This is a genomic window from Paraburkholderia sp. BL25I1N1, assembly GCF_003002025.1.
Taxonomy (GTDB): Bacteria; Pseudomonadota; Gammaproteobacteria; order Burkholderiales; family Burkholderiaceae; genus Paraburkholderia.
On the sequence record NZ_PVZB01000007.1, the window covers coordinates 229,798 to 285,861 of the forward strand.

55 protein-coding genes, 3 pseudogenes and 1 riboswitch are annotated in these 56,064 nt (G+C 63.1%); of the genes and pseudogenes, 28 read left to right on the top strand and 30 right to left on the bottom strand.

Annotated elements, in window-relative coordinates:
* Positions 1-157: 157 nt before the first annotated feature.
* Positions 158-1,162, bottom strand: a complete 1,005-nt coding sequence (locus B0G73_RS12995) for a DUF1571 domain-containing protein (protein WP_181196540.1) — start codon at positions 1,160-1,162, stop codon at positions 158-160.
* Between the two features lie 242 nt (positions 1,163-1,404).
* Between B0G73_RS12995 and B0G73_RS13000 the strand changes: the two genes are divergently transcribed.
* A complete protein-coding gene (locus B0G73_RS13000) occupies positions 1,405-2,142 on the top strand; it encodes a hypothetical protein (RefSeq protein WP_106281263.1) in 738 nt (245 codons plus the stop codon).
* Between the two features lie 151 nt (positions 2,143-2,293).
* Positions 2,294-2,480, top strand: a riboswitch (yybP-ykoY riboswitch).
* Positions 2,481-2,485: 5 nt separating this feature from the next.
* The gene (locus B0G73_RS13005; protein ID WP_106281264.1) at positions 2,486-3,076 is read left to right on the top strand and encodes a TMEM165/GDT1 family protein; all 591 of its coding nucleotides are present in this window, start codon (positions 2,486-2,488) and stop codon (positions 3,074-3,076) included.
* Between the two features lie 179 nt (positions 3,077-3,255).
* Here B0G73_RS13005 and B0G73_RS13010 read toward each other — a convergent pair whose 3' ends face one another.
* The 5 genes and pseudogenes from B0G73_RS13010 to B0G73_RS13030 form a co-directional block, all read right to left on the bottom strand.
* A complete protein-coding gene (locus tag B0G73_RS13010; protein WP_106281266.1) occupies positions 3,256-3,729 on the bottom strand; it encodes a low affinity iron permease family protein in 474 nt (157 codons plus the stop codon).
* A gap of 306 nt (positions 3,730-4,035) precedes the next feature.
* Positions 4,036-4,368 (bottom strand): annotated as a pseudogene (locus tag B0G73_RS13015) (GFA family protein); the annotation flags it as partial.
* Positions 4,358-4,777, bottom strand: a complete 420-nt coding sequence (locus B0G73_RS13020; RefSeq protein WP_106281270.1) for a DUF1810 domain-containing protein — start codon at positions 4,775-4,777, stop codon at positions 4,358-4,360. The pseudogene B0G73_RS13015 and the gene B0G73_RS13020, both read right to left, overlap by 11 nt.
* Positions 4,778-4,883: 106 nt before the next feature.
* A pseudogene (locus B0G73_RS13025) lies at positions 4,884-5,003 on the bottom strand (ABC transporter substrate-binding protein); the annotation flags it as partial.
* A gap of 49 nt (positions 5,004-5,052) precedes the next feature.
* On the bottom strand, positions 5,053-5,988 hold the full coding sequence (locus B0G73_RS13030) for a LysR family transcriptional regulator (RefSeq protein WP_106281272.1): 936 nt from the start codon (positions 5,986-5,988) through the stop codon (positions 5,053-5,055).
* A gap of 117 nt (positions 5,989-6,105) precedes the next feature.
* Between B0G73_RS13030 and B0G73_RS13035 the strand changes: the two genes are divergently transcribed.
* Positions 6,106-6,963: an oxidoreductase gene (locus tag B0G73_RS13035; protein WP_106281274.1), complete on the top strand. Its 858-nt coding sequence runs from the start codon at positions 6,106-6,108 to the stop codon at positions 6,961-6,963.
* A gap of 19 nt (positions 6,964-6,982) precedes the next feature.
* On the opposite strand, the gene B0G73_RS13040 is transcribed toward B0G73_RS13035, so the two are convergent.
* Positions 6,983-7,840 (bottom strand): LysR family transcriptional regulator, encoded by an 858-nt coding sequence (locus tag B0G73_RS13040; protein WP_106281276.1) that lies wholly within the window; start codon positions 7,838-7,840, stop codon positions 6,983-6,985.
* 104 nt (positions 7,841-7,944) lie between these two features.
* On the opposite strand from B0G73_RS13040, the gene B0G73_RS13045 reads away from it, so the two are divergent.
* The gene (locus B0G73_RS13045) at positions 7,945-9,246 is read left to right on the top strand and encodes an aspartate aminotransferase family protein (protein ID WP_106281278.1); all 1,302 of its coding nucleotides are present in this window, start codon (positions 7,945-7,947) and stop codon (positions 9,244-9,246) included.
* A gap of 188 nt (positions 9,247-9,434) precedes the next feature.
* On the opposite strand, the gene B0G73_RS13050 is transcribed toward B0G73_RS13045, so the two are convergent.
* From B0G73_RS13050 to B0G73_RS13065, 4 genes are all read right to left on the bottom strand, one after another.
* Positions 9,435-9,905 (bottom strand): universal stress protein, encoded by a 471-nt coding sequence (locus B0G73_RS13050; RefSeq protein WP_106281280.1) that lies wholly within the window; start codon positions 9,903-9,905, stop codon positions 9,435-9,437.
* A gap of 216 nt (positions 9,906-10,121) precedes the next feature.
* Complete coding sequence (locus tag B0G73_RS13055; RefSeq protein ID WP_106281282.1) at positions 10,122-10,331, bottom strand: hypothetical protein; 210 nt, start codon at positions 10,329-10,331, stop codon at positions 10,122-10,124.
* A gap of 62 nt (positions 10,332-10,393) precedes the next feature.
* Complete coding sequence (locus B0G73_RS13060; RefSeq protein WP_106281284.1) at positions 10,394-10,687, bottom strand: GYD domain-containing protein; 294 nt, start codon at positions 10,685-10,687, stop codon at positions 10,394-10,396.
* A 210-nt stretch (positions 10,688-10,897) separates the two neighbouring features.
* Positions 10,898-11,587, bottom strand: a complete 690-nt coding sequence (locus B0G73_RS13065; RefSeq protein WP_219907273.1) for a septal ring lytic transglycosylase RlpA family protein — start codon at positions 11,585-11,587, stop codon at positions 10,898-10,900.
* Between the two features lie 194 nt (positions 11,588-11,781).
* Here B0G73_RS13065 and B0G73_RS13070 point away from each other — a divergent pair, with 194 nt between their 5' ends.
* The 4 genes from B0G73_RS13070 to B0G73_RS13085 all read left to right on the top strand — a co-directional run bounded on the left by B0G73_RS13070 (position 11,782) and on the right by B0G73_RS13085 (position 14,880).
* Positions 11,782-12,744, top strand: a complete 963-nt coding sequence (locus B0G73_RS13070; RefSeq protein WP_106281286.1) for an AraC family transcriptional regulator — start codon at positions 11,782-11,784, stop codon at positions 12,742-12,744.
* A 270-nt stretch (positions 12,745-13,014) separates the two neighbouring features.
* Entirely contained in the window at positions 13,015-13,557 is a 543-nt protein-coding gene (locus B0G73_RS13075; RefSeq protein ID WP_106281288.1) for a carboxymuconolactone decarboxylase family protein, read from the top strand.
* 40 nt (positions 13,558-13,597) lie between these two features.
* On the top strand, positions 13,598-14,431 hold the full coding sequence (locus B0G73_RS13080) for an oxaloacetate decarboxylase (protein WP_106281290.1): 834 nt from the start codon (positions 13,598-13,600) through the stop codon (positions 14,429-14,431).
* A 41-nt stretch (positions 14,432-14,472) separates the two neighbouring features.
* On the top strand, positions 14,473-14,880 hold the full coding sequence (locus B0G73_RS13085; RefSeq protein ID WP_106281292.1) for a RidA family protein: 408 nt from the start codon (positions 14,473-14,475) through the stop codon (positions 14,878-14,880).
* Between the two features lie 116 nt (positions 14,881-14,996).
* Here B0G73_RS13085 and B0G73_RS13090 read toward each other — a convergent pair whose 3' ends face one another.
* Positions 14,997-15,959 (bottom strand): Tim44 domain-containing protein, encoded by a 963-nt coding sequence (locus tag B0G73_RS13090; protein ID WP_106281294.1) that lies wholly within the window; start codon positions 15,957-15,959, stop codon positions 14,997-14,999.
* Between the two features lie 87 nt (positions 15,960-16,046).
* On the bottom strand, positions 16,047-16,538 hold the full coding sequence (locus B0G73_RS13095) for a CBS domain-containing protein (protein WP_106281296.1): 492 nt from the start codon (positions 16,536-16,538) through the stop codon (positions 16,047-16,049).
* A 148-nt stretch (positions 16,539-16,686) separates the two neighbouring features.
* Between B0G73_RS13095 and nhaR the strand changes: the two genes are divergently transcribed.
* The 8 genes from nhaR to B0G73_RS13135 all read left to right on the top strand — a co-directional run bounded on the left by nhaR (position 16,687) and on the right by B0G73_RS13135 (position 27,658).
* Positions 16,687-17,583 (top strand): transcriptional activator NhaR, encoded by an 897-nt coding sequence (nhaR, locus tag B0G73_RS13100; protein WP_106281298.1) that lies wholly within the window; start codon positions 16,687-16,689, stop codon positions 17,581-17,583.
* 65 nt (positions 17,584-17,648) lie between these two features.
* On the top strand, positions 17,649-18,062 hold the full coding sequence (locus B0G73_RS13105) for a hypothetical protein (protein WP_106281300.1): 414 nt from the start codon (positions 17,649-17,651) through the stop codon (positions 18,060-18,062).
* A gap of 592 nt (positions 18,063-18,654) precedes the next feature.
* On the top strand, positions 18,655-20,973 hold the full coding sequence (locus B0G73_RS13110; protein WP_106281302.1) for a sigma-54-dependent Fis family transcriptional regulator: 2,319 nt from the start codon (positions 18,655-18,657) through the stop codon (positions 20,971-20,973).
* Positions 20,963-22,180: a DUF917 domain-containing protein gene (locus B0G73_RS13115; RefSeq protein WP_106281303.1), complete on the top strand. Its 1,218-nt coding sequence runs from the start codon at positions 20,963-20,965 to the stop codon at positions 22,178-22,180. The genes B0G73_RS13110 and B0G73_RS13115 overlap by 11 nt, the downstream gene beginning before the upstream one ends.
* Positions 22,177-22,914 carry an aspartate/glutamate racemase family protein gene (locus tag B0G73_RS13120; protein WP_106281305.1) on the top strand — a complete coding sequence of 246 codons (738 nt, stop codon included), beginning with the start codon at positions 22,177-22,179 and terminating at the stop codon, positions 22,912-22,914. The genes B0G73_RS13115 and B0G73_RS13120 overlap by 4 nt, the downstream gene beginning before the upstream one ends.
* An 870-nt stretch (positions 22,915-23,784) precedes the next feature.
* Positions 23,785-23,973 carry a hypothetical protein gene (locus tag B0G73_RS13125; protein WP_106281306.1) on the top strand — a complete coding sequence of 63 codons (189 nt, stop codon included), beginning with the start codon at positions 23,785-23,787 and terminating at the stop codon, positions 23,971-23,973.
* Positions 23,974-24,447: 474 nt separating this feature from the next.
* Positions 24,448-26,715 (top strand): catalase/peroxidase HPI, encoded by a 2,268-nt coding sequence (gene katG, locus B0G73_RS13130; protein WP_106281308.1) that lies wholly within the window; start codon positions 24,448-24,450, stop codon positions 26,713-26,715.
* A gap of 250 nt (positions 26,716-26,965) precedes the next feature.
* Positions 26,966-27,658, top strand: coding sequence for an NnrU family protein (locus B0G73_RS13135; protein ID WP_106281309.1), 693 nt, complete (start codon positions 26,966-26,968; stop codon positions 27,656-27,658).
* Positions 27,659-27,694: 36 nt separating this feature from the next.
* Here B0G73_RS13135 and B0G73_RS13140 read toward each other — a convergent pair whose 3' ends face one another.
* Entirely contained in the window at positions 27,695-28,006 is a 312-nt protein-coding gene (locus B0G73_RS13140) for a hypothetical protein (protein ID WP_106281311.1), read from the bottom strand.
* A gap of 209 nt (positions 28,007-28,215) precedes the next feature.
* On the opposite strand from B0G73_RS13140, the gene B0G73_RS13145 reads away from it, so the two are divergent.
* Positions 28,216-28,455, top strand: a complete 240-nt coding sequence (locus B0G73_RS13145; protein ID WP_106281313.1) for a hypothetical protein — start codon at positions 28,216-28,218, stop codon at positions 28,453-28,455.
* 167 nt (positions 28,456-28,622) lie between these two features.
* The gene (locus B0G73_RS13150; protein WP_258193297.1) at positions 28,623-29,090 is read left to right on the top strand and encodes an NUDIX hydrolase; all 468 of its coding nucleotides are present in this window, start codon (positions 28,623-28,625) and stop codon (positions 29,088-29,090) included.
* 72 nt (positions 29,091-29,162) lie between these two features.
* Here B0G73_RS13150 and B0G73_RS13155 read toward each other — a convergent pair whose 3' ends face one another.
* The 4 genes from B0G73_RS13155 to B0G73_RS13170 all read right to left on the bottom strand — a co-directional run bounded on the left by B0G73_RS13155 (position 29,163) and on the right by B0G73_RS13170 (position 32,725).
* Positions 29,163-29,618, bottom strand: coding sequence for a hypothetical protein (locus B0G73_RS13155; protein WP_106281315.1), 456 nt, complete (start codon positions 29,616-29,618; stop codon positions 29,163-29,165).
* Positions 29,619-29,953: 335 nt separating this feature from the next.
* Positions 29,954-31,369 carry a CHASE2 domain-containing protein gene (locus tag B0G73_RS13160; protein ID WP_258193299.1) on the bottom strand — a complete coding sequence of 472 codons (1,416 nt, stop codon included), beginning with the start codon at positions 31,367-31,369 and terminating at the stop codon, positions 29,954-29,956.
* A gap of 106 nt (positions 31,370-31,475) precedes the next feature.
* The gene (locus B0G73_RS13165) at positions 31,476-32,039 is read right to left on the bottom strand and encodes an OmpA family protein (protein ID WP_106281318.1); all 564 of its coding nucleotides are present in this window, start codon (positions 32,037-32,039) and stop codon (positions 31,476-31,478) included.
* A 47-nt stretch (positions 32,040-32,086) separates the two neighbouring features.
* Entirely contained in the window at positions 32,087-32,725 is a 639-nt protein-coding gene (locus B0G73_RS13170) for a FecR family protein (protein ID WP_258193300.1), read from the bottom strand.
* A 149-nt stretch (positions 32,726-32,874) separates the two neighbouring features.
* Between B0G73_RS13170 and B0G73_RS13175 the strand changes: the two genes are divergently transcribed.
* Entirely contained in the window at positions 32,875-34,332 is a 1,458-nt protein-coding gene (locus tag B0G73_RS13175) for an NCS1 family nucleobase:cation symporter-1 (protein WP_106281321.1), read from the top strand.
* A 117-nt stretch (positions 34,333-34,449) separates the two neighbouring features.
* Here the strand turns inward: B0G73_RS13175 and B0G73_RS13180 are convergent, their stop codons facing one another.
* Together B0G73_RS13180 and B0G73_RS13185 are read right to left on the bottom strand one after the other, a co-directional pair.
* Positions 34,450-35,820 (bottom strand): MFS transporter, encoded by a 1,371-nt coding sequence (locus B0G73_RS13180; RefSeq protein ID WP_106281323.1) that lies wholly within the window; start codon positions 35,818-35,820, stop codon positions 34,450-34,452.
* Positions 35,821-35,871: 51 nt separating this feature from the next.
* A pseudogene (locus B0G73_RS13185) lies at positions 35,872-37,122 on the bottom strand (amidohydrolase family protein).
* 328 nt (positions 37,123-37,450) lie between these two features.
* On the opposite strand from B0G73_RS13185, the gene B0G73_RS13190 reads away from it, so the two are divergent.
* Positions 37,451-37,657: a hypothetical protein gene (locus B0G73_RS13190; protein WP_106281325.1), complete on the top strand. Its 207-nt coding sequence runs from the start codon at positions 37,451-37,453 to the stop codon at positions 37,655-37,657.
* A gap of 216 nt (positions 37,658-37,873) precedes the next feature.
* Complete coding sequence (locus tag B0G73_RS13195; protein WP_106281327.1) at positions 37,874-38,281, top strand: DUF2784 domain-containing protein; 408 nt, start codon at positions 37,874-37,876, stop codon at positions 38,279-38,281.
* 34 nt (positions 38,282-38,315) lie between these two features.
* Here B0G73_RS13195 and B0G73_RS13200 read toward each other — a convergent pair whose 3' ends face one another.
* Positions 38,316-38,819, bottom strand: a complete 504-nt coding sequence (locus B0G73_RS13200) for a DUF3455 domain-containing protein (RefSeq protein WP_106281329.1) — start codon at positions 38,817-38,819, stop codon at positions 38,316-38,318.
* A 388-nt stretch (positions 38,820-39,207) separates the two neighbouring features.
* On the opposite strand from B0G73_RS13200, the gene B0G73_RS13205 reads away from it, so the two are divergent.
* Positions 39,208-39,657, top strand: a complete 450-nt coding sequence (locus B0G73_RS13205) for an ester cyclase (protein ID WP_106281331.1) — start codon at positions 39,208-39,210, stop codon at positions 39,655-39,657.
* Between the two features lie 134 nt (positions 39,658-39,791).
* On the opposite strand, the gene B0G73_RS13210 is transcribed toward B0G73_RS13205, so the two are convergent.
* From B0G73_RS13210 to B0G73_RS13250, 9 genes are all read right to left on the bottom strand, one after another.
* Positions 39,792-40,472, bottom strand: a complete 681-nt coding sequence (locus B0G73_RS13210; protein WP_106281333.1) for a hypothetical protein — start codon at positions 40,470-40,472, stop codon at positions 39,792-39,794.
* Positions 40,469-41,875 (bottom strand): selenium-binding protein SBP56-related protein, encoded by a 1,407-nt coding sequence (locus tag B0G73_RS13215; protein ID WP_106281335.1) that lies wholly within the window; start codon positions 41,873-41,875, stop codon positions 40,469-40,471. Before B0G73_RS13215 ends, B0G73_RS13210 begins: the two co-directional genes overlap by 4 nt.
* 308 nt (positions 41,876-42,183) lie before the next feature.
* On the bottom strand, positions 42,184-43,062 hold the full coding sequence (locus B0G73_RS13220; protein ID WP_106281337.1) for an ABC transporter permease: 879 nt from the start codon (positions 43,060-43,062) through the stop codon (positions 42,184-42,186).
* Positions 43,059-43,889 carry an ABC transporter ATP-binding protein gene (locus B0G73_RS13225; protein WP_106281339.1) on the bottom strand — a complete coding sequence of 277 codons (831 nt, stop codon included), beginning with the start codon at positions 43,887-43,889 and terminating at the stop codon, positions 43,059-43,061. Before B0G73_RS13225 ends, B0G73_RS13220 begins: the two co-directional genes overlap by 4 nt.
* 70 nt (positions 43,890-43,959) lie before the next feature.
* Positions 43,960-45,012 (bottom strand): ABC transporter substrate-binding protein, encoded by a 1,053-nt coding sequence (locus B0G73_RS13230; protein WP_106281341.1) that lies wholly within the window; start codon positions 45,010-45,012, stop codon positions 43,960-43,962.
* A 47-nt stretch (positions 45,013-45,059) separates the two neighbouring features.
* Positions 45,060-45,968 carry a TauD/TfdA family dioxygenase gene (locus tag B0G73_RS13235; RefSeq protein WP_106281443.1) on the bottom strand — a complete coding sequence of 303 codons (909 nt, stop codon included), beginning with the start codon at positions 45,966-45,968 and terminating at the stop codon, positions 45,060-45,062.
* 184 nt (positions 45,969-46,152) lie between these two features.
* Complete coding sequence (locus B0G73_RS13240; RefSeq protein WP_106281343.1) at positions 46,153-46,731, bottom strand: c-type cytochrome; 579 nt, start codon at positions 46,729-46,731, stop codon at positions 46,153-46,155.
* The gene (gene soxC / locus B0G73_RS13245) at positions 46,724-48,004 is read right to left on the bottom strand and encodes a sulfite dehydrogenase (RefSeq protein WP_106281345.1); all 1,281 of its coding nucleotides are present in this window, start codon (positions 48,002-48,004) and stop codon (positions 46,724-46,726) included. Before soxC ends, B0G73_RS13240 begins: the two co-directional genes overlap by 8 nt.
* Positions 48,004-49,497, bottom strand: a complete 1,494-nt coding sequence (locus B0G73_RS13250; protein WP_106281445.1) for an MFS transporter — start codon at positions 49,495-49,497, stop codon at positions 48,004-48,006. The genes soxC and B0G73_RS13250 overlap by 1 nt, the downstream gene beginning before the upstream one ends.
* Positions 49,498-49,803: 306 nt before the next feature.
* Between B0G73_RS13250 and B0G73_RS13255 the strand changes: the two genes are divergently transcribed.
* Genes B0G73_RS13255 through B0G73_RS13280 form a run of 6 tightly spaced genes read left to right on the top strand, consistent with a single transcriptional unit; the run spans position 49,804 to position 56,013 of the window.
* Positions 49,804-50,871 carry an ABC transporter substrate-binding protein gene (locus B0G73_RS13255; RefSeq protein WP_106281347.1) on the top strand — a complete coding sequence of 356 codons (1,068 nt, stop codon included), beginning with the start codon at positions 49,804-49,806 and terminating at the stop codon, positions 50,869-50,871.
* Positions 50,872-50,889: 18 nt separating this feature from the next.
* A complete protein-coding gene (locus B0G73_RS13260) occupies positions 50,890-51,750 on the top strand; it encodes an ABC transporter permease (RefSeq protein ID WP_106281349.1) in 861 nt (286 codons plus the stop codon).
* Between the two features lie 45 nt (positions 51,751-51,795).
* Positions 51,796-52,671, top strand: a complete 876-nt coding sequence (locus B0G73_RS13265; RefSeq protein WP_181196541.1) for an ABC transporter permease — start codon at positions 51,796-51,798, stop codon at positions 52,669-52,671.
* Between the two features lie 34 nt (positions 52,672-52,705).
* On the top strand, positions 52,706-53,590 hold the full coding sequence (locus tag B0G73_RS13270) for an ABC transporter ATP-binding protein (protein WP_106281351.1): 885 nt from the start codon (positions 52,706-52,708) through the stop codon (positions 53,588-53,590).
* Between the two features lie 46 nt (positions 53,591-53,636).
* Positions 53,637-55,010: an LLM class flavin-dependent oxidoreductase gene (locus B0G73_RS13275; RefSeq protein ID WP_106281449.1), complete on the top strand. Its 1,374-nt coding sequence runs from the start codon at positions 53,637-53,639 to the stop codon at positions 55,008-55,010.
* A 55-nt stretch (positions 55,011-55,065) separates the two neighbouring features.
* A complete protein-coding gene (locus B0G73_RS13280) occupies positions 55,066-56,013 on the top strand; it encodes a TauD/TfdA family dioxygenase (RefSeq protein WP_106281353.1) in 948 nt (315 codons plus the stop codon).
* Positions 56,014-56,064 lie beyond the last annotated feature (51 nt).

Here is a 56,064-nt window from a genome sequence, read left to right on the forward strand (position 1 = left end):
GACGCGCGCGCGGCTGGGAAGGTACGAATAGTGCGAGAGGATGGGTAAGACGTCCAATATATTTTTCCGGCGCAATTAGGTCGGAAAAGATATTACTCGGAGATGGGTCGGGATGCGGACGCGACGGTCTTGTGAACGCTTCCGGCAGCGCTTAGCGTCAGCGGAAACCGTATTCGGGGTTACGTCGGTCGAAATCCGCTTCGCTCCAGTGGCGCGGCACGACGTCTTCGAAGCGGATCAACTCCAGCAGGCCGCCCTGCCCGTCCCACGCGGCTTCGCCGCTGGGCCACGTGTGCTGGAGATCGAACAGCAGCCGCACCCGTGGTGCGTAATGCGCGGGCGGTCCCGACGGAGCCGTCCATGTCCACGCCAGCAACCGCGTGCCGTGCGCGTTCATGAGTTCGATGCGGCTCGGCTTTTCGCTGAGCCCCTCTTCACGAAAACTGCGCGAATCGTGCTCGACGGTGCGGGCGATGAACTGCAAGCCCAGATCCCGCACGCTATGGCGGGACTGCGCGTGCGCGAATGGACCGTCGACGGCGACTTTGCCCGACACGACATGCAGCCGGCCGCCAAGATGGCCGACGATGCTGTCGGGGTCCGTGGTTTCGTCGTAGACAATCTCCTGTCCCGCATGGGCGCCGCCGGGCAGCAATTTTGCGTAGACTCTTCGCGGGCTGTCCTGATATCGGATCACCATGTGATCGGGCCGCTCCGGCCATCTTCCTGAGACGCGCTCCTGCCGGAACATGCTGTATTCGTAGGCGTCGTCGGGAATCATGGTCTTCGCATACTCGACGAAGGCGTCCGGCTTCATCGCGTCCATCAGGGCAAGGATCTGATCGTCGGTCAAAGTCAGTATCGAGTGGTTTTCGATCCGCGTGCGCAACGACGCCGCCTGTTCGCGAGCCGGGAGACAGCGGAACTCGTCGACGTCCGCATTCACGGCATGCGACGCGCCGGCATCCGCACATCCCGCCGATGTGGCGGACGAAGCCGGCGCCGTCGGGCTGGCCGGTTGCGCAAACGCGCCCGTCGCGACAGCCAGGCAGGTCAATGCGAGCACGTACAGCAACAGCCGCGCGATTGCGGGCCATCCCGCAGCAGGCCGAATGCGCCCGCGTACCGGGTTATCGGAAATGCCAGATCCGCAAAACGTCATGGTTCGATCCGTGCTGATTGACCGGCGTTTGAAGGGTTGCCCGAGCATGTTGCATGCGTCGATCGCCACCGGCCGCCCCGCCCTGATGCCGGACTCGAATGACCCAGCGTCGATAACCTGAATAAACGGCCCGCGGCGTCGCGCTATTCCAATCGTGTGACGTAAAAGGGTTGCGCGAACGATGGAATAGGCGGTGGCGCCGGATCGTTTAGACAGCATGTCCGAATCAACGGCAGACATCAATGAACATTCGACAGCAGCAATTCGTTCGGCCTGTCGGCGCAGCGCTGCTGACGGCATCCGTCGCGTGGCTCGCGGGTTGTGGAGGCGGAGGTGGTGGCAGCGGCACCTCGATGGTTTCGATCGGCGGCACGGCGGCAACGGGTAAAGCGCTGGCGAACGCGACGATCAAGATCGACTGCGCGCGAGGCTCGATGTCGGTTGCGGCGGATGCGAACGGCAACTTTCACGCGACGCTCGGCGCCGTCATGCCATGCATGATCGCCGCGACTTCAGGCGTGACGATGCTGCATTCCGTTGCGTTCGCCGGCGGCACGTACAACGTCACGCCGGAGACGGATCTGCTGGTGTCGTATCTGGCGGCGCAACTCGGCACGAATGAAAGCGGGCTGACAGCCGGCTTCCCAGTGAACTCACAGTTCCAACAGGTGCTGGCGAATCAGTCCGACGTCCTGACTGCGCAGGCCGCGGTCGTTCAGAATCTGCGGCAGACGTACGGTGTGACGCTATCCGCGCCCAGTTTCCTCACTACGGCCTTCGCTGCCGGTCAACCGGGCGAGGACAGCGATCTCGAAGCACTCCTCGCGCGCGGCGTCATCGACGCGAATGGCGAACCGGACACCGCCGCCGTCGCATTGATGACGTCGGCGGGGGCGGCACATCCGTTAATGACAGCGCCGAATAGCGGCACGGGCGGAGCCGGAGTCGGCGGCCTTGGAAGCATGGGCGGCATGATGTGAGATGCCGCCTGGCAGGTCAGTCATGCTCAAGTCTCCGTTTAGCGAGTCCGCCGATCTCGACTAAACGCGCGAGCGCATCTCCGGTGTGATATTCATGCAGGAATTCGGAAAGCCGACGATTTGCCTTACTCGACCGAGACACTGTAGAATCGCCCCTCTCATTGGGGAGTAGCCGCCTCGACCGCAATGCTCGAGGGTGCCCGTCAACATACTTGGTGGTCGACAGACCGCCATGGCGCGCACAGCACTATGCCTGGCAAGACCGGTGACTCGCATTCCGACCTGACCGGGTCGCCGGAATGCGTGTCATCGTGTACTGACTGCGCGGCCCGGCCCACAACCTATGCAATCGTTCCTCGTTTCGACCAGCGTCGTCGGTCTAGCCGAAATCGGCGACAAGACCCAACTGTTGTCTCTGGTGCTGGCCGCCAGATATCGCAAGCCCATTCCGATCATTCTCGGCGTCTTTGTCGCAACCCTCATCAATCATGCTGCGTCCGGCGCATTGGGTGCATGGCTTGCCAGCGTTCTGAGCCCCTCGATCCTGAACTGGGCAGTCGTCGCATCGTTTGCCGTCATGGCCGTCTGGATTCTGATTCCCGACAAACTCGACGGTGCCGAGGCGGTGTCGACCACGCATCCGATGGGCGTGTTCAGCACCACGGCGCTAACGTTCTTTCTCGCTGAAATGGGTGATAAGACGCAGGTTGTCACGATCGCTCTGGCCGCTCGATTTCACGAATTCTTCGGGGTGGTCGCCGGCACCACGCTGGGCATGATGCTGGCCAACGTGCCTGTCATCTACCTGGGACACAAGTTCGCTGATCGCCTGCCGACCAAAGCGGTCCATATTCTGGCGGCCATCATCTTCGTAGTCCTGGGCGGCTTTGCTCTCAGGACGGCGCTGTATCCGCACGAGCACCCGCTGTTCTAGTTCGAAGGTTGGTTGATACGCGTGCGGCGCGCGCGTGACAAAGCGCGAAGGATGCATCGCCGAAGTATCTCGGCGTGGCGTTTGCCTTCGAAAAAAACGGCGCCGCACGGTTTCGAACTTGGTAATGGCAAGCGTGCTTGTATCGGGCGATGGGTAGACAGTCAGTGCGTGGGTCGCACTCAGCGGCCCTTGTTCTGAGCATCGCCAGCGGACTGAGTCGACAAACGCAGGTAAGCTGCCGCAAGTCTTCGGATTTCTTCCTCGGACGCGTCCTCGATACCGATCAGATTGTTGTTCGCTGCCCGATGCGAGGACAGCAGTTCATTCAGCTTCAGATGCAACGCGACGCTGTCCTTGTTCTGGCTCTGCTGAATCAGAAATACCATCAGAAAGGTGATGATGGTGGTGCCGGTGTTGATGACCAGTTGCCATCCGTCCGAGTAGTGGAAGATGGGCCCTGTCACGACCCAGGCGACCACTGTCAGCACGGCAAGGCAGAACGCCGCGGGCGAGCCGGCCCATCGCGTGACGAGGCTTGCAAAGCGGTCGAACACGCGCGTTAAGGGATGACGGCCGGCATAGGCGGGGCTCGACGTGTCTGGAACGGTGTCGAGTTCGTCAGTGGGCGAAGGCGCGCCAGGTTGTGTAGTCATGAGCGGCTCCAGAAGGTTGGCGTGTCTTCCCCCTCCGCAAACTTCATGCCGCTTTCGTTGAGACGTTCTGCAACGACAGAGATGCCCTTTGGCATCAATCGTTCGGTTTCATCTGCATCCGAGCGAATTGCGAATCGGCAACCGACCTTGTAGTTCTTACCCGGCGACCGCGACTCACAAATGCCCATAACGACGGGATTACCTGACGGCTGATCAAAGCGAGCATACAGAGTCCGGCACCTGCCGACGACCGTAGTGTCCACGCCGCAAAACTATCACTCTGCCCTTATCGATTTCTTGCGAGCGTCATGCTCTGCCTTCGCGATATTCGGCACGCACCCCGGCGGGCAGCCATGGCTCTTTGTGGCAACACCAAAGCTCGTAGCTCGGCTCATACAGGCCCACACGGTCAAAGGCTCCAAGCGGAAGATCCAGTTCGTCGCTGTCGTTGCTTTCCATGAAAGCGACCGACCCGCATGTCGGGCAAAAATGCCTTCGCGCCCCGGGCGAACTTTGCCACGCCTGTGTAGAACCGGACAACTCCACAGCGCCTCGTTCGAACATGGCGTATCCGCCAAACACGTTGCCATGTATTCGCGGACATGTCCTGCCGCATGGCAACCGCCTGCTAGACGCGCTCCAACGTTAGCGGATCGCGTTGGCCGTGGAAATACTTCCTGAGTGCTTCAGCAAAAGGCTCTTTGTCGATCGCCGCATGGTCGAACAGCGTCATCGACGAGTGAAACTTCAGGTAATCCGGATACCCGAAAATGTCCTCTATCGAACGGCCTTCGACAAGGTTGACGTACTGCGTCGTTTGCCTCAGGCGTTCACCCAGTACTGGATGGCGCAAGTAAGCATCGGCCTCGGCCAGCGACGAAATCGCGAACCTTTGCGCCGTCGCACTCGTTCCAAGCCCCTCGATCTGTGGAAATACAAACCACATCCAATGGCTTCGCTTGCGCCCGTCGCGCAGTTCGGCACAGACCTGTGCATAGAGCGGATCCTGTGCGTCGATAAAGCGCTGAAGCTTGAAAGGGTCGTCCATTTCGCTCTCCGTTCACACTGAGTAGAACCCACGTGTCAATGTCGACGTCGCCAAGCTGCAGCTCGATTGAAACGCCCGCCACCGCCGCGCGTGGTCGCCGCGTTCACTAGCCATAAACGTCGAAGTCAAAATACTTCTTCGCAATCCCGTCGTCCGTGCCGTCCGCGCGCGTGTCGGCGATCACCTTGCCGATTTTATCCTTCGGATCGATGTCCTCGTTGCGCAAAACCGATTTCGGCGCCCCTGATCGCTCGCGTCGACACCGAAGCGCACGGTCAGCGGAGCGCGTGCAGTTCGGACGGCTCGAAATAGAAATTCGTGTTCCCCGCAAGGCGCGCGACCATGAAGTCGATAAATGTCCTCACACGCAACGGCTGCTCGGTCCGATGGCGATAGTAGATATAGACCGCCTCGCGCTGCGTGACGTGTTGGACCAGCAACGGAACCAGTTGGCCGCTTCTGATCGGCGCGGTGGCTGAAAAGCTGCCGAGCTGACCAATGGCGGATCCGGCGATCACGGCAGCCGTTTCGGCGTCGGTGTCGTTGACGCACAAAGTCGTTGCCATGTCGCGATAAACGATTTCATCCCCGATCAGGAATTCCCACGGGGCCTGCTTGCCTGTATTCGCGCGCCGGTATCCCGTGCAGCGGTGACCGTCGAGTTCGTCGATCGTGCGCGGCGCGCCATGGCGCTCGATATAAGCGGGTGACGCGCAGACGATCAACTGAATCGGCAGGAGCCGGCGCGCGATGCTGCCGCCGGACGGCGGAGACCCGCCACGAAAGCCCACATCGGCACGTTCGCCGATGAGGTCGGTGAAGCGGTCGTCGAATTGCACATCGAGCTGGACGTTTGGATGCAGTTCGGCGAATTCCAGAAAGTAAGGCCACAGCACTACGTGCCCCATTGCCCTTGGCGCGCTCACGCGAAGCGGCCCCGCAATTTCGGCTTTCGAGCGGCGCGCGTCGTCGAGTGCGGACGACAGGACCGCCAGCGCGGGCGTCACCGTGTCGAACAGGCCTTGCCCCTCCTCGGTGAGACTCAGCTTGCGCGTGGTCCGATGAAACAGCCGCACGCCGAGCTTCTTTTCCAGTTGCATCACAGCGTGACTCGCGGCCTGCGGGGAGATGCCCTGCTCCACGGCCGCCTTGCGCAGGCTGCCGAGCGCCGCCGCCCGGGTGAATATGGTGATCGCGCGAACTTCGTTCACTGGAGACCCGCATTCGCAAATTAAAGTTGATTATCAGTCTAGCAATCTACGCCTAGTTCGTGCGAATCGATGCTCCTATGATCCGTTCACACCCACCCCGAACGCAGGAGAAACATCATGGTCGCGCTTACGAAAAACAGCTTCAAACGTGTCTGGTTCATCACGGGCGCGTCGCGCGGCTTTGGCGCGCTGATCGCCGAAGCGGCACTGGCTGACGGCAATGCGGTGGTTGCCGCCGGCCGCAATGTCGCGGCGATCGTCGAGCGCCTCGGCGACTCGCCGGCGCTGCTGCCCGTGGCGCTGGACGTCACGGACCAGGCGCAGGCGAAAGCCGCGGTTCAAGCCGCGCTCGACACATTCGGCCGCATCGACGTTCTGATCAACAACGCGGGATTCGGCCTGCTCGGCGCGATCGAGGAGTCCACCGACGCGGACGTGCGCCGCATGTACGACACCAACGTGTTCGGGCTGCTGAGCGTCACGCGTGCCGTGCTGCCGGCGATGCGCTCGCAGCGCGGCGGGCACGTCATCAATATGTCGTCGGTCGGCGGCTACCGGTCCGCCGCGGGATTCGGTGCGTACTGTTCGACGAAGTTCGCGGTCGAAGGCCTGACCGAAGCGCTGTACGCCGAATTGAAACCGCTCGGCATTCACGCGACGGTCGTCGAACCGGGTTACTTCCGGACTGACTTTCTCGATGCGTCATCCCTCGTCGTCGCGCGCGAGGTCATTGCGGACTACGACGCGACATCGGGCCATGTGCGCCGTCTCGCAGCCGACATGAATCACAACCAGCCGGGCAATCCCGCGAAGCTCGCCGCGGCGATGCTCGAACTGGTCGATGCGCAAACGCCGCCACTGCGTCTGCCGCTCGGCACGGACACGCTGAAGGCCATCGCCGAGAAGAATGCTTATGTCGAGCAGGAAACCGAAGCCTGGAAGGCGCTGGCGGCATCGACTGACTTCAGCGCCTGATGCCTGAAGGTCAGATCGATCACAGCAACGGCAGCGTCAGCCGGATGTGCTCCGCGAATGCCGTGACCAGATGGGCCGGACGCTTGCGTTCGAACTTCAGCGTAATGCCTACAGTGGGCAAAGGCGGCAGCGCGGGGTCGCCATTGAGTATGGAGAGATCCGGGGCGACGGCAGTCTGCGTGATGACGGCGACGGCCTGCCCGGAGCGCACCAGCGCCGTGAGGCCGGCAAGACTGCTGCTCGCATACGCGATGCGGTACGCCCGGCCCGCGCGTTGCAGCGCTTCGCAGGCCGCCACATGGTCGAGCGTGTCCGGATCGGAAAGCGCCAGCGGCAACGGGTCGAAGCTCGCGCAATCCAGTCCCGGATAGCCGACCCAGACGAGCGGCACACGGCGAATGATGTCGTCGCTCGGGGCGCCTTCAGGCAACGAGATCATGGCAAGGTCCAGCGCACGCATCTCCAGTTGTTCGAGCAAGCGCGGCGTCGGTGCGCAAATCACCTCGACCAGTGCATGCGGATGCCGGCTCGAAAACTGACGCAGCAAATGCGGCAGGAAAACGGCGGCGTAGTCGTCCGGGCAGCCGAAGCGGATCGTGCCCGACAGCCCTTTGCCGGACAGATCGGCCATCGCCTCGTCATGCAGCCGCAGAATGCGTTGGGCGTGGATCAGCAGGCGTTCGCCGGGATTTGTCAGCACGACCCCACGACCCGTGCGCTGGAACAACGGCTGATCGACGATTTCTTCGAGGCGCTTCATCTGCTGACTCAGCGCCGACTGGGTCCGGCCGATCCGGTTCGCCGCGCGACTGAGCGCCCGAACTTCGGCGACAACGGTAAAAGAACGCAGTAGATCGATTTCGAGTGAAAGGCTCAAGGTATTAGGCCCGCTTCTATCTTCGATAAGAACTATTCGATTCTATGAGACCAGAGCGCCATCTAGACTGCAAGTTATTCCCGCTAGCCGTCAAGGAGAAGCAAGTGTCGCGAAACAATGATGCAGATTTCTGGCGCAACGCCAGACAGCACCTGATCCGCTATGGCGGCACCTTCGAGCCGATGATCATCGAGCGCGCCCTGGGCAGCTTCGTCTATGACGCGGACGGCCGCGCGATTCTGGATTTCACCTCCGGCCAGATGAGCGCGGTGTTGGGGCACAGCCATCCGGAAATCGTCTCGGTCATCAACGAATACGCGGGCAAGCTCGACCATCTCTTCAGCGGCATGCTGTCGCGGCCGGTGGTGGACCTCGCGACTCGCCTCGCCGACATCACGCCTGACGGACTCGACCGCGCACTGTTGCTGAGTACAGGCGCGGAGTCGAACGAGGCCGCCATTCGCATGGCGAAGCTGGTCACGGGCAAATATGAAATCGTCGGGTTCGCGCAGTCATGGCACGGCATGACAGGAGCAGCGGCATCCGCAACGTATAGCGCGGGTCGCAAGGGCGTCGGTCCGGCCGCTGTCGGCTCCTTTGCGATCCCCGCACCGTTCCTGTACCGGCCGCGTTTCGAGCGCCATGGCGAATACGATTACCTGGCGGAACTGGACTATGCGTTCGATCTGATCGATCGTCAGTCCAGTGGCAATCTGGCCGCCTTCATCGCCGAGCCGATCCTCAGTTCCGGCGGGATCATCGAACTGCCGGAAGGCTATATGGCAGCACTCAAGCGCAAGTGCGAGGAGCGCGGCATGCTGCTGATCCTCGATGAAGCGCAAACCGGCGTCGGCCGCACGGGCACGATGTTCGCCTGTCAGCGCGATGGCGTCACGCCTGACATTCTCACGCTATCGAAGACACTGGGCGCCGGTCTGCCGCTCGCGGCCGTCGTGACATCTGCGCAGATCGAGGAGCGCGCCCATGAATTGGGTTACCTGTTTTATACGACCCACGTATCCGATCCTCTTCCTGCGGCCGTCGGTTTGCGGGTGCTGGAGGTGGTCGAGCGCGAGGGGCTGGTTGCGCGTGCGAATCTGATGGGCGCGCGACTCAAACGCGGCCTGCTGGATCTGATGGAACGCTTCGACTGCATCGGCGATATTCGCGGCCGGGGACTGTTGCTGGGAATGGAAATCGTCAAGGACCGCCGCACGAAGGAGCCGGCGGATGGGCTGGGTGCGAAGATCACGCGCGAGTGCATGAACCTGGGGCTGAGCATGAACATCGTGCAGTTGCCCGGCATGGGCGGCGTGTTCCGGATCGCCCCGCCGTTGACCGTTCACGAGGATGAGATCGACCTCGGCCTGGACCTGCTCGGGCGGGCAATCGAGCGTTCGCTGTAGGTCAGCGCCTTCTGGATCCGGTCGGATCCGGGCTCGAGGTCGCGGCCACCTCGTAGTAACGGCGGTCGGCTAAACCGCCGCTTCCCGATAGTTGCTGTACTTCGACATCTGCCCGATCCCCGGATTGAAGCAGTTGCAATTCACTCGCACCCTTCCGAGCCGACGCTCACACGCATCCGCCAATCTGGCTATCGCGGCGGATGCGCACCGCCCGGCGCCGGTTGCCGCACCACGAGAACCGGGATCGAACTGTGCGTCAGGACCTTCTGGGTTTCGCTGCCGAGCAAAAACGCCCTCATCCCGCTTCGACCGTGCGACGCCATGACAATGAGATCGCAGTTCTGTTGCGTTGCAACGCTGATAATCGCTTCGTAGGGATGGGCGCGACCTTCGGAAACCGTATTGCACACCACACCGACTTGCGCGGCCGCTTTTTTCACAACGCCGAGGTAATCCTCCGCGCGCTGTCGCGCGGTCTGAATGATGCGATCCTCGTTGTCGGCAATCATCTCCGTGCCATACGCGAGGACGTGAAACTCCGGAATGACGTGGAGGCCCGTGACCGTGGCTCCGCTTTCCGCGGCGAGCGTTACCGTCATCTGAATGGCGGCCTCGGAAAGCGGCGAGCCGTCGGTCGGCACCAGCAGATGCTTGAACATATGTTTCTCCCCCGCGACCCGGTCCAGCTCGCGTCGAAATCCTGCCCGGCGCCTCTGCCACCTGAACCCGGCGAACCTGAATCAGAGGCGCCTTCTTAAGTATAGTCACCTCGCTCGCAGGCACTGCGTGCCGCCCAAAATGAATCTGGCCGTCACGTCATGAAGGTTCGTTGCTCAGTTCGAACATCGGAATCCATGTGACTCCCCGCCCCCTCGTTAGCGGTCTTCCGTCAGCCCTTTCAGATAGGCTTCGCCGGCATCTTGGGCGGCAGCGCGCATGGCGAACGTGTCGTCGGACACCATCGACCGTTTGACCTTTTGCGCGGCGAAGTCGACGAGCGTAATCACCCAGACAAACTCGCCGCCCTGCTCGGCTGTTTGAACGAACGCGCGCACATCTTCGCTGTCGTTTGCTTTTGTGCTCATTGTGATCTCCTGAAAAAGAGTCGCGGAAAGAGAACGGCTCACGGGCCGTATGACTGACTGTCTTATGGAAGTTTGCCGATAATCGCGCTGCATTCGTCCTTCGTGAAAGCGCGCAGTGTTTGCGTGCGGACATTGCCTGCCGATCCCAGCGCGTAGCCGAATGCCGCGAAGCTTTGCTCATCCGGTGCGTCGATGACCGTGACGATGTCGTATTTGCCCACCGTCCAGTAGATCTCCTTCATTTCACAGCCGAAGGTCCTGGCCAACTCCGCCGCCTGACCGGCACGCTGCGGACTGTTTTTGATGTTGCGTATGCCCTGATCGGTGAATTGTGCAAGAACCACATAGGTCGCCATGACGATTCTCCTTACCAATAGCTCAATACCTCGAATTGCGTTGTCTACGCGCAAGCTCGACCGCGAACGCGGCTGCGATCGTGTTGCCCGAAGGCGTTCTGCGCGTAACCTGATTCTATGCAATGGAATCGCGTGCCACTGTCTGTTTGACTCGATGAGCGCGTGGCGCGGCAGACACGTCCGCTCTCCCCTCGGCTATGAGCCGCCCATTCAGTGCAAGGAATGACCAGCCTGCGCATCGACCGGTGCTCCGCCGCGCTGGGCATCCTGCATACCTGCGCCCGGCTTCACCGTGCCGTCGGCCTGCGGAACTTCCACCGGCTTGACCTCGACGGGGACGACGCCGTCTTTTTTCAGCCCGAGCTTATCCGCGGTCTTGGGTGACAGGTCGACGATCCGATCCCTGACATAGGGGCCGCGATCCCGAATCTCGACCACCTCGCTGTTGCCGTTTTTCAGATTCGTGACCCGCGCCTTGGTGCCGAGCGGTAGCGTCTTGCTCGCGGCGGCATTGGATTGCGGATTCATCGGCGTACCGTCGGCCATTTCTTTTTTGTAAAACTCCCGGCCGTAGTACGAAGCTTCGCCCTTGCGCGACTTGCCGGAGCGATCGAGATGGCGTGGAGCTGTCGACGAACTCGCCGGGCGGGTATCGGTGGATGCCGCCGGTTGCGCCGGAATCGCCGTGCACAGGAAGCACGACAAAACCACAAACAGAAGCGTCTGAAGAGTGAATCTTCGAGCGCGCGGCAAACGAACGTGAACGTCATCGCCGGGGAGCCGGCGCGCGGTTGTATGAAGATTGTCTTCCAATTTCCACTCCTTTCCGGCTTGTCGATGCAGCGGGAAAATCGTCCAACGAGCGATCCGTAAATTGCCGGTGTATACGGGCTGCCACATGCAAGCGTCTCGCGCCAGGCTGCGGGCGTGCGCATAGTCCGGTCCGAAGTTAGTCCGTCAACTGCACGAACCCTCTCGCGACTCCAGGCGCGGCCGCGCCGCCTTCGGCACACAATTGCGTCCAACGGAAACCTGCGACAATCGTCGTCCACGTTAAAACATCTGTTGATTGCCCTACTTCCCGCGGATGCCTTATGCCTGTTTCGCAAGCAATTTCGCCGCCACGTCTATCACCCGACAATCTGAACGAGCTGATCACCATGCTCGACATTCAGGTACTCGGGCTCTCGGAGTGCGTCGTTAGCCAGGGCTTCATGCTGGAACTGGATGGCCACGACGCGCCCGGCATTCACTACATCCTGTCGGGCGAAGGGCGGCTGCACATCGCGGGCGCCGGGACCGTGCCGCTCACACCTCATACGCTGCTGATCGTGCCGCCGGGTCACTCACTGAAGCTCGAGGTACCGACAAAACAGGCGGGTATCGCACCGACCGTCGTGCCGGGGCGCGAGCACAAACAGGTCGTCGATTCGATCAGCCGTTTCCGCGCGGGCAACGTCGAACCGATGACCGTCATGATCTGCGGCTATTTCAAGGCGTCCTTCGGTGCGTCGATCAATCTGTTCGCGACCCTCTCGACGCCGATCGTGGAGCAGTTCGAAGCGTCCGACCGGCTCGACGTCTATCTGCGCACGGCGTTCGATGAACTCGTCGCGCAGGAGATCGGCGCCGGCGCGATGTCGGGCGCGCTGCTCAAGCAGGTGATCGTCGCGCTCGTGCGTCGGTCGTTGAAATCCAGCGCGCTCTGGATGGAGCGATTCGCGCTGCTCGGCGATCCGCAAATCGCCCGGGCCTTCGCCGACATGGTGGCCCGCCCGGGCGCGCCGCACACCGTCGCCAGTCTCGCCGAAGCGGCGATTCTCAGCCGCTCGGCATTCATGGCGCGCTTTTCCGCGGCGCTCGGCCAATCGCCGATGCAGGTGCTGCGCGACATCCGCATGCGCCAGGCCGCTGCGCAGTTGCGTGCCGGCGACCTGTCGCTGGATCAGGTGGCGCGCCATGCGGGTTATGCGAGCCGCGGCGCGTTCGCGCGCGCGTTTCGCGAGGTGTTCGATACCGGCCCCACGGAATACCGCGACGGAGCCGCCAACGGCTGATCGCCAGGACTTGCCGCAGCATCTGCGGACCTTGCACACCAGACTCGCACGCTCCGGCGCCTTGCACCGGCATCGGCGCCGATACAAGGCGCCGGTTTCGTCATCAAAGCTAGCCACGCCGACACCTGCATTCGCGGACTTTTGCGTCTGTTCTCAGGATTTTTCGTTCGAGCTGCACGCCTAGAATTTTCATCAATGCAGCCGAGAACGCACACCGATATTCCGATGCAGACGCACCCTTGTCCGATCATCAGAAACAGGAGCACGACCATGACCCGTATCGCCCTCCCCGCCACCGACGCTCTCCCGGCCGCTTCGCAACCGGTCATCGAAGCAGTGACGAAGCAACTGAAGATGACGCCCAACCTGTTTCGCATCATGGCGCTGAGTCCCAATGCGCTGAACGGTTGGGCCAACCTGCAAGGCGCGCTTGCGAAGACGCTCGATGCGAAACTGCGCGACGGCATTGCCCTCGCCGTATCCCAGGTCAACGGCTGCCAGTACTGTCTGTCGGCGCATAGCTACGTTGCGAGCAACATGGCTCATATCGGCGACGACGAGATTCGCCTGAATCGGCTCGGCAAATCGAATACGCCCAAAACCGCCGCGGCTGTCGCGTTCGCGAAGACGCTGATGGAAACACGCGGCAAGGTCAGCGAAGACGATCTGCACGCCGTGCGTGAAGCCGGCTTCAGCGACGCGAACGTTGTCGAAATCATCGCGCTCGCCGCGCAATTCATGCTGACGAACTTCGTCAACAACGTATTCGATACTGAAGTCGATTTTCCGGTCGTCGAAACCGAAGTCGCGTAACGGCAGCGCGCTGCCACGTCCTCAGACAAGGAGATCGATCATGTCCCAAGTCCATGCAACTACGGCTGAAAAACGCGCGGCGTTTCGCGCGTTGCACCAGGACGGATGCTTCGTGTTGCCAAATCCGTGGGATGTCGGCAGCGCGCGTTATCTGGCGTCGGTAGGGTTCAAGGCGATCGCCACGACCAGTTCAGGCTTCGCATGGTCGGCTGGCCGGCCGGACAACGGCGTATCGCGCGCCGCGATTCTCGCGCACCTTCGCGAGATGGTCGGGGCGACAGATCTGCCGGTCAACGCCGACTTCGAAAACGGCTTCGGCGACAATCCCGCCGAGGTGGCGCATAGCGTGCGGATGGCAGTCGATACCGGCATCGCCGGACTGTCGATCGAAGACTCGACGGGCGATCCGAAGTCGCCGCTGTTTCCGCTCGAAGTCGCGGTGGGACGCCTCGCTGCGGCAAGACGCGCGATCGACGAAACAGGCGGTGATACGCTGCTCGTCGGACGTGCTGAGAATTTCTTTGTCGGCGTGCCCGATCTCGAAGACGTGGTGGCGCGCTTGCGAGCGTATGCGCAAGCCGGCGCCGACTGTCTGTACGCGCCGGGCATCCAGACGCGCGAGCAGATCGAAGCGGTGCTCGCCGCAGTCAGCCCGAAACCCGTCAACCTGTTGATCGGCGGACCCTCGGCGTTGACGCTCGACGAACTGGCGAGGCTCGGCGTGCGCCGCGTGAGCGTGGGCGGCGCACTGGCGCGCGCGGCGTGGGGCGGGCTGGTGACCAGCGTTCAGTCGCTGGCGGACGGGCGCTTCGATCGCTTGCCGAAGGAGCCGTCAGGCGCGTGGTTGAACAGTATGTTCCAGGACGCCGCTTAGCGTCTTCTTCATCGAATCACCCTTTTCGCATGGAGTGAACCATGAGCCGTGAAATCATTCGTGTCGAACCGCTTTCGAGCTGGCTCGAACGCTGGAACGCGCCGACTTCAGCCGTCACCCGGCACGGCGATACCCTCTACGTTTCCGGGTTTCCACCGTTCGATCCTCACAGCGGCGAAGTGATGGACGCGTCGATCGAACTGCAGACCGAACGCGTATTGGAACAACTGAAGCTATGCGTGGAGACGGCGGGCTCATCGCTCGATCAGGTGCTCAAATGCAACGTGTATTGCACGTCGGTCGAAGCGTTTCCTGCCGTCAACGCGATCTATGCGCGGTTCTTCGGCGCGAACCCGCCCGCGAGGATTTTCGTCAATGTGCCGGCGTGGCCCGGGCGCTTCGACATCGAGATCGATTGCGTCGCGGCAATCGATAGCAACCGCAGCTGAGTGTCCGGATGATGCCCGTCGCAGGCTCGCTCGTCACCGCTCTTCGGCACGAGACGTGGAATGCATGAGCGGCAAAAAGCCGGCGCTTCTTCGCGCCGGCCTCAACCTTGCCGCTATCAGCCGATCTGCTGGATACCGGCCAGCCGCCACGCCTGATCACCTTGTGGCTGCTTGACCAGGTTCCAGATTTCCTGGAACGGCTGCGCGGTCTGTGCATCGTCTTCCCGGATCTGACCGTAAAAGCGCACGCTGACCAGCGTTCCATCCGGATTGCTTTCAGTGCTGAGCACTTCGGCTTCGAGTTGCGGCACTTCCGTATGGCTCGGCTCGCGGCCGCGCGCTTCCAGATCCTGCTTGAGACGCGCGAACATCTCCGGCGTCGTCAACTCGAACAGATCGCCCTGCTCGTTCCGGTCCCATGCACCCTGGAGCCGCATGAACATCGCCTTTGCCGAGACCAGAAACGCCGTCTGATCCGGACCGGGCGAAAGCTCGGGCGCCTTCACGGTGTCCGCTGCTCCGGCCGCACCCATCGCGGCACGCGGCCAGCCCCGGAAATTCGTTTCAGGCCGCGCTTGACCCATCTGATTCAGAATTGGCGAGCCGCCAGTTTGCTGCCGGTTCGCGGCGCCGTGTCCATAAGCGAGATCCGGACGACGCCGATTGGCGATAAAGCGGAACAGCATGACGCCCGCGAGAATCACCGCGCCGATCAGCAATGCATTGGACATCAATTGCGCGAGTCCCTCGCCAAGGCCAAACGATGACAGCAACGCCGCGATGCCGAGTCCGGCCGCGAGCCCGGCGAGCGGACCCATCCAGCGATTACCCGCCGCGGCCGCCGGGGCCTGTGCGCTCTGCTGTGCCGGTTGAGCTTGCTGGCTGCGTTGTGCCGGCCCGGACGGCGACGCCGATTGCGATTGACGGCCGATGCTTTGGCTGCCGCCCACGCGCTTCGCTTCGGCATCGTTCGAAGCCATGGCGCCGAGAGCAAGGAGCCCTGCGAGACCGAGCGCCGCCGTCCCGCGCGTCACCGCGCCGGCCGCACGTCGAAGTTGATTGATGATCTGCGTGTACATATGAAGCCTCTTTGATAAGTCAGGGGACTGCGCGCTTCGCGCGCTCTTTTTCGTCGCGCCGAATGCATTACGAACAGTAATATTTTTTCAGGTGGCAAAACCGGCCGGCGAGTGCGTTTGTAAGCCACGATGGCCGACCTGAACGCTGTTGCCGTGGATGTAGTGCTCCAACTGCCGGATCGTGTCCTCCTGCTCCGCAATCAGGTTCTTGATCAGGTCGCCGATCGACACCATGCCGATCACCTGCCCCTGCGTAATGACAGGCAAGTAGCGGATCCGGTATTCCGTCATGAGGGCCATGCATTCCTCGGTGGTCTGCTCCGGGCCGACATAGCGCACGGTCGTCGACATGATGTCGCGCACCGGCGTATTCCTTGACGAACGGTGCATCAGCGCGATCTTGCGCGCGTAATCGCGCTCCGTGACGATGCCGGCCACGCGCCCGTCGTTGACGACGATGAGCGCGCCCACCCGGCGGTGAGCCATGATCGCGACCGCGTCGTAGACCGAAGCGGACGCCTGGGTCGACCAGACTGTCTGGGACGTTTTTGAACGCAGAAACTGTGCAACCGATGCCATCTGCCACCTCCGTCAGCTATCGTGAGCCGCCCCGCATGAACCCTTGGGCGAGACCTCAATCTACCTGAACGTGAGATAACGTAAAATGCGTATTTTTTATACCGATACTTCGAGAAAATCGTAGTGTTCCGTAATCTGTGGAGCGACTGTGAACTTCAAGCATCTGCATTACTTCTGGGTTGCGGCGCATGCGGGCGGCATCGTTCGAGCGGGCGAGCAGTTGCACATCTCGCCGCAAACGCTGAGCGGCCAGATCAAACTGCTCGAAGAAGCGCTGGATAAGAAGCTGTTCAGGAAAAGCGGCCGCACGCTCGAACTGACCGACGCGGGCCGCCTGGCGCTCGATTACGCCGACGAAATATTCTCACTGGGCTCGGAGCTCGAAAGCGCCGTGCGGCGCGAGAACGAAGCCGGCCCGCAAACGCGGTTTCGTGTCGGCATTGCGGATTCGGTGCCGAAGGCGATCGCGTACCGGCTGCTGGAACCCGCGCTGAGCGCGTCCGTATCGCTGCGCATGATTTGCCACGAGGGCAAGCAGCATGCGCTGCTCGCGCAACTGGCCCTGCACCGCCTCGACCTGATTATCGCGGATGCCCCGATCCCCGCTGACGTCAATATCAAGGCGTTCAATCACCGCCTCGGCCGTTCCACACTCAGTTGCTTCGGCACGGAGGCGCTGATTGCGAGCGGCAAGAAACGCTTCCCGCTGTCGCTTGGTCAGTTGCCGGTGCTGCTGCCCGGCACGGAATCGGCGGTGCGCCGCAAGCTCGATCACTGGCTGGCGTCTCATGCCATTTCGCCGCGCATCGTCGGCGAGTTCGACGACGGGGCGATGACCATAGCGTTTGCCCGCGAGGGCCGCGGCTTGCTGTTCGCGCCCACGGTGCTGGAAAGCCAGCTACAGGCCGAGCACAAACTCACGACGGTCGGGCAGATCAATTCCATCGTCGAGGAATTCTTTGCGATCTCGATCGAGCGCCGGATCAGCCATCCGGCGGTCGCGATGATTCTGGACGCGGCACGCAGCGAGCTGTTCAACGTCTAGCGGAGCATGCTTGCGGAGATGCCATTACAATCCAGCACTTCGATCCGACAAGCTTGATTCGCGCCATGAAATATCTCCTCGCATCGACCCTCGCGGCGCTCATCGCGGCTGCAAGTGCGGCTGCAAGCACGGCCGCGACCGCGCAGACATCCGGGAGCAGCGACACACCCAAACTGCAGTGTGCGATCGGGTATGTCACCGGCATTGGCGGGTCGGCGCAGAGCTTTCGCGACTATCTCGCGACACCGGACAGAGACCGCTATCGCTTCCTCGCGGACAACCCGATTCAATGCAAGGTTTCCGACGAGGGTCGTGCGTCCGGCTGTACCGGCCTCACGAGCCTGCGGCATGAAAAGGTCAGCGTGTACGACGATATCGACAATGAGACGATGTCCGTCGTCGCGCGGGTGGAACTCGAACACGGTACGTATCCGGTGATCATCTCCGTGCGAAGACAGGACGTGAAGTGCGAGGAGTGAATGCACTCACGCCCCGATCGCAGTGAATCAGTTTCGATGCTGCACGAGAAATTCTGACATTCCGGCAAGCCCTGTTTCGAGTACGTCGCGGTTGTTGGCGTACCCGAGGCGCATATAGCATAGCCCTCCATCAGGATCTGCGCGGCGCGGCAGCGTGAGCGGCACGAACACTTTGATTCAAGAAGCATGACGGGGAAGCCGTTATCCGGGTAACGCATCGGCAACCGCCAGGCGCGTTTTTGCCGTCCCCAAGATACCCATTCGTGCCTTGCCCTTATACGCCATCTACTCCGCCTCCCGCCGAACGCGCGGCAGCGCCGCAAGCTTTCATTTCCCTCCAGCCGGACAGCGCTGCATGGCGCGCAACACATTGCGATCAAATCCGCCAATGCGCCGCTGCGACGATTAATTTGGCAAAGGGCAAGATCGGCGACAAGCCGTCATACTCTGTCTCTTCTTGCAGCGGACGGTCCCGACAACGCACCCGGAAGACTTCACCGGCAACGTGCTCGAAGCATGACCGTCCGCTCCGTCGTTTCGACGGCAATTTCCGCGTAGCGCCACACGCGGTTCAAGTGGAGCGTCCTTTGCAATGAGTTACACCCCTGTCGTTCCGTTCGCCCACGACAAGGCTGATTCGGGCGCCTTCGTGGGCGGCGCCCCGGCGTTTCGCCAATTGGTCCGGATGATCGATCGGGTTGCCCCGACCGATCACCCTTTGCTCATTTTCGGCCCGACGGGTTCGGGCAAGGAACTGGTCGCGCGCCGGGTGCATGCGCACAGCCAGCGCCAGGATCAACCGTTCGTCGACGTCAACTGCGGCGCGATTCCCGAGAACCTCGTCGAAGCCGAACTGTTCGGGCATGTGAAAGGCGCGTTCACCGGTGCGGCCGAAAACCGTCCGGGACTTTTTCAGCAGGTCGGCAAGGGCACGCTGCTGCTCGATGAAATCGGCGAACTGCCGCTCGCGCTGCAACCGAAACTGTTACGCGTGCTTGAAACGCGGACCTTCCGTCCGATCGGCTCATCCACCAGTCTGCATTTCGCGGGGCGCGTTGTCGCCGCGACCCATCGCGACCTGCGCGAACTCGCGCGCGAAGGGCTATTTCGCGAGGACCTGTTCTACCGGCTCGCGGTGTTCGTGCTCGCGGTCCCCGGACTCGAGCAGCGCATCGAGGACATCCCCGCACTGGTCACTCACTTCGCAGCGCAGCACACGCGCCGTCTCGAGTTCTCGCCGGCTGCCGTCCGGCGGCTTTGCCAGCATTCGTGGCCTGGCCATATCCGGCAATTGCGCAACCTGATCAGCCAGTTGAGCGTGCTCGCCGAAAACACGCTGATCGATGTCGACTCGCTCGAGCCGTTTCTCGCCAATGAAACCAGCGGGCCGGTGTCGCGCGCGAGTCTCGCCGACATACTGTTGCAACTCGACGGCCGCGACAAGCTCGCCGCCGCGGAAGACCTTCTGATCGACCGCGCGCTCGAACGCACCAGCGGCAACAAGAGCGCGGCCGCCACCCTGCTCGGCGTCGGGCGCAAGACCATCGAGCGGCGTTTGAAGTCGCGCGAGGAACATCACCGGGAGGCGCGCAAGTGTCTCGAACACGCGAGCGCGCTGATCGAGGAGTCGAAGTTCGCGGAAGCGATCCCACTGCTGCGCCGCTGCCTCGACTTGCTGCAGACGCCTCACGAACAGGAGGCCGTGCGCCGTTTGCAGTTCGACGCCTACCGCTTGCTCGGCATGAGCTTGCGCAGCGTGCACGGCTGGCTCTATGCGGAGGCCACCGCCTGCTACGCCGCCGCGCTGACGATCGGTGAAGGCGTCTGCGAGCCCGCCGAGATCGCCGCGATCCAGTTCGGCATCTGGACCACCCAGTTGACGACGCTTCAGCTGAAGCAGGCGCGCGGCACCGCGCAGAACATGCTGGAGCGCGCGCAGAACGGCGGCGACCGGGTTTCGCTCGACGAAGCCCACGTCGCGATGACCAACACCCTCTTCTGGCTCGGCGACAGCGAGGAAGCGCTGGCCTGTCTCGCGCGCGGCAACCTGCTCGGCGTGGGACGCAACGACACCCGCACCGGCTCGCAAGGGATCGATCTCGCCAGCCTCGCGTTGACTTTCGAAGGACTGGCCGCGTATCAGATCGGCGCATTCGGCCAGGCGCGGCGCGCCATGGAGATGTTGATCCTGCGCGCCTCCGAACCGGGCGCGCACGCGCTCGCGCATGCCGTCAACCTGCAGGGCGCCGCGTGGCTCGCCTGCCTGTTCGACGACGTGGACCGGCTCGGCCATCTCGCGAGCGAACTCGAATCGGTGTCGATCGCGAACGGCTTCGCGTTTTATCGCGGCGTCGGCCAGGTGCTGCGCGCCTGCCACCTCAGTGCGCTCGGCCATTCCGACGAAGCGGAGACCGTGATGCTCGACGGCTACGACAACCACGTCGTGTGCAACGGCGGTGCGCTGTTCTATTCGTTCAAGACGTGGCAGCACGGTGAGCTGCTGCTGCGCGCCGGCCGCGCGAAGACCTGCGAGGCGATTCTCGCCACCGCGATCGACGAGACCCTCGCCCGCCAGGAGCGCGTCTACCTGGGCGAACTGCTGGTCACCCGGGCGCGCGCGCAATGGGCGCTCGGTGACGTGAACGCAGCCGAACTCGGCCTGCGCACTGCGCTGTCCACCGCGCTCGCGTTCGGTTCGGTGCCGGCGCGCGTGGACGCCGCGCGCTATCTCGCCGATCTGCTGCGCTCCACCGGCCGCAGCGCCGAAGCCATCGACACACTCGAGCGCGGCTTGCGCTCGCTGACCACGGATCCGACCAGTCGCGTCACCAACGCCGCGAGTCTGCTTGCCGAACTTCAACTGGACGCTTCTCTCAACCTCGACAGTAAAGGAATCGCAAATGGCATATGAATTACGCCGGGAAGATCTGGAACCGCTGCTATTGGGAGCAGCGTTCTTCGGCAGCGGCGGCGGCGGCACGATCGAATCCGCGCGGCATCTCGCCGAGCACTTCGTGACGGGCGACTATTACCCCACTGACACGGTCAAGGTCGTGTCGGTCGACGAGGCCACCGAAGGCGCGGCCGTCATGGTCGCCTACCTCGGCGCGCCTGAAGCGATCAACTCCGCGACGTATCCGCTCGGGCCCGTGACGGCCGTGCAGAACGTCCAGGCCCGGCTCGCCTCGCAATCGACCAAGCTCGCCTACGTGATGCCGCCGGAAAGCGGCGCGCTGGGCTTCACCGTGGCGGCGCTGGTGGCGGCCAAACTCGGCCTCGCGGTGATCGACGCCGACGGCGCCGGCCGCGCCGTGCCCTCGCTGCCGATGCTGACCTTCGCTGCCGCCGAGATCGATCCGCGACCGGCGTTTCTCGTGAGCCAGGGCGGCCTGTGCGTCGAACTCGACGTGACGCCGCGCAACAGCAACCAGGGCGGCCCGACGCATCAGCGCGACGTCTCGGCGATCGTCGAGCAGATGATGCGCCCGGTCGTTGCCGATCCCGAGTTCGGCCAGTTCGGCGGCCTCGCGATGTGGGTGATGAAGCCGGCCGAGATCCGCCGCGCCACGCCGATTCATGGCACCTTGACGCGCGCGCTGGAACTCGGACGCGCGTTGCAGGCCGGCCGCATCGGCAACGCCCAGCAGATGACCGGCTATCTCGCCGAGCATTGCGGACTCGCCGCGCGCGCCATCTCGGAGCCCGGCGAACTCGTTTCGGCCGAGGTGGATACGAGCGGCGGCTTCGACGTCGGCAAGGTGCATATTCAGGCCGGCCGGCGGACCTATACGGTGCTGTATCAGAACGAGTCGCTGCTCGCGTGGGACAGCGCCAGTCCGCAACCGATCGTGTTGTCGCCGGACAGCGTGGCGTATTTCGTCGGCGGCGAAGGTCAGGCGATCTTCAGCAATGGCGATTTGCTTCAGCAAGACGGCTCCTTGAACCCGGCGATCGGCAAGCGCCCGGTGACGCTGATCGCCTGGCGTGCCGAAGCCGAGTTGCGCAAGCCCGGCCTGATTCTCGACAGCTTCATGCAGTTGCTGAACACGCTCGGCTATCTCGGGCCGTATGTGCCGCTTGAAACGCTCCACACCGCACGCAAGGGAGACGCATCTTGAGCACACCTTCGAACTCACCTATCCGCATCTGCGTGCTCGTGCCCGTCGCCACGTCGGCGTACAACGACCGCATCATGAAGGCCATCGCGCCGGTCTTGCCGTCGGACGTGCAGGTCGAGATCCGCAATATCGCCACCGGGCATCCCGATATCGAGAACCGTACGAACTGGCTGCAGAACGGCATGCCGGTGGTTGAACGCGCGCAGGCGATCGCCAACGACGGCTTCGACGGCATCTGGCTGACCGACTTCGACATGTGCGGCGTCGAGGCCGCGCGCGAAGTGATCGATATTCCGATCATCGGCGGCTTTCCCGCTACGGCCTTCACCGCGCTCGCGCTCAGCCAGCGCTTCTCGATCATCACGATCCTGCAAAGCACGCTGGCGATGCAGCGCGCTCATCCGCAAACCTACGGCATCCAGGACAACTTCGCGTCGATCCGTGCGATCGATTGCCCGGTCTCGCAGCTCGACAACATCGACGTGGTGGTCGTTCGCACCTTCGAGGCCGCGCTGAAGGCGATCAAGGACGACGGCGCGCAAGCCATTCTGCTCGGCTGCACGGGTTTCGTGGACGTCGCGAGCCGCGTGTCCACGCTGCTTACCGAGGCGCTCGGCGCGTATGTGCCGGTGATCGATCCGAATCAGGCCGGCTTTAGCTTCCTCGTGTCGCTGGTGCGCATGAAGGTACGTCCCAGCCGGTTGACTTACAGCAAGGTCAGTCTGCAGTCGTAAGCCGCGCGCTTTTATCGTTGTGCCCATCCGGAGCGGCGTGCTTGCCGCTCCGGATTCTCCCGCATTCCCCTCCCTGCCCCCTCGCTCCCATCGCTTTCGCCTCCGCCTGGACGAAAGCGCCCGTGCGTCGTGCTCGATACGGTCAATTGGACGATATCGTCCAATTTTGAGGTCGTTCATGGACGAGACTGACCACTTGCGCGTCTGAAACTTGCCGGCACTGCCGCCTGGCGCCGGACAGGCGCTTGGCACGGTCATTGCTTAAATGGTGGGACGACGAGCCACCTGAAAATGCAACCTGGACGGGCGGCTTGCGGAACATGCAGCAAATCCGTCAGACAAGTCGGGGGACCCTGAGAGACCAACCAGATCACGCGCTGCAAAGCGTTCGACTCACCGACGTCCGGTGACATGCGGATTACTGCTGAATCGCCGACGTAGCCGAACCTTGGCCCTTCTGTTTTTACCGAGGCCGGTCGGTTAGTGATCCGAACTGGTTGCCGCGCCGATCGAGTCCAACGACGCCGTGTCGTTGGCAACAGACCGAGAGAGGGCTGTGCTGTTGTTGTAGCTGTGAATGTCGTGTGTCGACGCATCGCGACCGAATGCTTCCATAGAGAGGATCGTTGCGATGCGTCACCGCGAAATGGCGGACTCCGTCTGGCTATGCACCAGGCGAGACGCCACGGGGTGCGGCCGTCGTTGCCTTCCCTTGCGGGAACAAGCAGCGGCGGCTTGCTCTTCTTATCGGGCCGCGTCACGCACGGCGCATTCGCCCATCCAGAATCTGCTTTTTGCAGCCCTACGCGCCGTCAGATTGTTACCGACGGCGTGAGCGGACCACACTAGCCATTCACGGGGATTCAAACAATGCACCACCACATTTTCGAGCGCGAGCTGGTTCATCTGGAACGCGTCATTGCCAGCGCGTCACGAGAACCGTTCCCGCCCACCTACTGGCGCGATCGCGTCGAACATCTGAAAAACTGTCCGCACGCGCCGCTGTTCAGCTATCGCGTTGCCCGCCTGACCCGTCTCGTCGCCGCACTGAACGGCTAAGCGCCGCCTTCGATACTCGGTGGCGGACCTACTCTGTCCGCCGGCTAACCCCTCCTCCCCTTCATCGTTGATGCCGCCCGCTTTGTCCGCCCCAACCGATGGGGCCGGACAGCACGCGCTATGGCACCGAAAGCACGCCGTATTTCATAGGCGTGTACTATCGCCGGCATTGCCTTAATCTCATTCTATTGGTGGTGAGTCTCACCTATATTTTGAGTTGCAGCAGCAGCAGCAGCAGCAGCAGCAGCAGCAGGCACGGCGACGCGAACTATCCTCGTCCAAAGCATGCGATGACATGCGCAACGGATGGAGACCCTATGCGTCATGTAATCGCAGCGGTACACCCAGTACACTCACGAGAGCCCACCGGGTAATGTTCCGGCTGCTTGTCGGCGCGAGATCGTGCAATGCGCCACAGGAGACTGACGCCGCGACAGAACAAACGGTGGGTACGTCCTCACAAGGAGATAGCGCATGTCAAGCGAAGCAAAGTGCCCGTTCAACCATGCCGCCGGCGGCGGCACGACGAACCGTGACTGGTGGCCCAAACAACTGCGGCTGGACCTGCTGAGCCAGCACTCCAGCAAGTCGGATCCGCTGGACGAAAGCTTCAATTACGCCGAGGCTTTCAAAAGCCTCGATCTGGCCGCGGTAAAGAAAGACCTCGCCGCGCTAATGACCGATTCGCAGGACTGGTGGCCGGCCGACTTCGGCCACTACGGTCCGCTCTTCATCCGCATGGCCTGGCACAGTGCCGGCACGTACCGCATCGGCGACGGCCGCGGTGGCGCCGGGCGCGGCCAGCAGCGTTTCGCGCCGCTCAACAGCTGGCCGGACAACGTCAGCCTCGACAAAGCGCGCCGCCTGCTCTGGCCGATCAAGCAAAAGTACGGTCAGAAGATTTCCTGGGCCGATCTGCTGATCCTGACCGGCAATGTCGCGCTTGAAACCATGGGCTTCAAGACCTTCGGCTTCGGCGGCGGTCGCCCGGACACGTGGGAGCCGGATCAGGACGTCTACTGGGGCAACGAAAAGACCTGGCTGGGCGGCGACGTCCGCTATGGCAAGGGCGCCGCGGGCAATGAAGACGACGGTGGCGTGATCGTCGCCGACGTCGAAAAGCACGGCGAAGAAGTCAGCCGCGACGACAACGGCCGCAACCTGGAAAATCCGCTGGGCGCCGTGCAAATGGGCCTGATCTACGTCAACCCGGAAGGCCCGGACGGCAATCCGGATCCGCTTGCCGCCGCGCACGACATCCGCGAAACCTTTGGCCGCATGGCCATGAACGACGAGGAAACCGTCGCGCTGATCGCCGGCGGCCACACCTTCGGCAAGACGCACGGCGCCGGTCCGGCCGACAACGTCGGTCCCGAACCTGAGAGCGCGGATCTCGAGAACCAGGGGCTAGGCTGGAAGAACAGTTACGGTTCCGGCAAGGGCGCCGACACGATCACCAGCGGGCTGGAAGTCACTTGGACCACCACGCCGACGAAGTGGAGCAACAACTTCTTCGAGAACCTGTTCAAGTACGAGTGGGAGCTGACCAAGAGCCCGGCCGGCGCCAACCAGTGGGTTGCCAAGGGTGCCGACGAGACAATCCCGCATGCTCACGATCCCTCGAAGAAGCAGCGGCCGACGATGCTCACCACCGACCTCGCGCTGCGCCTCGACCCGGCCTACGAGAAGATTTCGCGGCGCTTCCTGGAAAATCCCGACCAGCTCGCCGATGCCTTCGCCCGCGCATGGTTCAAACTGACGCACCGCGACATGGGACCGCGCGCCCGCTATCTTGGACCGGAAGTGCCCGCGGAAGAACTGATCTGGCAGGACCCGATTCCGGCAGTGGACCATCCGCTGGTCGACGAACAGGACATCGCCTCGCTCAAGCAGAAGATTCTCGCGTCGGGGCTGCCGGTGTCGCAACTGGTGTCAACGGCGTGGGCGTCGGCGTCCACGTTCCGTGGCTCGGACAAGCGCGGCGGCGCGAATGGTGCGCGTATTCGCCTCGCCCCGCAGAAAGAGTGGGCCGTCAACCAGCCCGAGCAGCTGGCCAAGGTACTGAAGACGCTGGAAGGCATCCAGAGCGAGTTCAACGGCGCGCAGTCCGGCGGCAAGAAGGTGTCGCTCGCCGATCTGATCGTGCTGGCCGGCAATGCCGGCATCGAGCAGGCGGCAAAAAACGCCGGCCATCCGGTGACGGTGCCGTTTGCGCCGGGGCGCATGGACGCCTCGCAAGACCAGACCGACGTGGAATCCGTCGGCGCGCTCGAACCCGTCGCCGATGGTTTCCGCAATTATGTGAAGGAGAATATCAAGGTCCCGGCCGAGGCATTGCTGATCGATAAAGCGCAATTGTTGACGCTGACCGCGCCGGAAATGACGGTGCTGATCGGCGGCTTGCGCGCGCTGAACGTCGGGACGGGCCAGAATCCGCAAGGCACCTTCACCGACAAGCCGGAAACGCTGACCAACGACTTCTTCCGCAACCTGCTCGACATGGGCACGGAATGGAAACCGGTCTCGCCCGCGCGCACCGTCTTCGAGGGACGCGACGCCAAAACCGGCGCGGTGAAATGGACCGGTAGCCGCGTCGATCTGGTGTTCGGTTCGCATGCCCAGTTGCGGGCGCTGTCCGAGGTCTATGCCAGCGAGGACGGCAAGGAGAAATTCGTGCGCGACTTTGTCGCCGCATGGGTCAAGGTGATGAACCTCGACCGCTTCGACCTCGCCTTCGCCTGAACGGGCGGCGCGCTTCCGTCAGGGTTGCTACCCTGACGGAACGCGGCCCCATCGGGTGAAAATAAACTGCCAGGTTACGGTGCGAGTTCCGATGTATGTATCGGAGGCGCACCGTTTGTTTTTTGCGCGGCTGAATGCTGGAGTGTGCGAGAGTGGCGGACGGGCGAAGCCCTGTTTCAAGGTCGCGAGCCCATGCACCGCGCCGTCGACCATGACGGCGCCGCGGTCAACCACTTGAGGAGCCGTGTCAATGGGAAGCATCAGCGCAGTTGCGGCAGCGGCAATCGCCTTTCTGGGCAGTCACTTTCTCCTGTCTCATCCGTTGCGCAGGCCGTTGGTCGGCGCAATCGGCGAAACGCCGTTCCTGGGTGTCTATTCGCTGGTCGCGTTCGTGACGCTCGGCTGGCTGATCGTGGCTTACATCAAGGCGCCTCTCTCCGCGCCGCTATGGCCGGTAGGAGACGGGCTCTGGGCGATTGCGACCGTGGTCATGCTGATCGCGTCGATCCTGCTGATGGGTTCCCTGATACGCAATCCCGCGCTGCCCACCGGCGGCCGGCCCAGTCCGTTTCCCGACGCCGCGCGCGGCGTGTTCGCGGTAACGCGCCACCCCATGATGTGGTCAATCGCGCTGTGGGGGCTGTGCCACATCGCCGTGTTTCCGGTGGCCAAGAACGTCGTCCTTGCAGCGGCCATGGTGGTTCTCGCGCTGGTCGGCGCTGCGCTGCAGGACCGGAAGAAGGAGCGGCTCCAACCCGAACTCTGGCGCGCATGGAAATCGCAGACCAGCTACCTGCCGTTCGCGGCGATTGCCGCCGGCCGCGCACGGCTGGGCGGGTTCGGCATGCATGCGCTGCTGGGCGGCCTGGTCGTCTGGCTTGCGGCGACCTGGGCTCATATCCCGCTCACCGGCTGGGCCGCGGGCATCTGGCGCTGGCTGTAGACGCAGTTTCGGCAGTGGCGCAGCTAACGCCGCGCTTCATGCCATTGCATGTCGACTCGGTGCGAACGGCTCTCTGCTCGTCGACCTGAAGTCGGCTGCCTGAAGTGCAACCGTATTGGATCCGCAGACCGAACGCTTCTCGCTGGCTCGGGCCAGGATGCGCGTCAGATGCGAATAGAAATGCTGCAGTTGTTTCGCGTCCGAAGCGTGGGGTTCGAGGTCGAACACATCTTCGAGCGCGCGGCGCGACACATGGAAACGTTGAAGTCCGTGGAAGATGCGAATCTGAAAGACAACGCCATCACTATTGTGCGGCACCGCTGCCCAAATGAGCGAATCGCTACTCATGGAGCCCCCGTAGATCAGGTCGGATCAATAATTCGTCAATTCATGTTCGCATATCTCGGCGAGCGGCGAATCTTTTCAAAATTATGACGCTTCACGATTCGACGTTTTTACCACGGTCGGTATATTGCAGTGCAGCAAATGCCTGTAGACTGGCGGTGGGGCAACTGCAATCGTGCACCCATGGTCGCACTATGACGGGAGAATGCGCCATGACGACTTCTCAGTCTTCACACACTCCAACCGTCCCCGTATTGCATGTCTTCGAGCAAGCCGGAGGCTGGCATTGGGGCATCACGGTTCCGCGCGCGAAGGGAAGTGGATTCAAACTGATCGCCTTCAGCGAAACAACCTTCGCGGTCGAGGACGCCGCTCGCACGGACGGGAGCCAGGCGTTGGAAAGCCTCGCGGATAGCAGCGAGCGCGACCGGATCACAACCGACATAGCGTGAGTTCATCGGCCTTCGATCGAAGGCGCCACAATATTGTCACACTTTAAAACGACGATCGATGATCGCACCGTCCATGGCCGGACGGGCGGCATGGCGCGCAGATTTTGTCGCCGTCCCGACGATAGTGCCCGCTGTGTGGCCCGCATCGCCCGAACCAGGCATGCGACATGCTCGACGCAACGCGGCACAAAAACATGAGAGACACTGTGAAGCAACGAGCCACTGTTGTCTGCCAGCTTGGCAGGCGAATCCTCCTGGTCAGCCGGGAAGGCACGCGTTGGTCGCTGCCCGGCGGCAAGCCCGAGACAGGGGAAGATCTACGTGAAACCGCAATGCGCGAATTGGTGGAGGAAACGCGCCTTCACGCGAGGGACATGCGGTATCTGTTCGGCTTCACCGGCATACACACCTGCCACCACGTATTTGTCGCGACGCTTGCCGATGGCGACCAGCCCGTGCCCAGCAACGAAATTACGCGTTGCACCTGGGCGAAGGTCGCGGACGTGGGCACGCTGCCGGTCAGTACTTCGACGAAGGGAATCGTGGAAGTACTGAGCATGGCGTCCACCGGTGCATCGAGACTGCCCGGCGACTATAGCCAGGCAGCCGATCTCGCAGTCCACTTCTCTCGCTGATCGAACCGTCTGCGCGCAGCATATAGCGACCCGCAGGGCCGGCGCTTGCAACGAGCCGGCGCTCGCCGACGCCTACGACTTCGCAGGGCGCCCGGTCTTGACCTGCTCCACTGCGGACACGGCCGCGAGAAGACGCTTCAGTGCCGCGGATTCGAGCAGAACCAGTCCGGCACGCAGGATTTCGCCCTTCTTCACGGACACGCCGGCTTCCAAGCACTTCTGTTTCAGTGCAGCAATCTTGTCGTAATCCGATTTCGGCATGGTGAAGCTGTCACGCACGACTTTCTCTTTTTTCGCGCGCTTTTCTTTGACCGCCACGGCTGCTTTGACAGGCGCCGCTGCATCGGCGGCAACCTTCTTTTCCTTCGACACTTTCTTCGCGCTCGCGCTCTTCTTTTTCACCGCGACGGTCGCCGTGGGTTCGGTAACCTTGCCCTCGGTTTCGGGCGTGGTTTCGGGGGCGGTGTCGGCACCCTTCGGGAAGTGAAAAGTCTTCTTCGTTGCTTTCTTCAGGCTCGGTGCGCTCATAAAAATATCCCTATAAAAATTAACGGTATAAACAGTATATACGGTTATTGACGGCAAAAGTTCCATGCGCGGAACATGGATCGATTACGCGCTCACCCAGCGCAGCAACACGATCTTCGATTCGTTGCACCGCAGCGTAGCGGCCCGGATTCGCCACGCGTGCGCAAACTGAATTTCGCCGGCCTCGGCTTAGTGCGTGTCGTCACCCAGCCGCCACGATTCGATGGAATAATGACGTTTCGTGCTCGCCTGGATGACTCGTAGAATTGCAGCCGGATGTGCTGCAACCCGACCTCATTCAGGGGGGCGCGCTTCGACTGCAACCAGAGTCTTTCTCAAGCTTCCGGCGCTTTGCCGGTGCGATCGCCGCCTTCCTTACGCCCCCGCGCGGGCGCGGTTTCCGTTCTGACTGGTTCGTCGGCGTGAAGCAATGCGGGCGTAAGAAAGCTGCCCATGACGGCGGACAGAATAATGAAAATCGAGGCCGCGTCGACCAGCAGCCCGAAGCGGATAAAAATCAGAAAGCAGCACAACACGTTCAGCAGGTGCAGCAGCAAGCCCAGCACGGTGGATCCCTTCGGGACGGTCCGCATGAACACCGCGAAGCGCGACTGACGCCGCGGCACATACCAGATGATCAGCAGCCCGAACGTCATGATGAAGGCGCTTTCCGCCCATTTCAGCCAGGTGGGCCGGCGCAGGAACCGTCCCTCGACAACCGTCTCGATCACTTGCGCCTGAATCTCGATACCCGGCACCAGTTCTCTCAGCGCCGTCGTGCGCATGTCGGTCAAGCCGGCACCTGTCAGGCCGACGAGCACCAGCTTGTTGCGGATCCGGTCGGGGTCGACCTTCCCTTGCAGGACGTCGCGTGCCGACACATAGCGGCCGAGCGTCGAGCGAATGGACGCGAAATGCAGCCAGATGTCGCCGCCGGGCTGCGTGGGAACCCGCACGTCCGCGACACCCACCGCCTGCACGCCCGACGAATCGGCAAAGACGTCGATCGCGGATGATCCGGTGGCAAGACGCAGCATTTCCATCGGCAGGCTGGGGACGAGCTTGTCCCGCAAACCCATGACGAGCGGAATATGCCGCACCACGCCCTGCTCGAGCGCCACGCTCAACATCGCCTGTCCGTGAGCCGCCGCCTGCAATTCCGGCAAGCTGGCGAGCACGTAGTCGTAGCGTTGCACCGAGTCGAGCGGGTCGGCGCCGTGCACGAGGATCGGCGCGCTGCGCATGTCGGTGCGGGCCGCGAACCCCGCATGATCGAGCGGCGCGGCGCCCAGTATGGTCGGCGCCGCGCGCAACGAGCGCGCGAGAATGGCTTCGTGGCTCGGCAGCGCCCGCAAGCCGGCGGCCAGCGCCGCTGCCGATTTGGGCAGATCGGCGGCCACCTTGTCGGGCGAGGTCTGATCCGGCTCGGGCATGTAAATGTCGAGGCCGATTGCCAGCGGTTTCAGTGCGTCAATCGCGTCGACCAGCGTCGCGAGTCGGTCTCGCGGCCACGGCCATTGACCGACGCTCGCCAGTGTCTCCTCGTCGATCTCCACAATGGTCACGGGCTGCGCAGCCGGAACGCGCGGGTAGTGACGCTGATACTGGTCGAACAGAATTTGCCGGGCGGTTTTGAAGGAGTCGGGCAGCGTCTCGTCGATCGTGTCGACGAAAGCCGGGCGCGGTATGTCGCTCGGCCATTCGCTGGTGAGATTGAGCAGGCTCAGGCCGAACAACAGTGCCAGTGCCACCGGGCGCCCTTGGGCCGACCTCAGCAGATGCCTGGTCCGCGCAACCCATGGGGCGAAATAGCGCTTCATCGACGGCACAACCATTGAACACGCGGTCCGGCGCGGGTCATTGGATGGTGATGACCGCGCGCCGGTTCATGCGATGGGGCATCCCATCCGCCGTGGGGACCAGCGGCTCGCGCTTGCCACGGGCCGCGGTCTCGATCCGTTGGGCGGGAATGCCTTGCTTGATCAGAAACGCGGCAACCGTCTGCGCCCGCTGCATGGACAGTCTGTCATTGAATTCCTGCGACCCGGCCAGGTCGGTGTGACCAACCACCACGAGCTGAGGCGCGGGCCAGGTCGCGAGGACGGTTTTCAGTTTCTGCACGGTGGCGGCCGACTCCGGGGCCAATTCGGTGGCGGAGTCGAACAGAAAATAGATCGTGAATGTCATGGGCCACGGCGGCCGGGCCGCGAGCAGTTCGCCGTAGCGTGCCTGCACGGTGGACTGGCTATCCACCGTTGTCTCGATGCTGCCGCCCTTCGTGACGTCGACACCCGCGTAAGCCTTGTCGATGGTCTGCTCGCCGGTGGCGCTGTGAACCACCACCGCGCCGACCTTGCCGTCGGGATCCGGCAATAGAATAATTTTGTCCGGAGTACTACACGCGGCCAGCGAAGCCAGCATGACGCATGCCGCTGCCCACGCCAGCCCGTAACGTCGAATTGCGGCCTTCAACGCGCGCCCTCCCCTTTACCGCCGACTTCGATGATGAACTCGGTGCCGCGCACGCCGAGCGTGGTAGTCGGCGTGCTGAACCGGACGGCGTCCGGATTCGCTTTCGCCAGCTTGCCGGAAATCACGGCGAGGGAACCGCGTTTAACGGAAGCGTCGAGCACGCCGCCATGGGTCGTGGTATTGAAGGCGAATTGATTGAGGTCGAGAATGGTATCGGCGCCGGCCGAGAGCTGGGTCGTGTCGCGCAGCGTGATGCCGACGGAGGATTGCGGACCGGTCACGATCCGATCCTTGCCATACACCTCGCTGCCGATCGCCGCGCCCGAACTTGCGCCGGACCGCTCGATCTGCACCGTGCCCTTGACCGTCTTGACGACACCGGCGGCATCGTCGGCCAGGGCGTCCGGGATAGACAGGCATCCGCAGATAAGGAACAACGCGTGGTGAGCGGCCTGGAGACGCATCGATGGCACCTGATGGCGTAAACGTGCATTGCGCGCGACAGCGCGACTCCCTGATGTCGGCGAAGACTTCTCTGCGCCATCGATCAGACTAGCGCCGGGTTCGGGCCCGCTCTGTGCGCTTCCGCGCATATCGTCGCGGGACAGGCGCTGGCAGCGAGTTTGCGTCGGCATGCTCCTGGCTTTAGGGTTAACCCATTCAGCCCCGCGCAGCAAACTGCATACAGTTCTGGCATACGAGCCTGCTTCAGACGCGGGGGTAGTGCCGCCCGGGGACTTCCGGCGGTGTTTCCTCGGTTCCACGAACTCAAAGGAGATGACAAATGGAAATCCGCGACCCTTCGCCCGGCCTCTACAACGAAGATCTCGCCCCTTCAAGGGTGCGCAACTGGGGGGCCTTCAGCATTTTCAACGTCTGGACCTCGGACGTGCACAGCCTCTGGGGCTACTACCTCGCCGCCAGCCTGTTCCTGCTGTGCGGCACGTTCACGAACTTCGTGCTGGCGATCGGGATCGGCTCCCTGGTGATCTATGCGTTGATGAACCTGATCGGCTACGCCGGCGAGAAGACCGGCGTGCCTTATCCGGTACTGGCGCGTGCTTCATTCGGCGTGTGGGGCGCCAATCTCGCCGCGCTGGTGCGCGCCGTGGTGGCCTGCTTCTGGTACGGCGCGCAGACAGCCGCGGCGGCGGGCGCGCTGGTCGCGCTGCTCATCCGCAACGACAGCCTGATGGCGTTCTACAAGGGCACGCACTTCCTCGGCCACTCGGCACTGGAGGTGATCTGCTACGTGGTCATCTGGGCGCTGCAGCTGCTCATCATCCAGAAGGGCATGGAGACGGTGCGCAAGTTCCAGGACTGGGCCGGCCCGGCGGTGTGGGTCGCGATGCTGATTCTGGCAATCGGGCTGTGCGTGAAGGCCGGCGGCTTCTCGTTCTCGCACGGCATTCCGATGGACGTGCTGCTCGATAAAACCAGAGACGCCGGTGTCAGCGGCGATCCCGGCTCGTTCTGGGCGCTGATGGCGGTGGGCGCGACCTGGATCACCTACTTCGCGGCGCTGTACCTGAACTTCTGCGACTTCTCGCGCTACGCGAAGAATCGCGACGCTGTGAAGAAAGGCAATCTGTGGGGCCTGCCGGTCAATCTGATCGCGTTCTCGCTGGTCGCCGGCATCACCACCATCGCCGCCTTCAAGGTGTATGGCGAGGTGCTGCTGCACCCCGAGCAGATCTCCGCCAAATTCGACAGCTGGGTACTGGCGTTCATCGCCGCGCTGACCTTCGCGGTCGCCACGCTGGGCATCAACGTGGTCGCCAATTTCGTCTCGGCCGCGTTCGACATCTCCAACGTGTTCCCCAGGCAGATCAGTTTCAAGAAAGGCGGCTACATTGCCGCGGCCATCGCACTGGTGCTCTACCCGTTCGCGCCGTGGGAAGGCAACGCCGCGCACTTCGTCAACGCGATCGGCGCAACGATGGGCCCTTTGCTGGGCATCATTCTGGTGGACTACTATCTGGTGGCCAAGGGCAACATCAACGTGGCGGCGCTGTATCAGGAGCACGGCGAGTACCGTTACGAAGGCGGCTGGAACGTCAACGCGTTGATCGCGGCGGCGATCGGCAGCGTATTTTCGACCTTTCTGCCGAACTTCACCACGCTGCTGCCGGTCTGGTGGAATACCTACGGCTGGTTCTTCGGCGTGCTGATCGGCGGCGGCACGTATCTGATCATGGCGACGCTGCGGCCGCGCACCGCGGTCGCGCCGACCCGCGCTTAGGGGTGCTTCACGGGGCTGGACGCGGTGCCACGTGTTCAGCCCTTTGTGATTCAAGCATTCGCGCGCGCTCCTTCGCGCTGGTGGACTGGTCGTCACCATAGCCGCGCCTGCTTTTCCTCACGGATTGATCTGCCCTGCAGCAATGTCTTCGAGCGATCTTCCGCGCGTCGGCACGCCCATGAGCAGCACCGCCAGCGCGCCGATCAGCAGCACCAGCGTCGTCGCCCCGAACACGCCGGCGAAACCCAGCCGCGGATAGACGTATCCGACGAGGATAGGCGCAGCGATCGCGCCGAGCCGACCAATTGACGAAGCGAGCCCGGTGCCTGTCGCGCGCACGTCGGTGGGAAACACTTCCGGGGTATAGGCATAAACGCCGGCATAGGTGCCGTTCATGAAGAACGAAAGCAGGATGCCCGACACCATGATGCCTGTATCCGTACCCGTCAACGCAAGCCCGAGCGCCGAGATGCCGCCCAAGATCATGTACGACGCAATCGTCGCCTGCCGGCCGATCTTCTCGTTGAGCCACGCGCCCGAAAAGTATCCGGGGATCTGCGCGATGTAAATCACGAGCGAATACGAGAAGCTCCGCGTGATGGTCATTCCGTTCTGAACGAGCAAACCGGGAATCCACGTGAAAAACGCGTAGTAGCTGAACGTGATGGATAGCCACATCAGCCAGGTCATGGCGGTGATGCGCGCGAGCTTCGCTGCCCATAACGCCTTGACGTTGGCGATGATCGAGGCCCGTCCGGCGGCGAGCGGAACGGCTTCCTCGCGCACGGCAGGCAGTGGCTCCAACCGCTCGCCGGACTTCGTCACCTCCGCTTCCATGCGCGACACGATCGCATCGGCTTCCGCGTGCCGGTCGCGTGCCTCGAGCCAGCGCGGCGACTCAGGTAACGCGCGGCGCCACCAGAGCAGCATCACGATGGGCAGTGCGGTGATGACCATGACCGCGCGCCATGCATTGGGTGCGAGCGGGATCACCAGATAGCCGAGCAGTGCAGCCGCCACGAAGCCAAACGAGAAAAATCCCGCGAGGCTGCCGGTGAAGCTGCCGCGATACCGCCGCGCCACGAACTCCGAGAGGAACGGCGCGACAATCGCGCTTTCCGCTCCCGTCCCCAGGCCGGCGACAATGCGCGTCGCCAGAAAAAAGCCCCAGTCGTTCGCGAGCGCGCTGGCAAGCGAGGCGACACAGTAGATCACGAGCGCATACATCATGACCTTGCGTCGGCCGATGATGTCGCCGAGCATGCCCGCGAGCATCGCGCCGAAGAAATAGCCCATGAACGTACCGCTTCCCAGCACGCCGGTCTGCACGCTAGTCAAGCCCCATTGCGTGCGCAGCACCGGCAGCAGGAACGCGAGCACGGCGGCATCCATCGCGTCGAAGGTGTAGCCGAGGCCGCCCATCAGCAATAAACGGCGGTGAAAAGCTGAAAACGGCAATCGCTCGATACGGGCGGCAATCATCGACATGGGCAAGCTCCGATCAGGACACGGGGGCGGCGCGCACGCGCGCGGGTACGGTCAGGCGCTTTCGAGTTCGTTGACGAAGATCCGGCCGTCCTTCATGACGAGCGGAATATGCTCGCCCTGACCTAACAGGCAATCGACGGACTTCAAAGGATTGCCGTCGACCACCAGCAGATCGGCATGCGCGCCCGGCATGATTCTGCCGAGCTTGTCCTGCATGCCGAGCACTTCCGCGCCGACGAGCGTCGCGCTCGCGATCACTTCGGCCGGCGACATGACGTCGGCCAGAATCCTGAACTCATCGCTTTGGAGCCGCTGCGCCTCGCCGAGCAGGTCCGTGCCGAAGCCCAGCTTCACGCCGGCGCGCTTCATGATTTCGATCGAGTGCAGACCCGCGCCATGCACGTCCGCGACCTTCGCGATGCTGGCCGGAGGCAGTCCGTATTTCTCGCCTTCGCTGGCGAGCGCGTCGTAAGTGACGAGAGTGGGCACGACATACGCGCCGTGCTCCGCGACAAGGCGTGCGGTCTCCTCGTCGATCAGATTGCCGTGTTCGATCGTGCGCACGCCACACCGCACGGCGCGGGCGATCGCCGCGGGCGTATAGGCGTGCGCCAGCACATACGTGCCGCGCCCCTGTGCTTCGGCGACGATGGCGCGGATCTCGTCTTCCGAGTAACCAAATGCGCCGACGGGATCGGTGGGTTAAGCCACCCCGCCCGACGCCATGATCTTGATCTGGTCCGCGCCCATCTGCAGTTCCTCGCGCACGGCGCGGCGCACTTCATCGACGCCGTCCGCCACGCGGCCGAGCGCGCCGACCCGCACGCAGCATCCGCAGGGGGCACCGGGCGGCATGTAGTCGGAGCGGGCGCGCGGATCGGCGTGACCGCCCGTCTGGCTCAACGCGCGGCCGGAGACGAAAAGGCGCGGACCTTCGATGAGCCCCGACTCGACCGCCTGCTTGAATGGATAGCCCGCCCCGCCCGCGTCGCGTACGGTGGTGAAACCGCGGCGCAGCATCGCGCGCATGATCGGCACGGCGCGCAGCGTGACGAGCACATTGGGCAGCGTCGCCACGCGCGGCAAGTTGAATTCGATCGCAACGACATGCACGTGCAGATCGATCAGACCCGGCATGACCGTTTTGCCTTTGACGTCGATCACATGCGCGCTGCTGCTTTTGATCGGCTTGTCGGACACTTCGCGCACGAAGCCATCCTCGATGAGAACTTCGAAGCCTTCCAGCAGATCAGGACGGGTGGGATCGAGAAGCGCGCCGTTACGTAGGACGAAGGTGGTCAACTGATGTCTCCTTCAGGTTTCGATCGCGGCGCCCGGCATACGGGCCTCGCTTCGAGTGGAGAGGCTGGTGTATGGAAGCGCTGCCAGGCTATTCGTCAGGACAGATCTCGCACGCATTAAGTATGCGCTGACGAACCCATGACGCAAAGCGGATCGAAAAAAGCCTTTCCCACATGTTGATCTTTCGCTGGCCTGAGCATTAAGATGGGCACCTCGGCGCGTGACACGATGACATCGCGCAGCCGACACCCCGAATTGATCCTGCTCGCAACACGAGGTCAACGGATCAGGTTCCCAGCCAGGCAGCAAGCTCAGCCAGGAGACAACGATGCTCAGTCCACACGAATTCGCGACCCTTATGTTGCTCAAGGATGCACCGGATCTGCTGAGTCTGGACGGTGCCGATCTGGAAGCGCTTCTGGAGCGCCAACTCGTCACGCTGGAAGACCTCGCTTCCGGGCAACAACGCCCGCTCATTACCGCTGACGGACAGATATTTCTGAAGGCCGCCGCTCGTATCCCGAACGACGAATGACACGTATCGCTTGATCAGTTTCACAGTCAAGGAGTGTTGCATGGCCGAATCAGCGGCGGGAATCGTCGTGGGTCTATGCGGGTTGGGCGTCGCCATGCTACTGGTCGCCGGACATTATTGGCGCGAGATGAGCAGGCGGCGGCAGCTCAGGCGGATGGACCATCGCGACTGCTGGGAAGTGATGCGCCACCGGCGCTGAAGACGCGCTAGCCGATCATGATCGGGCTGGCCGATGCGGTGCTTGTCGTGCACGCGCTGCTGGCGTTGTTCATCGTGTGCGGGTTCGTTGCGATCTGGCTGGGCTCGGCCCTTGGCTGGAAGTGGGTACGCCAGCGGCTTTTCCGGCTCGTTCATCTGTCAGCGATCGTTATCGTCGCCACGCTGTCGCTGCTGGGTATCGCTTGCCCGTTGACGACGCTCGAGGACTGGCTGCGTACGGGTTCGCTGGATGGGCAAGGAATCGCGCAAGGCTTCATCCAGCGTTGGGTGAGTCGCCTGCTCTACTACGATTTGCCGGGCTGGGTGTTCACGCTTCTATACGTCGCTTTCGGTCTGGTGGTGTTGCTGACCTGGCGGCTGATTCCTCCTGCGAACTCAGCCCGCTCGAAAACAACGCGCCAATGATCCGCCTCGCGCACACGATATCCGTCGCCGCTTGCTACTTGAAAAAAGTATAAGTGGCGATGTAAGGCGAACTGCCCGTCGCATGTTCGACGGTGCATGGCGCGGTCGGCGCAACGCCGCCTGCGGTCATCGTGCGTTGCACGTAACGCACGTCGCTCAACATGCCTTTCGCGCCCGTGGAACGTGCTTCCAGCAACAGCTGGGGCACGCTGTTCGGCGCTTCGCTCGGCATCTGCGCGAGAACACGGCCCACGATCCGGCTGCCGTCGCGGGCTTCCCACGAGGGTCCCGCCGAATGCTCGATCACCGCGTTCCCGGCCGTGTCGAACAAGGTTGCGCGCGGACTGCGGAACACCCAGCCGAGCGCGTGATTCGCATCGTATTCGCACGAGTAAATCTGCACGCCGGATGCGGTCGTGCTCAGGAGCGCGCGCCCATCGGGTGGGTCGATCGGCGCGGCGCCGGCCGACGTGGCGACCACGGCCGACAGCCATATAACGCTGATCGAATGGCGGGTTCTGCGTGACAAACGAATCATGGCGATGCTCCTTCTGACTCGAAACGGTGAAAGCCTGTGACTGGCTCGCCTCTCTTCAAACACTCGGCGTGACGTCGACGGGAACCGCCGGCGGTTCAGGCGGCGCAGGTTTCGGCTGAGCTCGAAACGCGCGTTGACGAACCTGTCGTTGTGCAGGCGACCGGTTCATCCGGGCAGCCGATACAACGCTTCACCATGGCGATCTATTCCACGCCGCTTTGAAATCTGTTCGCGCGGCCATCGGCGAAACGCGCGCTCGGCAACCGAGTTCGACGCGAGTATTGCAGCAAGAAACGGAAGGCGGCCGACTGCCCGCGCCCATATTGTTCATCACAGAGGGCAGCGATGGCGTTTCCCTCGTTCAACCACATTCAATGAGGAATTCACCATGTCCAGGGAAGATGACAACAAGGCCGTAGTGGGCCGCTGGTTTACCGACTTCTGGGGCAAGACCTGCAACCTCGACATCGTCGACGAACTCGCCGCGCCCGACATGCTTCTTCAATACTCACTGCACGAACCGCGCCGTGGCCGCGAGGACATCAAGGCTTTCATGAGCGGTTTTCGCGAAGCATTCCCGGACCTCAACTTCTGGGGCGCCGCCGATCTCATCGCCGAGGGGGACTATGTCGTCGGCCGTTGGGAAGGTGGCGGCACACATACGGGTCCGGCGTTCCGCGACTTCCTCATCGGATCGTTGCCTGCAGCGACTGGCCGGACCATGCGCTTTACCGGCACGACCGTGTTACGGCTCAAGGACGGCATGATCGTCGAAGAAATCGGACTCGACGACGGCGTCACCGCCCTGCGGCAACTCGGGCTCATCAAACCGGCGTGATCGACGACGCGGTGCTTCTGGTATCGCTCAACGTCGCCATATGCACCTGACGATACAACGGGCCGGTACACGCCGGCCCGTTGTGTTGGAAGTTAGACAAAGGGTCTGCCAGCAGAAACCCACACACGGGCCGCTCACACCTCGCCGACTACCGCTGCGTTGAGCGCCAGCGAGAGCGCGCCAACCAGAACAAGACTTAACGCCCACACCGCATCCAGATTGAACCAGCTCCGCGACACGAACTTCAGCCCGAGGTAACGATAAACCAGCCAGGCCAGAAAGCCACCGGCAACCATCATCGCGCAGGCATGTACACCTGAGACGAGCAGCGCCATGCCGAGATTCGCTTCGATCAGCGTTTGCGCGGCTCGGTGCCCTCGATCCATTTGATAAGCGCTACACAGCCCGAGGTAGATCGGTACGAGCATCAGTCCGGCGCCGTGCGCAATGGCAACGGCGAACGACCACAGCGTGAGCCGTGACGGCGGGATTCGCACGAGGACACGCGGATGGCGCCGCCGGATCAGCAGAAACACGCCGAAGCCGATCACGAGCAGACTGGCGCCGACCTGTATCGCGCGCTGCCAGGCGAGCAGGACGGTCAGCATGGCGAACGGCAGCATCACCAGTAACACGGCCAGCACGTGCCCGACCGCGAGATAGACGAGCGCGCCGAACAACGCCCGTGCGCGCCGCTCCATCAGACCGCTCGACACGGCGAGCGGCCACCCCATTGCCGGATTGATCCCGTGATAGAGACCGCTCGCCAGAATGGCCAGCCACAAGCCGGTCTGCGACCAGCCTCCCCCAATCAAACGCCCACCGACGGGTAACAGAACGAATCGGTCGAACAGTCTCCACCTTCGAGCCGGATCTGATGAGCGCGATAGCCCTCCGGAAAGGTCACCCAATAGTCGTCGGCCAACGCGAGGCCGCCGCCGGGTTCGGCTCGCGCCATGACCTGCGCCGCCGGCACGCCGTCCGGGTAGAACTGGTTGTCCCATGTCGAATAGAGCGAGTTGGTCCAGTAGACGCGCTTGCCGTCGCGGCTGATCTCCACCATCTGCGGACCGCCCGCGAAGCTCTTGCCGTTCGTATGAGGCGTGCGCCGTGCGATCCCGCCGATATGAACCGATCCCGTGAGCTTTGGCTTGCGGGGTTCCGTCACGTCGTACTGGCGCATCTCGCCTGTGCCCCAGCAGGCGACGTAGAGGAATTTGTCGTCGATGGAAAGGTCGATGTCCGTGACGAGCGGCGGCACCGCGCCGAAACCCTGCAGCAACGGCGGCAACTGTTCGGTGGCGGCGGGCTCGGGCGGAATGGTGGCGGTCTTCTCGATGTGAAACTCGCCACCTTCGCGCCACCAGGTCCAGATCGAGCCTTCCAGGTTCGTCGTATCGACCACCACGCCGATAAAACCGTACTCGCGGCTCGGATCGTGCGCGGGCCGCACTTCGAGCGCCATCTGATGGTTCGCGCCGAGATCGAGCGTCTGCACGTTGCGCCGGCCCCGCAGATCCCAGAAGTGGATCCGGTGCCCGTATTGGTTCGACAGCAGATCTTCGGGGACGATGCCGTTCTCGAACTGCGGCGGCAATGCCCATTCGCTCGACACCATATAGTCGCGCGGCAGGTTCCACCAGAAATCGTAGTGCTTCTCCTGCGAGCCGCGATCGATCTCCCAGCGGCCCAGCACCTCGAACGTTTCGCAATCCATGATAAAGATACCCGGCGGCCCGTCGGTGCCATCTTCCCCCGCGCCGCCCAGCGTGCTGACGTAAATCCCTTCCGGCCCGCAGTGAACGGTATGCGGACGCGAGTAGCCGGTTTTGCGGAAAATCTCCTCGGGCTCGATGATCTTGTGAATCTTCGCCTGGGTCGGATGCGGATGGGTATCGACGATGTAGATGCGTGAGGAACGCATACCCGGAATGATCAGATAGCGCCGTTCGAGGAACGCGTGGCCGGTCAGTGGCGAAAGCGACGACGAGCACGCATTCCAGCCGAAATGATGGAACTCGTCCCCCTTGTACGGCACCGGCACGGTGTGAACCACCTGGCTGTAGGTGGGCGAGCCGGGCTTCACGTCGATCACGGCGAGCGCGTCGGGCTGCGAGAAGTCGGGGCTGAGAAGCACCGTGTACGCGTATTCTTCCGCGGGCGCATCCATGGCGAGTTTCGGTGACGCATGAAAGGTGGGATCTGGGCGCATACCCATGGCGAGCTCTCCTTGTCTAACCGGTTCGGGGTCAGGGCGTTCGTGTATTCACCGTCACCGACGGGCCGCACGCCTCGTTACGAAACATCGTGCTCATTGAGATGCACGGCTCGTTGGCGGCGGACCGTGCGCAGCTTCAGATTTGTAGTCCACGGCGGCAGCGGGAGCAACCGGGAGTTTTCGTCAACTTGCTTTGTGCGGCGCAGCGTGCGAGCAACGCAAGCGCCCTGCCGCACTATCGTACTCGTCAACGCGATGCGCCGCCGCCCGTCCGGTACGGCGTGCGCGTATGGCGCGCTGAAGAGGCCTCAGTGCTGCACGCCCCAGCGCCGCACGGTTACGCGTTCGAGCGTATCGAACACCAGGTGTTCGATCAGCAAGCCGATCACGATCACCGCGGCGAGGCCCGCGAAAACGCGGTCCGTATACAGCTCGTTGCGATTCTGGAAGATGTACCAGCCGAGGCCGCCGCTGCCTGAACTCGCGCCGAAGACGAGTTCGGCGGCAATCAGGGTGCGCCAGGCAAACGCCCAACCCACCCGCAAGCCCGCCAGAATCGCCGGCAACGCCGCCGGCACCAGAATCAGCAGCACATGGCGCATGCCGGTGAGCCCGTAGTTGCGACCCGTCATGCGCAGCGTCGCCGGCACCGACTGAAAACCAGAATAGGTGTTCAGTGCGAGCGGCCAGAGTACCGAATGAACCAGCACGAACAGCAGGCTGCCGGTGCCGAGGCCGAACCACAGCAACGCGAGCGGCAACAGCGCGATGGACGGCAACGGGTTGAACATCGCCGTCAGCATCGACAGGACATCGCGGCCCAGACGCGTCGACACCGCGAGCGACGTCAGCAAGAAGGCGAGCGCCGCGCCGAGCAGATAGCCGCGCAGCAGCACGGACATCGATACGGCGGTTTTTTGCAGCAATTCGCCGGACCACACGCCTTGTACGAACGCACTGAACGTCGCGCCGAACGTGGGCAGCAGCAGATCGTTGTCGATCGCGCGCGCGGCGATTTCCCAGATGCCGATCAACACCAGCGCGATCAGCGTCTTGCGCAACCAGCTCTGCGCGAAAATGCGCTTGCCGAGCGGCAGCGGCGTTTCGAGCACGAGTTCGCCGAGCGGTTCAAGGGGACGCTCGTACTCGTCGCGAACCGGCGGCAGCAAAATGGCGGGAGAACTCATTGCCCGGCCTCCGTCTCTTCGAACAACAGGTGATGAATGCGCGCGACGCTGCGCTGAAAATCGCTGCGTCCGAAACTGTCCTGCGAATATTGATGGCTGTTGAGTTCCGCGCGCACACGCCCCGGATGCGGCGACAGCAACAGGATGCGATTGCCCACCACCAGCGCTTCCTCGATCGAATGCGTGACGAACAGCAGGGTGAATTTCACTTCCGCCCACAGACGCAGCAGTTCTTCCTGCATCTTGCGGCGAGTCAACGCGTCGAGCGCGGCGAAGGGTTCGTCCATCAGCAGCACGCGCGGTTGCATCGCCAGCGCACGGGCAATCGCGACGCGCTGCTTCATGCCGCCCGACAACGTATGCGGATAAGCATTGGCAAACGACGCCAACCCGACCTTCTCCAGATAGTGCAGCGCCCGCTCGTTGGCCTCGGCGCGCGAGAGCTTCTTCGCGACACGCAGCGGAAAGGCCACGTTCTGCAGCACGGTCTTCCACGGCGGCAACTGGTCGAACTCCTGAAACACGACAATGCGATCGGCGCCGGGACCGCGCACAATCTGGCCGTCGAGCGAGATGCTGCCGGACGTCGGTTCGATAAAGCCGGCCACCGCCTTGAGCAAGGTCGACTTGCCGCACCCGGACGGTCCCAGCAGCACGAAACGGTCGCCGCCGTAGACGTCGAAACTCACGTCGTGGGTCGCGCGCACAATCCGCTCACGCGTGCGGTATTCGAGGTTGATGTTTTCGACCGCGAGCAGTTTTTCGCTGGTCGCCGGCGCGGCTGCTTCAGCCTGCTGCGGAAACAGCACGGTAGGATTGGCCACCATCAGATCGCTCCCTGTAAGCCGACCACTCGGGCCGTTAAATGTCCGGCGATGCTCGCGTATGCCTTCATGATCAGCTTCCGGTGGCGGTCGCCGGGTCGTCGAAGAAATAATCCTTCCAGGACTTCGGTTCGTTCCTGATCACGCCGACGCGATGCATGAACTGCGCGAGCCCGAACGTGTTCTGCGGCGCGACCTTGAATTGCACCTGCGGATCCTTGATGACCTTCAGCAGCAGATTGCGGTCGATCTTCGACTGATTCGTGCGGATGTAGATATCGGCCGCGGCATCGGGATTCGCCGTGATAAAGCGCGCTGCGTCGGCCAGTGCGTCGACGAATGCGCGATACGTTTTCGGATTGTTGTCGCGGAATTTTTCCGTTGCGTACAGGACGGTCGCCGAACTCGGGCCGCCCAGCACATCGTAGGAATTCAGCACGATGTGCGCCTTCGGATTGCCCGCGAGTTCCTGCTCCTGGAACGGCGGATTGCCGAAGTGGCCGGTGATTTCCGTGCCGCCCGCGATGATCGCCGCGGCCGCGTCCGGATGCGGCAAAGCCTGCGTGAACTTGTCGAGGCGGTTGTAATCCTTGTCGCCCCAACGTTTCGCCGCCGCGTATTGCAGCACGCGCGATTGCACCGACACGTTGACGGCCGGCACCGCAATGCGGTCTTTCTCGGTGAAGTCGGCAATCGTCTTGACATCGGGATTGTTGCTGATCAGGTAGTACGGCAGATTGCCGAGCGACGCCACACCCTTCACGTTCTGCTTGCCATGCGTGCGATCCCAGATGGTCAGCAAGGGACCGACGCCCGCGCCGGCGATATCCACTGCGCCGGAAAGCAGCGCGTCGTTCACGGCGGCGCCGCCCGAGAGCTTCACCCAGTCGACCTTGATATCGAGTCCCTGCTTGCGCCCTTCCTTCTCGACGAACTGCTGATCGCGCGCCACGTTCAGCAGCAGATAGACGATGCCGAACTGTTCGGCCACGCGGATCTGCCCTTCGGCATGCGCGGGCACGGCTGCGCCGAGGCCGGCCACCGCCGTCGACAAAGTCAGCAACGTCGCGGTTAAACGGTGAGCGAAAGACGACCGCGCAGCGGTCGGGCGAAACATGGCGAGCATCGGAACTCCGGTCAGCGTGTGATGGTAATAAGCGGGCTACGTTGCCGTTAAAACGGCACGTCGCCTTCAATCGTCGTGCGATACAGTTTGCGGCGCAGATGATCCGGCGTGCCGGCCGCGAGATGCATCAACGAGCGGTTGTCCCAGAACACCATGTCGCGTTCAGCCCATTGATGCCGGTACAAATGTTCCGGCCGCACGCTATGCGCGAAGAGCTCATCGAGTAATTGCTTGCTCTCGTCTTCGGGCAAACCGATCACGCGGGTCGTGAAATGCTCGCTGACAAAAAGCGCCTTGCGCCCGGTCTCCGGATGCGTGCGCACGATCGGATGCACCACCGGCCTGACCTGCGCGATCTGCTCGGCGGAGAGATTCGGGCGCCACGGGCTGCGTTTTTGCAGTTCGGCGTACTTCGCGAGATACGTGTGTTCCGCCGAACGTCCTTCCACGGCGGCACGCAAATGCGCGGGCAGCGTGTCGTACGCCAGATGCATGTTGGCGAACAGCGTGTCGCCGCCTTCCGACGGCAATTCCTGCGCGTGCAGCAGCGAGCCGAGGCTCGGCTTCTCCTTGTACGACAGGTCGGAATGCCAGTAGTGACCGGCATCGCCGAGACCGATCGGCTGGCCGTTTTCGACGATGTTGGAGACGATCAGCACTTCCGGATAGCCCTTTAACTGGAACTGATGCAGCACATGAATCTGCAACGGACCGAAGCGGCGGCTGAAGGCGATCTGCTGATCCGGCGTGATGCGTTGATCGCGAAACACCAGCACGTGATGATCCAGATGCGCGCGGTGAATGCGGCGGAAATCGTCGTCGCTCAGTGGCTGGCTGAGATCGAGGCCGAGCACTTCAGCGCCGACGGGGCCGCCGAACGCGCGAATTTCGATGGGCTGGGTCTGATGAGCGTGGCCAGTCGCGCTGGCGGCGGTGGGTGCAGAGACAGTCGTCACAGGAAACTCTTGGTCGAATCTGTTCGGAAACGCCGGCAAGGGCGCAGTCAGACGAATTTACCGGCACGCACGCGCCTCGACAACGAAGCAAATCCGATACCGATATCTGCTGCAGTGATAAACCCGATGCTTTAACGCGCTGCGGGCAGCCGGCCGGCTCCAGATGGGTTCCCGCGAGGCCCCGTCAAAGCCTCCCAGGACGCGGATCGGCGACGAAACCGTCGCGATTGGGCATGACCACGCGCGGCAGCGACGCCGCGTCGAGCCGCGTATTCGCCGGCACGATGCCGTTCTGGTTGAGCAGAAACGCGCTGAGCGCGTACACCTCGTCGGCGGAAAGCGATTCGGGCGCGGTGTAGGGCATGGCGCGACGGATATAGTCGAACAGCGTGGTCGCATACGGCCAGTAGCTGCCAACGGTGCGCTTCGGCTTTGCGCTCGTCAACGTGCCCTGCCCGCCTATCAGCTGATCGCCGAGGCCGCCCTGGCCCTGCGCGCCGTGGCACGCCGCGCATTTCGCGGCGAAGATGCGCGCGCCGGTGGCGACGTCGCCGCTGCCCGCCGGCAGACCGCGGCCGTTCGGCGCGATGTCGATGTTCCATGCCGCAAGGTCTTGCGCCGTGAGCGGCGTGCCGATGTCGTGGTTCGCCGGGGCGTCGCGCGCTGACGGCGCCACCGATGAGCACGACGTCAGCGCCATCAGCGACAGCAACGCGGCCAACGCCACGCGGGCGGGCTTGCACCTCAAACGTGCCTCACGCATTACGCACCTCGCCGCTTGCCTCGACGCGCCATTGCTGAATCGCGTTGTAGTGATATTGCGAGTTGAGACCGCGCGCGGCGACGAGCTCGGCGCGTGTCGGCTGCACGTAGCCGGTCGAATCGGTGGCGCGCGAAAGAATTGCGGCCGCGCCGCCGTCCCAACGCCAGTCCGCCTCGAAGCGCGTCAACGCGCGATCATGAAGCGCGCCGACCAGGCGCGCGGCGCGCCACGTCGCGCCGCCATCGGTCGAGACTTCGACCTTGCGGACCGTGCCGCGTCCTGACCACGCGAGGCCGGTGATCGGGTAATAGCCGTGCGTGGTCAGACGGTGCCCCGGCGACGGCCGCGTGATCACCGACTTCGCGTCCATCTCGAACGCGAACTGTCGCGCGGTGCCGTTCGCGAGCAGGCTGGTGTACTTCGAGGTTTCCTCGCGCGTCTGCAACGGCGCGTCGACCACCTTCAGCCGGCGCAGCCACTTGACGTTGGTATTGCCCTCGAAGCCGGGCACGATCAGCCGTAACGGATAGCCGTTCTCCGGGCGCAAGCGTTCGCCGTTTTGCGCGTAGACCACGAGTGCGCGCTCGAGTATCCGTTCGAGCGGCAAACTGCGCGTCATGGCAGCGGCGTCAGCGCCCTCCGCCAGCAACCAGCCGCCCGCTGTTCCGCTTTCGGAGACCGCTACGCCGCCCACTTCTTCGAGTAAGGTGGAAAGACGCACGCCGGTCCATTCGCAGCACGACAGCAGTCCATGCGTGAGTTGCACCGGCATGCCGCTCGGCCCGTTCCATTCATTGCCGGTATTGCCGGAACATTCGAGAAAATGAATGCGCGATTCGGAGGGCAGGCGCAGCAGATCGTCCATCGTAAAGAGTTTCGGCGTCCGTACCAGTCCGTGAATTGCCAGCCGGTGCTGATCGGGGTCGATGTCGGGCACGCCGCCGTGGTGACGTTCGTAGACGAGACCATTGGGCGTGAGCGTGCCGTGCAATTCGGCGAGCGGCGTCATCGACGAAGCCGCGCCGGGCAGCGGCCACGCGCGTGCGCTGCGGCGTACGACATCCGCTTCATGCGTCGACGGCACACCGTACGGATGTTCCAATATGGGTGCGCCGGGCACGCGGCTCGATGGCGCGACCTCCAGCGGCTTGAGCAATTCGCTCGCTGCCGCGGCGTGGGAGGCGACGAGGCTGCCGAGCGCCAGCCGGCCCAGCACACGGCGGCGAGCGCGCGACGGCGGCGGCGAATCCGGTTGGGCGATACGCGACGACATTAACGTGTTCCCGCCAATGCAGACTCGACGTCGTAATCCTCGCTGTCGATGTCATAGCCCGACGGCTCCCACCGGATCACCAGCAACGTGAGCAGCGAACTCAGCGGCGCGATTGCGATGAGCCAGAACACCTTCGTGCCGAGCGCGGCGGCGAGCACCGGAAAGAGAAACAGCGAGACCGTCGATGCGGAACGCACCAGCGTCTGATTGAAACCCACACCGATGCCGCGCAACGACGTGGGATAGCTCAGCGACGCATAGGTCATCGAATGGGAGCCGGGTCCGAAACCTTGCCCGAACAGATAGCCGCCGAGCAGCAGGATCGCCACTACGACAAGCGCGCCGCTGCCGGGTTTGCCGATCAGCGCGAGGCCGATCAGCGAGGCGAACTGCAGCGCGTGTCCGAGCACCGTCATCTTCCATGCGCCGACCGTCGGCGCGGTGCGCACACCGATCAGCCCGCCGACGAACGCGAATGCCAGGTTCAACGCCAGCGCGGCGATGATCGTGGTGAGCGGTCCTTGATGAAAGAAGCTGGTGATGATCACCGGCAAGCCGAAGATGATCGCGTTATAGCCGAACGAAGAAGCGCTGCCGATCACCGCGGCGAGAATCGTGCGGCGGCGATACGTTGCGTTGAATAGCACGCCGTAGTTGCGCCATGAAGCGGCGCGCGGCGCTTTGACCGGCGCGTCGTTTTTCTCGACCACGACATCCACGCCATACGTGCGTTTCAGGATGCGCGCGGCTTCGTCGAGATTGCCCTGATTCGCGGCCCATACCGGCGATTCGCTGATATAGCGGCTGCGCACCAGAATGATCGCGATGGCGGGCACGGCACCGAACGCGAGCGTCAGACGCCACAGCCAGCCAAGCTGATGCTCCGGCAGAATCGCGTAGAGCCCGAGAATCAGCAGATAGCAGGTACTCGTGGCGGCGTACCAGGCGGGGCACCACGCAGCGACGCTGGCCGCCTTGTTGCCCTTGCCCGCTACGCGCGAGAACTCGGCGAGAAACGCCATCGCCACCGGCAGATCGAGACCGACGCCGAAACCCATCAGAAAGCGCGCGCCGCCGAGCACCCACGCATTCGGCGCGAGACCGGCCGCGATTGCCGCGACCACGAAGAACAGCATGTCAGCCATAAAGACACGATAGCGGCCGATGCGATCGGTCAGGTAGCCGCCGAACAGCGCGCCAAGAATCGCCCCAAACGTAATGGCCGATGAAACGAAGCCCACCTGTACCGGCGACAGCGCAAACTGGCGCGCGATGTCCTTGATGCCGTACGCAAGCGAGGTGAGATCGTAAGCATCCAGAAAGACGCCGCCGAGCGCGATCGCAATCACGATGCGCGCATTGCTGCCCTTCGCTGCGCCGGCATTGACGATGCGTGAAACGTCTTGCGCGCTGCGAATGACGGCGGGCCGCGCCGCGCTCTCAGCGGGCGTTTGGGTGTCGATGGTGGTCGACGGAAAGGCAACAGTGGACATGATCCGGACTTCGCATGAATGGCTGAAGCGATGCATGGTAGCCATTCGCTACACGCCGGCAAAACGACGAATTCAACTATGCAAATCGGGATTTCCGCGCTTGCCTGGTGGTGTGGCATCCATTGGCGCTATCGGCAGCACGGTTCGCACTTCTGCAGATTTTCTTATCTGCAATGATTGGTTGGAATCGAGCGCACGCGAATCTAACGTGTAGTTCCGACGGTCGACGACCCGGCGGCCGGCGCGCCGGTTATCCGCCAACCCGGGCTTTCACACCCGTTCCCACTCACCGATTGGTATCTGCGCATGCGCTATTTCCGTCTGCTGAAGTCTTTCGTCGCCGTGGCGACCCTCTCGCTTGCCGCGGTTCACGCCTATGCCGACAAGCCGACGGTGATCCGCATCGGCGTCGCGCAGCAAGGCACGGGAGATCCGCCCACTTTCGGCGGCTCGCCGGCGGCGACCGTGCAATTGCAGCAGTCGCTCGAAAAGGAATTCGCCGCCGACGGCATCAAGGTCGAGTGGCTGTTCTTCAAGGGCGCCGGGCCGGCGGTCAACGAGGCAATCGCCGACAAGTCGCTCGACTTCGCCTTCCAGGGCGATCTGCCCGCGGTGCTCGCCCGCGCCAACGGCCTGAAAACACACTTGCTACTCGCCTCGGGCGTGCGCACCGGCATCAAGGTGGCTGTACCGACCGATTCCGATGTGCATTCGATCAAGGACCTGAAAGGCCGGCGCGTGTCGATCTTTCGCGGCACCAATCTGCAACTCGTCGCCGACAACGCGCTCGCCGCCAATCAGTTGAACGAACGCGATCTGCGCGTGATCAATCTGGATACAGCGAGTTCGCTCGCGGCGCTGGCCTCCAAAGGCATCGACGCGTCGGTCAACGATTACCACGTGTACAAGCTGCGTGATCAAGGCCTCGCGAAAGTGGTCTACGAATCGCAGAACGACGGTCCGCAGTTCACGCGGCAGGCGCATCTGCTGGTGGTCGACGACTTCGATCATGCGCATCCGGATATCGTGCAGCGCGTCGTCAACGTGTTCGTGCAAGGCGCCCAATGGTCCTCCGATGAAGCCAACCGCGATGCGCTCTTCAAGCTGTGGGCCAAAAGCGGCGTGCCCTATTCGTCGTGGCAGGCCGAGTTCGCCAATCAGAAGCTGAAGGACCGCAACTCGCCGTTGATCGATCCGTTCATCGTGGGGCGCTACAAAGCGGTTGCGACGGATGCGCTGAACCTCAAACTGATCCGCCAGCCGGTTGAGGTCGATGGCTGGTTCGAAACGAAATATCTCGACAACGCGCTGCGCACGCAGAAGCTCGACCACTACTGGACGCGTTACGACGCCGCCGGCAAACCGCTCAGCTAAGCCACCGGAGCGACCACGATGAGCGAAACCGCAATCCACGTCGAACGCGAACGGCTCGCGCCGCCCAGTACGCCGCAAACGTCGCACGTTCCGCTGTTTCGCGAGCCGCGCCTGCGCGCGCTTGCGTGGCGGCTCGCGCCGTGGGTCTTGCCCGCGCTGCTGTTCGCACTATGGGCCGTGGGTTGCGAGCGCGGCTGGATCGCGCCGCAGATTCTGCCGCCGCCTGAGCGCGTGTTCGAGACGCTGGTCGAACTGGCGAGGAGCGGCGACCTCGCGCGCAATACGCTGGTCAGCCTGCAACGCGTGCTGCTCGGTTTCGGCGCGGGCACGCTGCTCGGCTTTGCGCTCGGGGCGGCGCTGGGGTTGTCGCGCACGCTCGAAGCTTATGTGCTGCCGAGCTTCAATGCGCTGGTGCAGATTCCGGTGCTTGGGTGGCTGCCGTTTTTGCTGTTGCTCGTGGGCGTGGGCGAGCCGCTCAAATACATTCTGATCGCGCACGCGGCGCTCGTGCCCGTCACGTTGAGCACGCTGCAAGGATTCCGCCAGACACCCGCCGCGTTGAATGAAGTTGCGCGCGTGTTCGAGTACAGCGGCTGGCAACGGATCGTCTATCTCGTCCTGCCCGCGGCGGTGCCGACGCTCGCCACGGGCGTGCGGCTCGCGTTCACCAAGGCCTGGCTCGCGCTGGTGGTCGTCGAACTGGTGGCATCGTCCGAAGGACTCGGCTATCTGATCGTCTATGGGCGGCAACTCTTTCAACTCGATCTGGTGATGGCGTCGGTGGTCGTGGTCGGCGCAATCGGTTATGCGGTGAATCGTGCGCTCGATGCGCTGGAAGCGCGCCTGCGCCGCGGACAGCCATCGGCATTTCGCGAGTGATCGCATGAACGACACCCACATGGCGCCACACGCGAGGCCACTACGATGAAGCTATTCAAGCGTTCCAATCAGCCCGAAGAACAGTCCGCCGGCGCATCCTGCGATTGCAGCGCACCCGCTTCGTTCCGGCGCGCGGCCCAACCGCGCCGTCCGCTGCTGACAAGCGTCGACTGGCGCGGCGCCGTCTTGCCCGTCGTCGCGATCGCAATCTGGTGGGCGGTTTCGGCAGCGCACGTCAGCAAAAGCGGATTGCTCGTCAGCCCGGCGCAGGTTCTCGCCACCGCGTGGCAGCAGATCGAAAGCGGCGCGCTTTTGAAAGCGCTCTCGGCCTCGCTCGCGCGCGAGGCGAGCGGCTTTGTGATCGGCACGCTGGGCGGCCTGCTGCTCGGCAGCGTGCTCGGCTTTTCACGGCTCGCGACACGCATGATCGGACCGAGCTTCGACACTTTCAAACAGATCTCGCTATTCGCGTGGATTCCGTTGATTTCCGTGTGGTTCGGTCTGGGCGACGTCGCGAAAGTCGTGTTCCTCTCGCTCGCCGCGCTGCTGCCCGTCACCGCGCACACTTGCGACGGCATTCACGCGGTGCCGCGCGCCTATATCGAAGTCGCTCGCGCCTTTCGTTACTCGCGATGGCAGCTCATTCGCGCCGTGATTCTGCCGGCCGCACTGCCGTCGATTTTCACCGGCATCTATCTCGCCTTGATCTATTCGTGGCTCGCCACGCTCGGCGCTGAATATCTGCTGGTGGCCGGCAGCGGCATCGGCAATACGCTGATCGACGGCAGCGAGCAGTTCCGCATGGATCTGGTGCTGTTCGGCGTGATCGTGATCGGCGCGACGGGCTGGGCGTTGAACGCGCTGGCGCGCGCCGTGGAGCGGGCGATCTTTGCGCGCCGGTTCAACTCGGCGACGCGCTGAACCTGTAGATCAACATTCACTCTCCGGACCGCTCATGACTTCTTCCACGCTCTCCGACAGCATCGACATTCTTCACGTCAGCAAACACTACGCGCAGCAAGGCGGCACGCCGCTCGCGGTGCTCGACGACATCAGCCTGCGCGTGCGCGCCGGCGAGTTCGTCAGCGTGCTCGGTTCGAGCGGTTGCGGTAAATCCACGCTGCTGCGATTGATCGCGGGGCTCGACACCGACTATAGCGGCGACATCGTCGTCGCGGGAGACAAGGTGCGCGATACGTCGCTCGAACGCGGCATCGTGTTCCAGGATCACCGGCTGTTTCCGTGGCTCACGGCGTCGCAAAACATTCTCGCCGCGCTGCGTAACGCGCCGCTTTCCGCGCGCGAGAAACGCGAAGCCGTGGCCGAGCATATCGACCTGGTCGGGCTCAAGGGCTTTGAAAATTCATACCCGCATCAATTGTCCGGCGGCATGGCGCAGCGCGTGGCGATTGCGCGCGGTCTCGTGAATCGCCCGCGCGTGCTGCTGCTGGACGAACCGTTCGGCGCGCTCGACGCGCTCACGCGCGGCCGTTTGCAGAACGAGTTGCAGCGCATCTGGGAACACGAACGCATCACGATGATCCTCGTCACGCACGATGTGGACGAAGCGCTTTACCTCGGCGACCGCGTCGTCACGATGGCGCCGCGGCCGGGCCGCATCAAGCGGATCGTCGATGTCGCGTTGCCGCGCCCACGCGAGCGCAACGATCCCCGCTTCATCCGTTTGCGCGACGAAGTGCTGGCCGATTTCGCCGAGCACGACGGCGCGCGACGTGAACCACGCAATGAGCGCGCTGGCCACGATGACGATGAGCCGCACGACGGCACGCGCATTCCGGTAGCGAGTCCGCCGATCACGGAATGGCGGCTCGCATGGTGACGCACGCGCGCTCCCTCACACACAACGAATCTTCATGGAGCAGACGATGAGCGGTGAAACACAGCCGAAGCGGCAGATCAGACTGGGCGCCTTCCTGATGGAGACAGGCCATCACATCGCCGCATGGCGGCATCCCGACGCGCATGCGAGTGGCGGCCTCGACTTCGCGCACTACGCGGAACTCGCGCAGATAGCCGAGCGCGCCAAATTCGACGCGATTTTTTTCGCCGACAGCGTGAGCGTGCGCGACACCAATCTGCCTTCGTTGTCCCGCACCGCGCGCGCCGATCATTTCGAGCCGTTGACATTGCTGTCGGCGCTCTCGGTCGTGACCAAACACGTCGGCCTGATCGCGACGGTCTCCACCACGTTCAACGAACCCTATAACCTCGCGCGCAAATTCGCCTCGCTCGATCATCTGAGCGGCGGCCGTTCGGGCTGGAATCTCGTCACGTCGAGCACGGAATCCGAGGCGCTCAATTTCAGTTTCGAGCGCCATCCCGATCACGCGGTTCGTTACGAACGCGCGCGCGAGTTCTACGACGTGGTGGCCGGCCTGTGGGACAGCTGGGAAGACGATGCGTTTCTGCGCGACAAGGAGAGCGGCGTCTACTTCGACCCGGACAAACTGCACGTGCTCGGCCATGCGGGCAAGCACTTCAAGGTGCGCGGGCCGCTGAACGTCGCGCGTTCGCCGCAGGGCTGGCCGGTCGTCGTGCAGGCCGGCGCGTCCGAGGCGGGGCGCGAGCTCGCCGCGCAAACCGCCGAGGTGATCTTCGTCGCGCATCAAACGCTCGAGGAAGCGCAGTCGTTTTATCGCGACGTCAAAGGGCGTCTCGCGAAGTATGGGCGCGCGCCGGATCATCTGAAGATCATGCCGGGCATTTTCCCGATTGTCGGCCGCACGCAGGAGGAGGCCGAGGAGAAATTCGCCGCGCTGCAGGACCTGATTCATCCGACCGTGGGTCTCTCGCTGCTGTCGAATATGTCGGGCGGTGTCGATCTCTCGCAGTATCCCGTTGACGGCCCGCTGCCCGAATTGCCGGAAACGAACGGCGGCAAGAGCCGTCAGCGGCTGCTATTCGACCTCGCGCGGCGCGAGAACCTGACGATTCGCGATCTGTATCTGCGCATCGCCGGCGCGCGTGGGCATCAGCAGGTGGTCGGCACGCCAAAGAGCATTGCGGATCAGTTGCAGCAATGGTTCGAAGAAGAAAGTGCCGATGGTTTCAACATCATGTCGCCATGGTTGCCAGGCGGCTTGACGGAATTCGCCGAACTGGTGGTGCCGGAGTTGCAGCGGCGCGGACTGTTCCGCACGGAATACGAGGGCAGCACGCTGCGCGAAAACCTAGGGTTGCCGCGCCCTGTGAATCGTTATGTGTCAGCGAAGCAGCAAGTAGCCGCCATAGCGAGCTGATCGAGCGACGGCATATCTTTTCTTCACAAAGACATCAGGACATCAGGAGCCTTTCATGAATGCAGCCGCAGTGCAGGACATCGAGTCGATTCAGGTCACGCCGCTTTCCGCGCATATCGGCGCGGAAATTCATGGTGTCGATCTCACGCAGAAACTGGACGCGCGCCAGGTCGCGGAGATTCGCGCGGCGCTACTGAAGTGGCGCGTCGTTTTCTTTCGTGAGCAGTTCTTCACGCATGAGCAGCACGTCGCGTTCTCGGCGCAGTTCGGCGAACCGACCTTGGGGCATCCGGTGTTCGGTCACGTGGACGGTCATCCGGAGGTCTACTCGATTTCGAAGTACCGCAAAGCGACGCGTTTCGAGGGGCAAACGCTGCAACGACCCTGGACCGGCTGGCACACGGACGTGACGGCCGCGCTCAATCCGCCGTGGGCGTCGATCCTGCGCGGCGTGACGATTCCGCCTTACGGCGGCGACACGCAGTGGACCAACCTGGTGGCTGCCTATCAAAAGCTTTCCGCACCGCTGCGTGCGTTCGTCGACGGTCTGCGTGGGCTGCACCGTTTCACGCCGCCGGCCGGCGCGAGTGGCACGGAGGCGTTCAACCAGGCGGTCGAGCAGCGCACGCTCGTCACCGAACATCCGCTCGTCAGGGTTCACCCGGAAACGGGCGAGCGGGCGCTCTATGTGAGCCCGAGTTTTCTGAAGTCGATCGTCGGCGTGAGCCCGCGCGAAAGCCAGGTGTTGCTCGAACTGCTGTGGGAACATGTGACGCGGCCGGAGTTCACCGTGCGCTTCAAATGGGAGGCCGGCAGCGTCGCGTTCTGGGACAACCGGGCGACGGCACATCTCGCGCCCACGGATATTTTCGACCTCGAGTTCGACCGGCAACTGTATCGCACGACGCTCGTCGGCGACGTGCCGGTTGGCCCGGACGGCGCGCAATCGGTGGCGATCGAAGGCTCACCGGTCAGTGCCGCCGCAGCGGTCGCGCTGAACTGAGACCGTGCTTGTGTCGAGGCGGCCGCACGGTCCGTGCGCCGCGCTCGACGT

Coding starts and splice junctions, on each gene's coding strand:
- B0G73_RS13135 (WP_106281309.1), top strand. CDS start 26,966: ATGGGAAGCATCAGCGCAGTTGCGGCAGCGGCAATCGCCTTTCTGGGC.
- B0G73_RS13225 (WP_106281339.1), bottom strand. CDS start 43,889: ATGGTGGCCAATCCTACCGTGCTGTTTCCGCAGCAGGCTGAAGCAGCC.
- B0G73_RS12995 (WP_181196540.1), bottom strand. CDS start 1,162: ATGACGTTTTGCGGATCTGGCATTTCCGATAACCCGGTACGCGGGCGC.
- B0G73_RS13055 (WP_106281282.1), bottom strand. CDS start 10,331: ATGAGCACAAAAGCAAACGACAGCGAAGATGTGCGCGCGTTCGTTCAA.
- B0G73_RS13170 (WP_258193300.1), bottom strand. CDS start 32,725: ATGCCGACGCAAACTCGCTGCCAGCGCCTGTCCCGCGACGATATGCGC.
- katG (WP_106281308.1), top strand. CDS start 24,448: ATGTCAAGCGAAGCAAAGTGCCCGTTCAACCATGCCGCCGGCGGCGGC.
- B0G73_RS13200 (WP_106281329.1), bottom strand. CDS start 38,819: ATGATTCGTTTGTCACGCAGAACCCGCCATTCGATCAGCGTTATATGG.
- B0G73_RS13065 (WP_219907273.1), bottom strand. CDS start 11,587: ATGTGGCAGCCCGTATACACCGGCAATTTACGGATCGCTCGTTGGACG.
- B0G73_RS13190 (WP_106281325.1), top strand. CDS start 37,451: ATGCTCAGTCCACACGAATTCGCGACCCTTATGTTGCTCAAGGATGCA.
- B0G73_RS13280 (WP_106281353.1), top strand. CDS start 55,066: ATGAATGCAGCCGCAGTGCAGGACATCGAGTCGATTCAGGTCACGCCG.
- B0G73_RS13005 (WP_106281264.1), top strand. CDS start 2,486: ATGCAATCGTTCCTCGTTTCGACCAGCGTCGTCGGTCTAGCCGAAATC.
- B0G73_RS13260 (WP_106281349.1), top strand. CDS start 50,890: ATGAGCGAAACCGCAATCCACGTCGAACGCGAACGGCTCGCGCCGCCC.
- B0G73_RS13275 (WP_106281449.1), top strand. CDS start 53,637: ATGAGCGGTGAAACACAGCCGAAGCGGCAGATCAGACTGGGCGCCTTC.
- B0G73_RS13180 (WP_106281323.1), bottom strand. CDS start 35,820: ATGTCGATGATTGCCGCCCGTATCGAGCGATTGCCGTTTTCAGCTTTT.
- B0G73_RS13195 (WP_106281327.1), top strand. CDS start 37,874: ATGATCGGGCTGGCCGATGCGGTGCTTGTCGTGCACGCGCTGCTGGCG.
- B0G73_RS13230 (WP_106281341.1), bottom strand. CDS start 45,012: ATGCTCGCCATGTTTCGCCCGACCGCTGCGCGGTCGTCTTTCGCTCAC.
- B0G73_RS13095 (WP_106281296.1), bottom strand. CDS start 16,538: ATGGCATCGGTTGCACAGTTTCTGCGTTCAAAAACGTCCCAGACAGTC.
- B0G73_RS13265 (WP_181196541.1), top strand. CDS start 51,796: ATGAAGCTATTCAAGCGTTCCAATCAGCCCGAAGAACAGTCCGCCGGC.
- B0G73_RS13140 (WP_106281311.1), bottom strand. CDS start 28,006: ATGAGTAGCGATTCGCTCATTTGGGCAGCGGTGCCGCACAATAGTGAT.
- B0G73_RS13110 (WP_106281302.1), top strand. CDS start 18,655: ATGAGTTACACCCCTGTCGTTCCGTTCGCCCACGACAAGGCTGATTCG.
- soxC (WP_106281345.1), bottom strand. CDS start 48,004: ATGTCGTCGCGTATCGCCCAACCGGATTCGCCGCCGCCGTCGCGCGCT.
- B0G73_RS13010 (WP_106281266.1), bottom strand. CDS start 3,729: ATGACTACACAACCTGGCGCGCCTTCGCCCACTGACGAACTCGACACC.
- B0G73_RS13205 (WP_106281331.1), top strand. CDS start 39,208: ATGTCCAGGGAAGATGACAACAAGGCCGTAGTGGGCCGCTGGTTTACC.
- B0G73_RS13175 (WP_106281321.1), top strand. CDS start 32,875: ATGGAAATCCGCGACCCTTCGCCCGGCCTCTACAACGAAGATCTCGCC.
- B0G73_RS13070 (WP_106281286.1), top strand. CDS start 11,782: ATGCCTGTTTCGCAAGCAATTTCGCCGCCACGTCTATCACCCGACAAT.
- B0G73_RS13090 (WP_106281294.1), bottom strand. CDS start 15,959: ATGTACACGCAGATCATCAATCAACTTCGACGTGCGGCCGGCGCGGTG.
- B0G73_RS13115 (WP_106281303.1), top strand. CDS start 20,963: ATGGCATATGAATTACGCCGGGAAGATCTGGAACCGCTGCTATTGGGA.
- B0G73_RS13020 (WP_106281270.1), bottom strand. CDS start 4,777: ATGGACGACCCTTTCAAGCTTCAGCGCTTTATCGACGCACAGGATCCG.
- B0G73_RS13075 (WP_106281288.1), top strand. CDS start 13,015: ATGACCCGTATCGCCCTCCCCGCCACCGACGCTCTCCCGGCCGCTTCG.
- B0G73_RS13215 (WP_106281335.1), bottom strand. CDS start 41,875: ATGGGTATGCGCCCAGATCCCACCTTTCATGCGTCACCGAAACTCGCC.
- B0G73_RS13125 (WP_106281306.1), top strand. CDS start 23,785: ATGCACCACCACATTTTCGAGCGCGAGCTGGTTCATCTGGAACGCGTC.
- B0G73_RS13050 (WP_106281280.1), bottom strand. CDS start 9,905: ATGTTCAAGCATCTGCTGGTGCCGACCGACGGCTCGCCGCTTTCCGAG.
- B0G73_RS13250 (WP_106281445.1), bottom strand. CDS start 49,497: ATGTCCACTGTTGCCTTTCCGTCGACCACCATCGACACCCAAACGCCC.
- B0G73_RS13080 (WP_106281290.1), top strand. CDS start 13,598: ATGTCCCAAGTCCATGCAACTACGGCTGAAAAACGCGCGGCGTTTCGC.
- B0G73_RS13085 (WP_106281292.1), top strand. CDS start 14,473: ATGAGCCGTGAAATCATTCGTGTCGAACCGCTTTCGAGCTGGCTCGAA.
- B0G73_RS13240 (WP_106281343.1), bottom strand. CDS start 46,731: ATGCGTGAGGCACGTTTGAGGTGCAAGCCCGCCCGCGTGGCGTTGGCC.
- B0G73_RS13000 (WP_106281263.1), top strand. CDS start 1,405: ATGAACATTCGACAGCAGCAATTCGTTCGGCCTGTCGGCGCAGCGCTG.
- B0G73_RS13105 (WP_106281300.1), top strand. CDS start 17,649: ATGAAATATCTCCTCGCATCGACCCTCGCGGCGCTCATCGCGGCTGCA.
- B0G73_RS13255 (WP_106281347.1), top strand. CDS start 49,804: ATGCGCTATTTCCGTCTGCTGAAGTCTTTCGTCGCCGTGGCGACCCTC.
- B0G73_RS13270 (WP_106281351.1), top strand. CDS start 52,706: ATGACTTCTTCCACGCTCTCCGACAGCATCGACATTCTTCACGTCAGC.
- B0G73_RS13150 (WP_258193297.1), top strand. CDS start 28,623: ATGCTCGACGCAACGCGGCACAAAAACATGAGAGACACTGTGAAGCAA.
- B0G73_RS13165 (WP_106281318.1), bottom strand. CDS start 32,039: ATGCTGGCTTCGCTGGCCGCGTGTAGTACTCCGGACAAAATTATTCTA.
- B0G73_RS13220 (WP_106281337.1), bottom strand. CDS start 43,062: ATGAGTTCTCCCGCCATTTTGCTGCCGCCGGTTCGCGACGAGTACGAG.
- B0G73_RS13145 (WP_106281313.1), top strand. CDS start 28,216: ATGACGACTTCTCAGTCTTCACACACTCCAACCGTCCCCGTATTGCAT.
- B0G73_RS13155 (WP_106281315.1), bottom strand. CDS start 29,618: ATGAGCGCACCGAGCCTGAAGAAAGCAACGAAGAAGACTTTTCACTTC.
- B0G73_RS13060 (WP_106281284.1), bottom strand. CDS start 10,687: ATGGCGACCTATGTGGTTCTTGCACAATTCACCGATCAGGGCATACGC.
- B0G73_RS13035 (WP_106281274.1), top strand. CDS start 6,106: ATGGTCGCGCTTACGAAAAACAGCTTCAAACGTGTCTGGTTCATCACG.